Origin of the sequence: Tistrella bauzanensis (genome assembly GCF_014636235.1) — a bacterium.
Taxonomy (GTDB): domain Bacteria; phylum Pseudomonadota; class Alphaproteobacteria; order Tistrellales; family Tistrellaceae; genus Tistrella; species Tistrella bauzanensis.
Genome location: NZ_BMDZ01000020.1, coordinates 1 through 57,671, shown reverse-complemented (window position 1 = coordinate 57,671; position 57,671 = coordinate 1). Strand labels below are relative to the sequence as shown.

General features: G+C 67.6%; 47 protein-coding genes (1 of these 47 running past the window's edge). 22 read left to right on the top strand and 25 right to left on the bottom strand.

The features are described 5' to 3' along the window. Nucleotides 1–732 carry the 3' portion of a CheR family methyltransferase gene (locus tag IEW15_RS10370; protein ID WP_188577515.1) on the top strand. It extends 78 nt beyond the left edge of the window, so 732 of the gene's 810 nt are visible here — the last part of the coding sequence; its start codon lies off the left edge, out of view; it ends in the stop codon at nucleotides 730–732. Between the two features lie 153 nt (nucleotides 733–885). Here the strand turns inward: IEW15_RS10370 and ctrA are convergent, their stop codons facing one another. Beyond that, nucleotides 886–1,620 carry a response regulator transcription factor CtrA gene (gene ctrA, locus IEW15_RS10365; protein ID WP_188577513.1) on the bottom strand — a complete coding sequence of 245 codons (735 nt, stop codon included), beginning with the start codon at nucleotides 1,618–1,620 and terminating at the stop codon, nucleotides 886–888. Between the two features lie 278 nt (nucleotides 1,621–1,898). Between ctrA and fliI the strand changes: the two genes are divergently transcribed. Beyond that, nucleotides 1,899–3,230, top strand: a complete 1,332-nt coding sequence (gene fliI, locus IEW15_RS10360) for a flagellar protein export ATPase FliI (protein WP_188577511.1) — start codon at nucleotides 1,899–1,901, stop codon at nucleotides 3,228–3,230. A 19-nt stretch (nucleotides 3,231–3,249) separates the two neighbouring features. Continuing rightward, the gene (locus tag IEW15_RS10355) at nucleotides 3,250–3,696 is read left to right on the top strand and encodes a flagellar FliJ family protein (protein WP_188577509.1); all 447 of its coding nucleotides are present in this window, start codon (nucleotides 3,250–3,252) and stop codon (nucleotides 3,694–3,696) included. 2 nt (nucleotides 3,697–3,698) lie between these two features. On the opposite strand, the gene IEW15_RS10350 is transcribed toward IEW15_RS10355, so the two are convergent. The 17 genes from IEW15_RS10350 to IEW15_RS10270 all read right to left on the bottom strand — a co-directional run bounded on the left by IEW15_RS10350 (nucleotide 3,699) and on the right by IEW15_RS10270 (nucleotide 29,098). Further along, nucleotides 3,699–4,196, bottom strand: a complete 498-nt coding sequence (locus IEW15_RS10350) for a hypothetical protein (protein ID WP_188577507.1) — start codon at nucleotides 4,194–4,196, stop codon at nucleotides 3,699–3,701. Nucleotides 4,197–4,298: 102 nt separating this feature from the next. Further along, nucleotides 4,299–8,165 carry a hypothetical protein gene (locus IEW15_RS10345; protein ID WP_188577505.1) on the bottom strand — a complete coding sequence of 1,289 codons (3,867 nt, stop codon included), beginning with the start codon at nucleotides 8,163–8,165 and terminating at the stop codon, nucleotides 4,299–4,301. A 152-nt stretch (nucleotides 8,166–8,317) separates the two neighbouring features. Next, complete coding sequence (locus IEW15_RS10340) at nucleotides 8,318–9,103, bottom strand: MinD/ParA family protein (RefSeq protein WP_188577502.1); 786 nt, start codon at nucleotides 9,101–9,103, stop codon at nucleotides 8,318–8,320. Further along, a complete protein-coding gene (locus tag IEW15_RS10335; RefSeq protein WP_188577501.1) occupies nucleotides 9,100–10,446 on the bottom strand; it encodes a flagellar biosynthesis protein FlhF in 1,347 nt (448 codons plus the stop codon). Before IEW15_RS10335 ends, IEW15_RS10340 begins: the two co-directional genes overlap by 4 nt. A gap of 67 nt (nucleotides 10,447–10,513) precedes the next feature. Next, entirely contained in the window at nucleotides 10,514–12,661 is a 2,148-nt protein-coding gene (flhA, locus tag IEW15_RS10330; RefSeq protein WP_188577499.1) for a flagellar biosynthesis protein FlhA, read from the bottom strand. Nucleotides 12,662–12,724: 63 nt separating this feature from the next. Further along, nucleotides 12,725–14,329 carry a sigma-54-dependent transcriptional regulator gene (locus tag IEW15_RS10325; RefSeq protein WP_188577497.1) on the bottom strand — a complete coding sequence of 535 codons (1,605 nt, stop codon included), beginning with the start codon at nucleotides 14,327–14,329 and terminating at the stop codon, nucleotides 12,725–12,727. A 171-nt stretch (nucleotides 14,330–14,500) separates the two neighbouring features. Continuing rightward, nucleotides 14,501–15,268: a motility protein A gene (locus IEW15_RS10320; RefSeq protein WP_188577496.1), complete on the bottom strand. Its 768-nt coding sequence runs from the start codon at nucleotides 15,266–15,268 to the stop codon at nucleotides 14,501–14,503. Nucleotides 15,269–15,344: 76 nt separating this feature from the next. Continuing rightward, nucleotides 15,345–15,719 (bottom strand): flagellar motor switch protein FliN, encoded by a 375-nt coding sequence (gene fliN / locus IEW15_RS10315; protein WP_188577495.1) that lies wholly within the window; start codon nucleotides 15,717–15,719, stop codon nucleotides 15,345–15,347. Between the two features lie 96 nt (nucleotides 15,720–15,815). Further along, on the bottom strand, nucleotides 15,816–16,538 hold the full coding sequence (locus IEW15_RS10310) for a FliH/SctL family protein (protein ID WP_188577493.1): 723 nt from the start codon (nucleotides 16,536–16,538) through the stop codon (nucleotides 15,816–15,818). A gap of 26 nt (nucleotides 16,539–16,564) precedes the next feature. Then, nucleotides 16,565–17,587 carry a flagellar motor switch protein FliG gene (fliG, locus tag IEW15_RS10305; RefSeq protein WP_188577491.1) on the bottom strand — a complete coding sequence of 341 codons (1,023 nt, stop codon included), beginning with the start codon at nucleotides 17,585–17,587 and terminating at the stop codon, nucleotides 16,565–16,567. Nucleotides 17,588–17,594: 7 nt separating this feature from the next. Beyond that, complete coding sequence (gene fliF, locus IEW15_RS10300; protein ID WP_229707989.1) at nucleotides 17,595–19,280, bottom strand: flagellar basal-body MS-ring/collar protein FliF; 1,686 nt, start codon at nucleotides 19,278–19,280, stop codon at nucleotides 17,595–17,597. Between the two features lie 245 nt (nucleotides 19,281–19,525). Next, nucleotides 19,526–19,807 carry a DUF1153 domain-containing protein gene (locus IEW15_RS10295; RefSeq protein WP_229707988.1) on the bottom strand — a complete coding sequence of 94 codons (282 nt, stop codon included), beginning with the start codon at nucleotides 19,805–19,807 and terminating at the stop codon, nucleotides 19,526–19,528. A 258-nt stretch (nucleotides 19,808–20,065) separates the two neighbouring features. Next, nucleotides 20,066–22,105, bottom strand: a complete 2,040-nt coding sequence (locus IEW15_RS10290) for a flagellar hook protein FlgE (RefSeq protein ID WP_188577489.1) — start codon at nucleotides 22,103–22,105, stop codon at nucleotides 20,066–20,068. Between the two features lie 170 nt (nucleotides 22,106–22,275). Then, nucleotides 22,276–23,043 (bottom strand): flagellar hook assembly protein FlgD, encoded by a 768-nt coding sequence (locus IEW15_RS10285; RefSeq protein ID WP_188577486.1) that lies wholly within the window; start codon nucleotides 23,041–23,043, stop codon nucleotides 22,276–22,278. 21 nt (nucleotides 23,044–23,064) lie between these two features. Next, nucleotides 23,065–26,724, bottom strand: coding sequence for a flagellar hook-length control protein FliK (locus IEW15_RS10280; RefSeq protein ID WP_188577484.1), 3,660 nt, complete (start codon nucleotides 26,722–26,724; stop codon nucleotides 23,065–23,067). A 189-nt stretch (nucleotides 26,725–26,913) separates the two neighbouring features. Continuing rightward, nucleotides 26,914–28,215 carry a sensor histidine kinase gene (locus IEW15_RS10275; protein ID WP_188577482.1) on the bottom strand — a complete coding sequence of 434 codons (1,302 nt, stop codon included), beginning with the start codon at nucleotides 28,213–28,215 and terminating at the stop codon, nucleotides 26,914–26,916. A 28-nt stretch (nucleotides 28,216–28,243) separates the two neighbouring features. Continuing rightward, a complete protein-coding gene (locus tag IEW15_RS10270) occupies nucleotides 28,244–29,098 on the bottom strand; it encodes a gamma-glutamylcyclotransferase (RefSeq protein WP_188577480.1) in 855 nt (284 codons plus the stop codon). A gap of 279 nt (nucleotides 29,099–29,377) precedes the next feature. Here IEW15_RS10270 and IEW15_RS10265 point away from each other — a divergent pair, with 279 nt between their 5' ends. The 3 genes from IEW15_RS10265 to IEW15_RS10255 all read left to right on the top strand — a co-directional run bounded on the left by IEW15_RS10265 (nucleotide 29,378) and on the right by IEW15_RS10255 (nucleotide 33,568). Beyond that, the gene (locus tag IEW15_RS10265) at nucleotides 29,378–31,405 is read left to right on the top strand and encodes an acetoacetate--CoA ligase (protein ID WP_188577478.1); all 2,028 of its coding nucleotides are present in this window, start codon (nucleotides 29,378–29,380) and stop codon (nucleotides 31,403–31,405) included. An 83-nt stretch (nucleotides 31,406–31,488) separates the two neighbouring features. Then, nucleotides 31,489–32,427 carry a LysR family transcriptional regulator gene (locus IEW15_RS10260; RefSeq protein WP_229707987.1) on the top strand — a complete coding sequence of 313 codons (939 nt, stop codon included), beginning with the start codon at nucleotides 31,489–31,491 and terminating at the stop codon, nucleotides 32,425–32,427. 181 nt (nucleotides 32,428–32,608) lie between these two features. Beyond that, nucleotides 32,609–33,568, top strand: coding sequence for a GGDEF domain-containing protein (locus IEW15_RS10255; RefSeq protein WP_188577476.1), 960 nt, complete (start codon nucleotides 32,609–32,611; stop codon nucleotides 33,566–33,568). A 70-nt stretch (nucleotides 33,569–33,638) separates the two neighbouring features. On the opposite strand, the gene IEW15_RS10250 is transcribed toward IEW15_RS10255, so the two are convergent. Both IEW15_RS10250 and IEW15_RS10245 read right to left on the bottom strand, forming a co-directional pair. After that, the gene (locus tag IEW15_RS10250; RefSeq protein ID WP_188577474.1) at nucleotides 33,639–34,730 is read right to left on the bottom strand and encodes a zinc-binding metallopeptidase family protein; all 1,092 of its coding nucleotides are present in this window, start codon (nucleotides 34,728–34,730) and stop codon (nucleotides 33,639–33,641) included. Between the two features lie 76 nt (nucleotides 34,731–34,806). Further along, nucleotides 34,807–37,083: an anthranilate synthase component I gene (locus IEW15_RS10245; protein WP_188577472.1), complete on the bottom strand. Its 2,277-nt coding sequence runs from the start codon at nucleotides 37,081–37,083 to the stop codon at nucleotides 34,807–34,809. Between the two features lie 388 nt (nucleotides 37,084–37,471). Here IEW15_RS10245 and IEW15_RS10240 point away from each other — a divergent pair, with 388 nt between their 5' ends. From IEW15_RS10240 to IEW15_RS10170, 15 genes are all read left to right on the top strand, one after another. Next, nucleotides 37,472–37,762, top strand: a complete 291-nt coding sequence (locus IEW15_RS10240) for an ArsR/SmtB family transcription factor (RefSeq protein WP_229707986.1) — start codon at nucleotides 37,472–37,474, stop codon at nucleotides 37,760–37,762. A gap of 53 nt (nucleotides 37,763–37,815) precedes the next feature. Then, the gene (locus IEW15_RS10235; protein WP_188577471.1) at nucleotides 37,816–38,253 is read left to right on the top strand and encodes a YeeE/YedE family protein; all 438 of its coding nucleotides are present in this window, start codon (nucleotides 37,816–37,818) and stop codon (nucleotides 38,251–38,253) included. 75 nt (nucleotides 38,254–38,328) lie between these two features. After that, nucleotides 38,329–38,775: a DUF6691 family protein gene (locus tag IEW15_RS10230; protein ID WP_188577469.1), complete on the top strand. Its 447-nt coding sequence runs from the start codon at nucleotides 38,329–38,331 to the stop codon at nucleotides 38,773–38,775. A gap of 52 nt (nucleotides 38,776–38,827) precedes the next feature. Beyond that, entirely contained in the window at nucleotides 38,828–39,724 is an 897-nt protein-coding gene (locus tag IEW15_RS10225; RefSeq protein WP_229707985.1) for an MBL fold metallo-hydrolase, read from the top strand. An 81-nt stretch (nucleotides 39,725–39,805) separates the two neighbouring features. Continuing rightward, entirely contained in the window at nucleotides 39,806–40,006 is a 201-nt protein-coding gene (locus IEW15_RS10220; RefSeq protein ID WP_188577542.1) for a YgaP family membrane protein, read from the top strand. Nucleotides 40,007–40,103: 97 nt separating this feature from the next. Then, nucleotides 40,104–41,861 (top strand): SulP family inorganic anion transporter, encoded by a 1,758-nt coding sequence (locus IEW15_RS10215; protein WP_188577466.1) that lies wholly within the window; start codon nucleotides 40,104–40,106, stop codon nucleotides 41,859–41,861. 154 nt (nucleotides 41,862–42,015) lie between these two features. Further along, nucleotides 42,016–43,692 (top strand): glycosyl hydrolase family 28-related protein, encoded by a 1,677-nt coding sequence (locus tag IEW15_RS10210; RefSeq protein WP_188577465.1) that lies wholly within the window; start codon nucleotides 42,016–42,018, stop codon nucleotides 43,690–43,692. 248 nt (nucleotides 43,693–43,940) lie between these two features. Then, complete coding sequence (locus tag IEW15_RS10205; RefSeq protein ID WP_188577463.1) at nucleotides 43,941–44,783, top strand: putative hydro-lyase; 843 nt, start codon at nucleotides 43,941–43,943, stop codon at nucleotides 44,781–44,783. A gap of 108 nt (nucleotides 44,784–44,891) precedes the next feature. Beyond that, nucleotides 44,892–45,977 (top strand): TRAP transporter substrate-binding protein, encoded by a 1,086-nt coding sequence (locus IEW15_RS10200; protein ID WP_188577461.1) that lies wholly within the window; start codon nucleotides 44,892–44,894, stop codon nucleotides 45,975–45,977. A 100-nt stretch (nucleotides 45,978–46,077) separates the two neighbouring features. After that, entirely contained in the window at nucleotides 46,078–46,686 is a 609-nt protein-coding gene (locus tag IEW15_RS10195) for a TRAP transporter small permease subunit (RefSeq protein WP_188577459.1), read from the top strand. Between the two features lie 53 nt (nucleotides 46,687–46,739). Next, entirely contained in the window at nucleotides 46,740–48,026 is a 1,287-nt protein-coding gene (locus IEW15_RS10190; protein WP_188577457.1) for a TRAP transporter large permease, read from the top strand. Nucleotides 48,027–48,105: 79 nt separating this feature from the next. Further along, on the top strand, nucleotides 48,106–48,786 hold the full coding sequence (locus tag IEW15_RS10185; RefSeq protein WP_188577455.1) for a DUF2848 domain-containing protein: 681 nt from the start codon (nucleotides 48,106–48,108) through the stop codon (nucleotides 48,784–48,786). 74 nt (nucleotides 48,787–48,860) lie between these two features. Next, complete coding sequence (locus tag IEW15_RS10180; RefSeq protein ID WP_188577453.1) at nucleotides 48,861–50,219, top strand: amidase; 1,359 nt, start codon at nucleotides 48,861–48,863, stop codon at nucleotides 50,217–50,219. A gap of 27 nt (nucleotides 50,220–50,246) precedes the next feature. Continuing rightward, the gene (locus IEW15_RS10175; RefSeq protein ID WP_188577450.1) at nucleotides 50,247–51,062 is read left to right on the top strand and encodes a hypothetical protein; all 816 of its coding nucleotides are present in this window, start codon (nucleotides 50,247–50,249) and stop codon (nucleotides 51,060–51,062) included. Nucleotides 51,063–51,172: 110 nt separating this feature from the next. Then, nucleotides 51,173–52,303 carry an NADH:flavin oxidoreductase/NADH oxidase gene (locus IEW15_RS10170; RefSeq protein WP_188577448.1) on the top strand — a complete coding sequence of 377 codons (1,131 nt, stop codon included), beginning with the start codon at nucleotides 51,173–51,175 and terminating at the stop codon, nucleotides 52,301–52,303. A 23-nt stretch (nucleotides 52,304–52,326) separates the two neighbouring features. Here the strand turns inward: IEW15_RS10170 and IEW15_RS10165 are convergent, their stop codons facing one another. The 5 genes from IEW15_RS10165 to IEW15_RS10145 all read right to left on the bottom strand — a co-directional run bounded on the left by IEW15_RS10165 (nucleotide 52,327) and on the right by IEW15_RS10145 (nucleotide 56,684). Then, on the bottom strand, nucleotides 52,327–53,013 hold the full coding sequence (locus IEW15_RS10165) for a helix-turn-helix transcriptional regulator (protein WP_188577447.1): 687 nt from the start codon (nucleotides 53,011–53,013) through the stop codon (nucleotides 52,327–52,329). Next, nucleotides 53,013–53,315: an antibiotic biosynthesis monooxygenase family protein gene (locus IEW15_RS10160; protein WP_188577445.1), complete on the bottom strand. Its 303-nt coding sequence runs from the start codon at nucleotides 53,313–53,315 to the stop codon at nucleotides 53,013–53,015. Before IEW15_RS10160 ends, IEW15_RS10165 begins: the two co-directional genes overlap by 1 nt. A 127-nt stretch (nucleotides 53,316–53,442) precedes the next feature. Then, entirely contained in the window at nucleotides 53,443–54,246 is an 804-nt protein-coding gene (locus IEW15_RS10155) for an enoyl-CoA hydratase-related protein (protein ID WP_188577443.1), read from the bottom strand. Beyond that, nucleotides 54,243–54,695 (bottom strand): MarR family winged helix-turn-helix transcriptional regulator, encoded by a 453-nt coding sequence (locus IEW15_RS10150; protein WP_188577441.1) that lies wholly within the window; start codon nucleotides 54,693–54,695, stop codon nucleotides 54,243–54,245. Before IEW15_RS10150 ends, IEW15_RS10155 begins: the two co-directional genes overlap by 4 nt. 84 nt (nucleotides 54,696–54,779) lie before the next feature. Beyond that, nucleotides 54,780–56,684, bottom strand: coding sequence for an acyl-CoA synthetase (locus tag IEW15_RS10145; protein WP_188577540.1), 1,905 nt, complete (start codon nucleotides 56,682–56,684; stop codon nucleotides 54,780–54,782). Between the two features lie 224 nt (nucleotides 56,685–56,908). Between IEW15_RS10145 and IEW15_RS10140 the strand changes: the two genes are divergently transcribed. Further along, complete coding sequence (locus tag IEW15_RS10140; protein ID WP_188577439.1) at nucleotides 56,909–57,610, top strand: TetR family transcriptional regulator; 702 nt, start codon at nucleotides 56,909–56,911, stop codon at nucleotides 57,608–57,610. Nucleotides 57,611–57,671 lie beyond the last annotated feature (61 nt).

Below are 57,671 nucleotides of genomic sequence, written 5' to 3'. Positions count from 1 at the left end.
TACCTGCTGGAAAGTCGCCTGTCGCCATTGGCGCGACGGCGCGGCCTGCCCGGCCTGACTGAACTGATTGCCGAGATGCGCAAGCCCTCGGCGGAAGAGCTGCGTCGGGACGTCACCGATGCGATGACGACCAACGAGACGTCGTTCTTCCGCGATATCAAGCCGTTCGAGGAGATGCGCACCTTCGCGTTGCCGGATCTGCTGGCCAAGCGGGCGGATCGCCGGCAGTTGCGGATCTGGTCGGCGGCGGCGTCGACCGGCCAGGAGGCCTATACCTTGGCCATGTTGTTCAAGGAAATGGGCGTCAGGCTGGATGGCTGGCGGCTGGAGATCATCGGCACCGATCTGTCGAATGAGGTGCTGGACAAGGCGCGTGCCGCGACCTATTCGCAGTTCGAGGTGCAGCGCGGCCTGCCGATCACCCTGCTCGTCAAGTATTTCGAGCAGGATGGCGAGCATTGGCGGCTGAAGCAGCCGATCCGCTCGATGGTGAACTTCCGCCAGCACAATCTGCTGAACGGATCGTCCAGTCTAGGCACCTTTGACGTGATCTTCTGCCGCAACGTGCTGATTTATTTCGACCAGGAGACCAAGCGCAAGGTTCTTGAAGACCTGCGCAAGGTTCTGGCACCGGATGGATATCTGTTCCTCGGTGGTGCGGAAACTGTGCTTGGCATCACCGACAAGTTCAGGCCGCTGCCCGATCACCGTGGTGTTTACGCACCGGCTTGACGATCATGGGTCGGGCTGTTCAATGAAAAAGCCGCCGGCGGTTCATCCGCGGGCGGCTTTTTCAGCAGCGGGTCCGGCATCCGGCCCAAAGTTCAGAGGGCCAAAGCTCTGGGGGCCAAAGCTCTGGGGGCCGAAGGTCAGGGGGCCCCAAGGTCAGGCGGCATCCGTGCGGCGCCGGCCGGGGCGGTCGCCACCATCGCTGACGGCCGATGCCTCAGGATCTTTCAGCACATAGCCGCGGCCCCAGACGGTGTGGATATAGTTGTCACCATGGGTGGCCGTGGTCAGCTTCTTGCGCAGCTTGCACACGAAGACGTCGATAATCTTCAATTCGGGCTCGTCGATGCCGCCATAGAGATGGTTCAGAAACATCTCTTTGGTCAGTGTCGTGCCCTTGCGCAGCGACAGCAGCTCAAGGATCGCGTATTCCTTGGCGGTCAGATGAACCGGTCGGTCGTCGACCGTGACCGCCTGCTTGTCCAGATCGACTGTCAGCCGGCCGGTGCCGATCACCGATTGGGCATGGCCGCGCGACCGGCGCACCACCGCCTGGATGCGGGCGATCAGTTCGGCCATGTCGAACGGCTTGGTGACGTAGTCATCGGCACCGACGCCCAAGCCCTTGATCTTCTTGTCGGTATCCGTCAGCCCCGACAGGATCAGCACCGGTGTCTGGACCCGTGACGCCCGCAGGCGGCGCACGACCTCGTAGCCATCCATATCGGGCAGCATCAGATCCAGGATCATCAGGTCGTAATCATACAGCCGCCCGATCTCAAGCCCCTCTTCGCCGAGATCGGTGGTGTCGCAGACGAACCCCTCTTTCTTCAAAGCGAGTTCAATGGTACGCGCAGTCGATGGATCGTCTTCGACGAGCAGAATACGCATGGGCCAGCAACCTCTTTCCGATCGGTGGCGAACCCTTGGACAGCCGTCTGTGCCTTTTGGCAGTCATACGGTTTCCGGGAATGGCCATTCTTTTGTCCGCCAACGGTATCACGTCGCAGTTTCGAATAAAATCGATCAGCAACACCTGATATGCATGTTCTGGATGCGGCACCGCATCGGATTGCGGCATCCGGATCCCCATATCGACAGTTAAGCCCTGAGGCGCGGCCCCGGCCGGCTGTTCCGGCCCAGACCGCCATTACCAACCGGAGCCCACGATGCAGGATGTGATCCGCTCGCTGACCGGCAGCATTCAGGCCCTGGACGCCTATGTCGTGCGTGGCCGTGTGGTTGCCGTGCGCGGCCTGATGGCTGAAGCCAGCGGCGTGGCCGCGCGCACGGCGCTGGGCGATCATGTCCGCATCCGCCTGCGCGATGGCGCGCGCCTTGCGGCCGAAGTCGTGGGGTTCCGCGATGGCCGCGCCTTGCTGATGCCGTTCGGTCCACTCGATGGCGTTGCCCTGGGCGCCGAGGTCGAGGCGAGCGGCGGCGAGGCGACGATCCGGCCCTCCGATGGCTGGCTGGGGCGGGTGATCGACGGCTTCGGCCGGCCGATCGACGGCAAGGGACCGATCGTGCCCGGGCCGGTGGCACGGCCGATGCGCGCGCCGCCACCGCCTGCCCATGCCCGGACCCGCGTCGGTGGCAAGATCGACCTGGGCATCCGGGTGCTGAACACCTTCGTGACCTGCTGCCGCGGGCAGCGGCTTGGCATCTTCGCGGCCTCCGGGGTCGGCAAATCGGTGCTGATGGGCATGATCGCGCGCTATACCGCTGCCGATGTGTCGGTCGTGGGGTTGATCGGCGAACGCGGGCGCGAGGTTCAGGAGTTTATCGAAGGCGCCCTTGGCCCCGATGGCCTCGCCCGCAGCGTCGTGGTGGTGGCAACGTCGGACGAGCCGGCGCTGATGCGCCGACAGGCGGCCTATACCACCCTGGCTGTGGCTGAACATTTCCGCGACCGGGGCGCGGACGTCCTGTGCATGATCGACAGCATCACCCGCTTCGCCCAGGCCCAGCGCGAGATCGGGCTGGCGGCAGGGGAACCGCCGGCCAGCAAGGGGTTCACGCCCTCGGTGTTCGCCGAATTGCCGCGCCTGCTGGAGCGGGCGGGGCCGGGCACGGGCCGCGGCTCGATCACCGGTCTGTTCACCGTGCTGGTGGAGGGTGACAACCACGACGAACCGGTCGCCGATGCCACCCGTGGTATTCTGGATGGCCATATCGTGCTGGAGCGGTCGATTGGCGAGCGCGGCCGCTATCCGGCGGTGAACGTGCTGCGCAGCGTGTCGCGGACCATGCCCGACTGCAACACCCAGGCCGAGAATGTCGTGGTCGCCCGTGCCCGGCGCCTGCTCTCGACTTACGAGGACATGGCCGAGATGATCCGGCTTGGCGCCTATCGCGCCGGCGCCGATCCGGCGGTGGACGAGGCCATCCGTCATCATGCCGCTCTGGAGGCATTTCTGTCGCAGGGCAAGACCGAACGATCGACCCTGCCCGAAGGCTATGCGCAACTGGCCCAGGTGCTGGGCATGCCGCAACCCTGATCCAGGATGACATCCGCCCATGGCAGATCCTGTCAAAGCCCTCGACGGTCTGATCAAGCTGAGCCGCAATGCCATCGATTCCGCCCGCCGCAATCTGAATGCGGTCGAGGAGCAGATCACGGCGATCGAGGCCGACGATGCGCGGCTGCTGCGTGAGCTGGCGGCCGAAAAGGCCGCCGCCGGCACTGACCCCGCGATGATCGGTGGCTATGTCGGCTATGCCGGGCGGGTCGCGAAACGCCGCGCCGAGATCGGCGAGCATCTGTCGGTCCTGCACCGGGCGCGGGATCGGGCGCTGGACGATCTGGCCGAAGCATTCCGAACTGTGAAACGCTATGAACTGGCGCGCGAGGCGCGACTGGCCCGTCAGGCACATGAGGCGGCGGTGCGCGAGACCGACCAGTTGGACGAAATCGGCATGAACGGCTTCCGCCGTCGCCGGATCGAGGATGGCGAGGGCGGTTGAGGCTAAAGCAGGGCCAGCCGCGCCATCAGGGCGCCATTCGACCAGGTCGGCCGTTTCTCTTCGAAGGTGACGCGGATACCGCCGGCGCTGGCATCCAGAACCAGCACCACCTGCTGGAAGCGCGGCATCACCTCGCTGCCGATATCGGCGACGATGGCCGCTGCCACCTCTTCCGGCCCCGACCACGGGCGGGCGATCAGCCGGGCCAGATAGGCATCCAGTGCCGCACGCGGCAGGATGTGGCGGTCGGGCACATAGCGCAGACGCCAGATGACCTCGACCGGCGTGCCATCCGCTGACAGCCGGATCGCGCTGCGGCCGCTGTGTTCCACCAGATAATCATGGCCGAAGGCCGGATTCGGCGCCGGCCGCAGGTGCTCGCGCCGCTCCTCGACCGCCTGCCAGCGGCGGTCGAGCGGCCCGTGACGAGGTGTGGACGGGGCGGAACGGTCCCTTGAATCGCTGTCGGGTGAATCGCGGTCCGGGGCGTCGATCGACATCTGGTGCGGGTCGCTCATTCGGGCTGGCAGTTCAGGGCTGGTCGTTGAAGCAGGCGCGCGCGGCGGGTGCACAGGCGGTTCATCATAGACCCTGCGGGCGCCTTATGCGACCACGCCGCCGACGTCTCGCCGCGGCGCGCGGCGCTGCGGCACCGGCGCCGGCGGTTCGGTCCGCACCACCAGCCCGCCCTGAAGACCGGCCACCGCCAGCACATCGCCCATCACCCCGGCCAGCGCTTCGGCGGTGCCGGCCGGCAGCGGCCGGGCACTGCGCAGGACCATGTCGATCCGGCCGGGGGCTGCCAGACCATCGAGTTGCAGCGCGCCCAGGCGGCTCAGCCGGGTTTCGACGATGAAGCGGCAGATGTCGCCGGTGCCGCCGCCGGTGTCCTCCTCGCGGTTGCCGCCATCGCGGCTCGATTGCTGGACATGCAGATGAACCGGGATCACAGTGGCATTGGCCCAGCTTGGTACCTGAATGCTGCGCCATTCACCCGCCACCACAGGGGCGGCACCCTGTGCGGCACTGTCGAATTCCGAGACCACGCCGCGTGCCGTCTCGGCGGCGCCCAGCCGTTCCAGATTGTCGGCCAGATCGTCGACCGCATCGGGGCGTGTGCCGGACAGCACCTGCTTCATCAGCACCATCAGATGTGCTGCGAAGTCGCGGCCGGGGGTGGGCGCCACGGGCGACAGCAGGCGTTCGGCCGCCGCCGGATGCAGGGCGGCCACCAGCTGCGCCGCCTGTGCGAGCGATCGCCAGTCGGCAGGGGCGAGCGGATCGCCGGGCATTGTGACCGGTGGCGCGGCGCCGGCCGTGGCCGCGCCTGGCCGTGGGGTCTCGGGCGTCACCACCAGGCTGAGCCGCGTCCCCGGCGCCAGGGGCGGCCCTGAGACATCGACATGGTCCAGCGACAACAGCCCGATCGATGTGCTGACCATCATCCGGCCGGCAGCATCCTTGCCGACGACGATCGCCGACAGCCGTGCCGCTTCAGGGCCGTGACCGGAGGCGGCACGCGCCGGTGCGTCATCATCGCTGCCGGCGGCGACATATGTTCCCTCGGCCTCGGCCATGATCAACTGGCGAGTGCGATCGACCAGGCGGGTGGCGTCGTCCAGCGATGCCAGATCGTCGTCCGCCGATGACATGGGGCGATCGGGCGCCGATGACATGGGGCGATCGGGCGCCGATGGCATGGGGCGATCGGGCGCCATCGGCACGGCCGCGGCCTGTGGCGCGGGGATAGCGGGCAGCGGCGCGACGATTGCCGGCGCGGGCATCGCGGCGGGGGCGGCGGCCGGGGCGGAGATCGGGGCCGGCGGGATCGCATCGGCCCGCCAGAGGCTGGCGGGGCCCGCCATCCCAGCGGTTGCAGCACCCGCCGAGGGCGGGATGTACAGCCGCTGTGGCGGCACCGGTGCCGATGGCGCGTCGCCGGCAGCAAGGGCAGAGGCGGAAGCCGGCCCGGCCGAGGGCGGACGGCGGGGCATGTCGTTGTCGACCGCGCGGCCCATCTCGCGGCCATGGCTGGCGATATCCGCGGCGGGCGGACGGGTGACGGCCGGCATGTCGGCCCGCGCCGTCCAGGCCGTGCCGGATTGTGGTGCATGTGCCGGCGCCTCGGCCGGCACATGGGCGGGTGCTCGCACGGTCTGGCTGCTGTCGCGCACAATCGGCGGCCCGTCGGATGGTGTCGCGGGGGCTTCAAGGCTCCAGGCCGATCGTGCCGCCGGCGCCGGTGCCGGCGGTGACGCCGATGGCGTGACCGGTGCCGGGCCCTGCCTGCCCGCAGTCTCGCGGCCGGTGCCGTCGGGCCGATCGGACATCGCAGTGGGCGCGCGCGGGCCGGGCGCTGCCCATGTCTGCGGTCCCGACTCTGAACGGGCTGGTCGGTCGGCGGTTGGGCCGGCCGCTGCGGCCCCGGACGGCGGCGTTTCGCCAGCATGCACAGGCATCTCGGTCGCGGGCAGCGGCGACACCGGCGGTGCCGGTGTCGTGCCGGGGGCCATGGGTGTCTGCCAGGAGGCGCCCGCCGGCCACGGCGACGGGGTGAGCCAGGGTGATGGGACTGGTCCGGATGACGGGATGACGGGCGCGGCTGAAGACGGCGGCCAGGAGGGCGGGGATGTGGGTGTCGGTGCCGGCCCGGCTGAGGGCAGCGGACCGGAGGTGGCCCGGAGGTGGGTGGGAACCTGGGGCGTTGCCGGCAGCGCATTGGTCGGCGGATCGGCCTGTCCCGACCAGATGGCGCCGGCCGGGCGGCTGAAGCGGCCATCCGTCCCGTGCTCCTGGGGCATGGCAGCCGGGCCACCTGCGTTCGGGGCGGCGGCAACGCCAGGACGAGCCGGCACATGCCGGACGGGCGGCGATGTGTCGGGCGCGATCAGAACGCGATCCGGCACCTGGCCGATCGTCGGGCCATGGGCGGATGCCGCCATGCGCGGAAGCGGCGGTGGCGGGCTGGTCGCCAATGATGGGGGCGTGGGTGATGGGGTCGGCGATGAGGGGATCGTTGGCGGCGGGACCGTCGGGGGCGGGACCGTCGGCGGCGGGGCGCCCGTCTGCCAGGGTGCCGAGGCCATTGCCGGTGCGGCAGCGCCGGTTGTCTGGCGTGGCTGGATGCCGGGTGCCGGCGCCGGCGTTGGAACGCGGTCGACCGACATCACCCGCAGGGCGGTGCCGGCCGGCGCCCGGGCCGCCCATTCGATGAGCTGCGACACCGGATCGACACCAACCGGTGCCGGCCGGGCAGCCGGTCGCGGCAGGCGCGATGACGTTTCGGCGGCGGCCACCGCAGGACCGGCTGCCACGCCGCGTGGAGGTATGCCCGTCGGCATCTGACCCGCCGATGTGGGGCTGGCCGGCGTGGGGCCGGCTGTCGTAGGGCTGGCATTGGTGAGGCTGGCCGAAGCCGGGCCCGCCGGCACGGAGGCGGCCGGTGCAGGGGGGGCGAAGCGCAGGGCCAGCAGCGCCCGTGCCGGGCGTGGCGGCGCATGGTGATCAGCGGCGGCGGCACGGCGCCGGGCTTCTGTCGTCATGGCGCCCATGCCGTCGCCGCCATCCGGTTCCGCTTCGGGGGCGGGAATGCCGTGGGCCTCGACGACCAGCCGCCCGGCTTTGTCCAGCAGTGTGACCGGAACCCGGCCCAGCATATCGGGCAGCCGGCCGACGCTGGCCGATGTCACCCGCGCCAGGTCGCGGTGGTCGCCCAGCGATGTTGCCGACATTGCCGGGGCTTCGGCCGTGTCGATGGTTCCGGCAGCGGTTGCCCCGGCAGATGTCAGTGCCGGCGATGTCGGTACCGGCGATGTCGGGGCGGTCGAGGAGGCGGGCGGCGATGCTGATGCCGCTGGCGCGGCCGCTGGCAGCGGCGGGGTCGGGATCAGCGCCAGCCGCCCTATAGGCGTGCGCACCAGCGGCCGGCCGGCCTCGTCGCGGCCGCGCAGAACCACCGGCAGGGCGATCCGCCCCACGGTGCCGTCGGTCGGCAGGCGCTGGGTTTCAGCCATGCCACGCGCGATGGCGGTGCGGGTCGCCACATCCGCGGCGCCCGCCGGGTCGGAGCGGGACAACACGTCCCCGCGGATCGACCTGCCGCCTGTGGCATCCGCCTCGCCGCCACCAACCGGGGCCCGCTGGCGCGGATCGCCTTGTGCCGGATCGTCGGTCTGTTGCGTGGCAGGCTGTTGGGTGTTGATGATCTGGTCGGGGGGGCGTTGCGCCGATGCCGTGCCGCCCGGTGCGGCACCGGTTCCGCCGGCACCCGGCCCTCTGTTGCCGGCACCACCGGCGCTGGTGCCACCATCGCCACCGGTGCGCGGGCCAGACGGCTCGTGATGTTGTCCGGCATCGGAGCGGGCCTGACCATCCGGGCGCGGCCGCGCATCGCGCTGACCCGCCGTCCGCGCGTCGATCGCGGTGCGGATCAATGACCCTGCGGCAGATGGCGGTATGGCATCGACCATTGAGTGCCGGCTCCGGGGCAAGGATCAGAACCCACCCGGCAGAGTCTGCCGGGTGGTCGGCAATTTCTGCCGGGGTGCCCCCGGACGTCGCGCCCTGCCGTCAGGCGCCGTTGAACCCAGTCCGTTGAACCCGGTCCGTTGAGCCCGGTCCGTCAGAGCATCAGATGGGCGGCGATCTTGTCGACATCCATGGCGGCGGGGGCGTTGGGATGACGGACGGTCAACGGCGTCTGGCGGCGGATCGCCTCGCGCACCATCTTGTCCCGGCGGATGATGCCGGCCAGCTTCGGCTCGACGCCCAGAAAATTATGGGCGGCATTGCGCAGGGTTTCATAGGTCCGCAGGCCGCCGCTCTGGGTTTCGGCCATGTTGACCACGATCCGCTGATCGGCTTCCGGGTTGTCGCGCAGCATCGCCTTCACGAAGGCATAAGCGTCGGTGATCGAGGTGGGCTCGTCATTGGTGACCACCAGCCCGGTGCCGGCCGTGGCGGCAAGCGCCCGCACCGACTGATCAAGCCCGGCGGCCAAGTCAATCAAGACAGTATCATAGCTTCGGGCTGCCTGCACCAGGCCCAGCCTGAGCATACCCAGGCGGTCGCTCGGCAGGCGGCCGAGCGAGCCCGAGCCGGATCGGCCGGGAAGGATGTCGAAGCCGCCGGCCTGATAGCTGAAGATCGCCTCGGAAAAGCCGACGCGGCCGGTGACCACACCCGCCAGATCGGCGGCGGGTGTCAGGCCGAGCTGGACGTCGACATTGGCCAGGCCAAGATCGCCGTCGAACAGCAGCACCCGGCGGCCCCGCCGGGCGAGTGCCCCGGCAAGGGTGATCGAGAGCCAGGTCTTGCCGACCCCGCCTTTGCCGGACGCTATGGCGATGATGTTGCGCGCACGCAACTTCGCCGCGGGATGGATATGAACCGAACGGTCGACGTTCATGGGCGGATCTCGGCGTCTCGGTCGAGTTTTGCGGGGCGAAGGTTGAGCGGATCTCTAAGCAAGAGTTGCGCCAACCCCGCAGCACTCAACGGGTTCAGTCCTTCGGAGACATGGGCGGTGACGCTCGCTTCGGACAGGCGGACATGGGCGGCGGCGGCGGCGGCGATGACAGCCCCCAGCCGGCGCGCGCCGTCGAGCCGCGTGCAGATCGCCCGTCGCGGGTGCAGGGATGCGAAGGCGGCTCCCTGATCGGCCGCCTCGAATGGATCGAGGCCGGCCGGCAGCACCAGTATCGGTTCAAGTTCGGCGGCATCGATCAATGCCGCCAGTTCCTCGGTCTCTTCCGCGAAAAAAGGGTTCACCCCGGCGGTGTCGACCAGAAGGGTCATCGGTTCGCCCGCTGCATCCGACCGCGCCCGTGCCGCCACCCGCGCCAGTTCACGCGAACTTCCGGCGACCAGCAGGTCGATGCCGAGCATGCCGGTATAGGCGGCAAGCTGTTCGATACCGCCGGCGCGGATGGTGTCGGCGGTCACCACGGTCAGCCGCCGGCCCTGAGTGATGGCACGGGCGGCAAGCTTGGCCACGGTCACGGTCTTACCGGCGCCGGTGGGGCCGACCAGGGCGAAGGCCTGGGGCCGGTGGCCGCCACGGCCCAGCGGGTCGAAACCCACCACCCGGTCCAGTGCCTGGGCCAGGGCACGTTCCGGCGGCTCCTGGCAGCGCAGGCGGTCACGGGCGGCGACCAGCAGGCGCCGGCCGGTCTGGCCGGCGATGCCGTGAAAGGCCAGGGCGCGTTCCACCAGCGCCAGATCCGGCGACAGCCTGGGCCGGTCCTCAGCCTCGCCGTCCTCGCGATTGCCGCGCGCCGCCTGACGGGCGGCACTCGATGCGGCAGCCGGTGCCAGTGCTGCGGCTTCTTCCTGTTCGAACTCCAGTTCGATCTCGTCGTCATCGGCGGGGCTGCGTAGCAGGGGCATACGGGCTGCGCGTTCGGCGACAGCCGGCGGCACCGTGCCCGCCGTCGCGCCGGCCGGACGGGCGCCACCACTGCGGCGATGAAGGGCAGCGCGCTCTTCCAGCACGGTCTGGGCACTGGCGGCGACCGAGCCGCCGCGGGGGGCGGGCCGCCGACGCGGATCATCGGTATTCTCCGAAGCACGACCACCGGCCGCTGCGGCCGGCTGCGGTCGCGGCGGACCATCGATCGCGGCTGTCACCACGACACCACGTCCGCTTTCCGCAGGCACGGTCGACACGATGATCGCGTCATCGCCCAGAACCCTGCGGACCTCGGCCAGTGCCTGCGCCATGTCCGCCGCCTGAAAGGTTTTCAGCCGCATGCCGCTGCCCTCGTGAGACGCGGGACAGACCTGCGGGTGATGGCGGGAAAACGGTCAAATAAGGTCATCAGATCTGGGCCACCGTTCTGATGCGTGCGCGGCTGTCGATTTCGTTCTGCGACATGACCACCGTCATCGGCCGGAACCGTTCGATGATCGATCGCACATAAGGCCGGATCACCGGGCTGGTCAACAGCACCGGGGTCTCGCCCAGCATGGCCTGGCGTTCGAAGGCCTGGCGAACCCTGGAAATGAACTCCTGAAGCCGGGTCGGCGCCATGGCCAACTGCTTTTCCTCCCCCGGGCCGACCAGCGCTTCGGCGAAAGCCTGTTCCCAATCCGGCGACAGGGTGATGATCGGCACATAGCCCTGATCGGAGGTGACCGAGGCGCAGATCTGCCGCGCCAGCCGCGCCCGGACATGCTCGGTGATCAGCATCGCCGACTGGGTATAGCCGCAGGCTTCCGAAACCCCTTCCAGAATCGTCGGCAGGTCGCGGACGGAAATCCGCTCGCGCAGCAGGTTCTGCAGCACCCGTTGCAGTCCGCCGACCGTGATCTGGCTGGGGATCATCTCGGCCACGGTCTTCTGGTGGTCGGGGCCCAGATCGTCGAGCAGCTTCTGGGTCTCGATCCGCGACAGCAGCTCGGGCATGTATTCCTTGACCATCTCGGTCAGATGGGTGGTCAGCACGGTGGCCGGATCGACCACGGTCAGGCCGCGGAAATGCGCCTCCTCGCGCCGGCTCTCCTCAACCCATTTGGCCGGCAGGCCGAAGGTGGGCTCGGTGGTCTCCTCGCCCGGCAGGCTGATCGTCTCGCCGCGCGGATCCATCACCAGTAGCATGGCCGGGCGCAGCTCGCCGCGGCCGGCCTCGATTTCCTTGACCCGCAGCACATAGGTGTTGGCCGGCAGTTGCATATTGTCCTGGATGCGCACCGCCGGCATCACGAAGCCCAGATCGCCGGCGATCTGGCGACGCAGTGCCTTGATCTGCTCGGTCAGCCGATGGCCGCGTTCTTCCGAGATCAACGGCAGCAGACCGTAACCCAGTTCGATACGCAGCAGATCGATATGCAGCGCCGACGAGATCGGCTCGTCCATCGGCACGGCCGGCGGTTCCACCGCGGCCGCGACCGCTTCCGCTTCCGCGCGCCTGGATGCGCGGGTCAGCCGCCAGGTCATGAAGCCCAGAACGGAGGCGAAGCCCCAGAAGGGCAAGGTCGGGATGCCGGGCAGCATTCCCATGAAGACCAGCATGGCGGCGGTGATGCCGACTGCCTTGGGATGCTTGCGCAACTGGCCGATGATCGCCTGATCGGCGGTGCCGATGACGCCGGATTTGGTGACCAGGAGGCCGGCACCGGTGGAGATCAGCAGCGCCGGGATCTGCGACACCAGGCCGTCGCCGACCGTCAGCAGGGTATAGCTGCGCAGCGCCTCGTTGAAGCTGATGCCCTGCTGCACCGTGCCGATGATGATGCCGCCGACGACGTTGATCACAGTGATCAGCAGCCCGGCGATGGCATCGCCGCGCACGAACTTCGCGGCGCCGTCCATGGCGCCGAAGAAGGTGCTTTCGTCTTCCAGATCCTTGCGTCGCCGGCGGGCGGTGGTCTCGTCGATCAGCCCGGCCGACAGATCGGCGTCGATCGCCATCTGCTTGCCGGGCATCGCATCCAGGCTGAACCGGGCGGAGACCTCGGCAATACGGCCGGAACCCTTGGTGATGACGATGAAATTGATCAGCACCAGGATGATGAAGACGATCACCCCGATCATGAAATTGCCGCCCATCACGAACTGGCCGAAGGCCTCGATCACCTGGCCCGCGGCGGATGTGCCCTCGTGGCCATGGCTGAGGATCAGCCGGGTCGAGGCGATGTTCAGCGCTAGCCGGAACATCGTCGACACCAGCAGGATGGTCGGAAACGAGCTGAAATCCAGCGGGCGCTGGATGAACAGGGTGATCAGCAGGATGACCAGCGACAGGCTGATCGACATCGACAGAAGCAGGTCGAGCGTCCAGGTCGGGATCGGGAAGATCATCACGACCAGGATGAACAGCATCCCGAAAGCGACGACCAGATCGGCGCTGCCCAGCATGGTGCCGAACCGGCCGATCACGCCGCCATCGCCACGCGGCGCGCCGGGTCCGCCGCCCTTGCCCTGCGGGTTGCTGATCGGTGTTGGCAGGCCGCCGCGTTCAGCCATCAAGCATCATCCCGGTCTGGACCGCGGCCCGGTCTGAACCGCGGGCTGCGGTCAGGCACCGCATCACCGGTCGCCAAAGGCGCCGGAGCGTTCGACATCGCCACCGGCAGGCGGCGGTACCGCCACCCCTTCCTCGGCATACAGTTTCAGCTTGTTGCGCAGGGTGCGGATCGATATTCCCAGGATGTTGGCCGCATGGGTGCGGTTGCCAAGGCAATGTTGGATGGTGTTGATGATCAGGTCGCGTTCCACATCGGCCACCGTGCGGCCGACCAGGGCGCGGGTGGCGCCGTCATCGTCGCTGCCAGGTGTCACCGCATACCCGCTGCCATGGCCGAAGGACTGGGGCGGCACCGGTGCCGGCGCCGGCGCCGTGGGGGGCTGCGACGACAGGCCATAACCGCCGCCGCTGTTGCCATAGCTGCCATAGCCGCCGCCATAGGGGCCGGTGCTGGCATAACCGTTGCCATAGGCGTTCTGCATCGGGGCATGCGGCTGGTGCTGGCTGGCCGGCGCCATGCGGGCCGCCGCCTCGGACCGCCTGCCGGCGGCGGCCACGGCCAGACTGGACCCGTCGGCCAGCATCACCGCATCGACGCCGATCTCCGGCCCCCGGGCCAGAAGCACCGCACGATGCATGGTGTTTTCAAGCTCGCGGACATTGCCGGGCCAGTCATAGGCCAGCAGCAATCCCCGCGCGTCGGGCGACAGCGGCCGGTCGGGCAGGGCATTGGCGGCGGCATAACGCTGCACGAAATGATCGGCGAGGGCGGCGATATCGCCCGGCCGTTCACGCAGCGCCGGCAGCCGCAGGTTCACCACGTTCAGCCGGAAATACAGGTCCTCGCGGAACCCGCCGCGGCGGACCTCGTCTTCAAGATTGCGGTTCGACGTGGCGATCAGGCGGATATCGACCTTCACCGGCCGGGTGCCGCCGACGCGGTCGACCTCGCGCTCCTGGATCACGCGCAGCAGCTTGGCCTGCAGGCGCGGGTCCATCTCGCTGATCTCATCCAGCAGCAGCGTGCCGCCATCGGCTTCCTCGAACTTGCCGACGCGGCGGGCCACGGCACCGGTGAAGGCGCCCTTTTCATGACCGAACAATTCGCTTTCGAGCAGGTTCTCAGGAATGGCCGCGCAGTTGACCGACACGAAGCGCTGATCGGCCCGGCGGCTCTTGCGGTGCAGGAACCGCGCCATGACCTCCTTGCCGGTGCCGCTTTCGCCGGTGATCAGCACGGTCGCGTCGGCAGGCGCGATCTGCTCGGCCAGCGCCACCACTCGTTCCATGGCGGTGTCGCGCACGATCAATGCATGATCTTCGGCGGCAACCGCCTCCAGCACCGCCGCGATCAGTTCTGGATCGGGCGGCAGGGGGATGTATTCCTTGGCGCCCGCCTTGATGGCGCGCACCGCGGCCTGGGCGTCGGCGCCCACGCCACAGGCAACGACCGACACGTGGATGCGCTCCTGTTCCAGGTTGCGGACCAATCGGCCGATATCCAGGCCGACATCCACCATCACCAGTTCCGCCCCGTGACCGGCGCGCAGATGGTCCATTGCCGCGTCCACATCCGGAACCTGCGACACCTTGGCGCCACGCGACACCGCGATCCGCGTCGCCGCGCCGATCTGGCCTCCCAGGGAACCGATGATCAGAAGTCGCATTGTCTGGTCACTCCTGCGCCGGGCGCCGCCCGCGCCGTCGATCGTCTGAAAAGCTCGGAAAACCACCTGCCGGGCGCTTGGCGGCCCTTGACCGGCGGTTGGACGTCTTGGTCTGGCAGGTGAGGGTCACCCGCCCCGGGCCGGCTGTGAACCGAACCCGTCGTCGCTGCCTCAGTCGTAGAACTGGATGCGCTTGTTCGGTGGCAGCATGGCGTTCAATGTCAGTTCCAGCCTGCGGGGGTTCTCCTGGCGGCCGATCGACGTGGCGCCGGCCAGATAGATCTGCTTGAACATCTGCTCCTCCATCGAGTTGCGCTCCAGTTTCCCGGCCAGCGGGTTGAAGACCATATTTGCCAGAACCGCGCCATAGAAAGTGGTCAGCAGCGCCACCGCCATCGCCGGCCCGATCGTGCTCGGATCCTCCAGATTGCCCAGCATCTGGACCAGACCCACCAGGGTGCCGATCAGTCCCATGGCCGGCGCCACTTCGGCCGACTTCTTCAGGATCTGGCTCGACTGCATGTGCCGTTGCGCCATCTGCGAGATGTCGCGCTTCAAGATCCGCTCCACATCCTCGACCGGGATGCCGTCGACCACCATGCCCAGCGCCCGGAACAGGAACGGGTTGTCCTGAAGCCGGTTCAGGCTCTCCTGCAGCCCCAGAACCCCCTTGCGCCGGGCCTGATCGGCCAGTTCCAGCACCTGCAGGGCGGCCCGGGCCGGATCGGCCGGCCGCGAGATCATGGTCTTCATCATCACCGCCTGTGCCCGGATCACCTCGGTGAGTGAAAAGTTCACCATAGTGATGAAGAAGGTGCCGCAAACGACGATCAGGATAGACGGAATGTCGATGAAGGCACCGACCGAGCCGCCCAGGATGATGGCCACCACGATCAGCACGAAGCCGACGATCAGGCCGAGGATGGTTGCAAGATCCATGTGGTCCTTGGGGCTCAGGTCTGGGCGCGGAGGGCGGATAGGGCCGTGTGCGGGCAGGCCGGCTGATCAGGCAGGCTCAGCCGCGGTCGGTTTTGATGATCTCGGTCATGGTGACCCCAAGGCGGTCTTCCACCACAACCACCTCGCCGCGGGCGACAAGACGATCGTTCACATAGATATCGACGGCTTCACCGACCTTGCGGTCCAGTTCCACCACCGCGCCGCGGCCCAGCTTCAGCAACTGGTTGACTTGCATGGTCGCCTTGCCCAGCACGGCCGATACCTGAACCGGCACCTGATACACGGCCTCCAGATCGGCGGCGCTGCGCGGCACATCGGGCACCTGCTGGTCGGGTTCTTCGCGCTCACGCTCGCGGTCGCGGATCTGGTCGCGCCGGCGATCGCTGCCCTCGAACTCCTCCAGGCTCAGATTGTCCTTGTCATCGGCCATCTCTGGTCTCCGCAGGCGCCGGCCGTGAAACGGCCTGCGCGGTGATGTCAGGGCGGGTGGCGGCGGCTGCCGTCATCCGGTGGTACCGTCATCCGATCATTCGGCCGGGTGATGGCCCGGCGTCAAGTCCTGTGTGCCGAAGCCCGTACCGGCGGTCGGCGTCGCAGTCTGTTCGGCGATGGCCTCGTCGATCCGCCCCACGATCTCGTCGCGTGACAACATCGCCATCCCGCCCGGCCAGATCAGCCGCGCATCGCCTGAGGCCAGCCCGGCATCTGCGACCACCCGGCATTGGCCCAGCACGCCTTCGGCGGCCAGAATCGGCGCCACACGTTCAGCCATCGGTGCTTCCATCGATGGATGCACCTGCAACACCGCGTCGCCGGTTTCGGCGATGCCGGCGATGCAGTCGCGCAGCATGGTCTCGATCCGGTCCAGCCGCACCTCGTCGGTGCAGCCGATCTTGACCGCGATCGCCCGCGCCAGCATCACCAGATCGCCGGTGTGGCTGTCGAGAGCGGTGTGCCATCCGGCGATCGCCTCCGCCGTCTGGCGTTCCAGTCGCTGGACCGCCTGCAGGGTCTGCTGTTCGATCGCGGCCAGCGCCTGGGCCACCCCGGCGCGCCGGCCTTCGTCGAAAGCGGCATTGCGTGCCGCTGCCAACTCCGCTTCCGAAAAGCTCGGCGGCGGCGGGGGCGGCGGCGGTTCGGGTGCTGTCGGCGTGGCATGCGGCTCGGTCGCCTTCGCGCGCTTCGGCCGATCGATGTCGATGTCGTCGTCGAAGCTGACGTCAAAGGTGAATTTCTTGTAGCCGGCCATGCCTGTCGTCCCCGCGTTGCGTGGCGTCAATAGACCAGAACGTCGTCGCCCTTACCGTCGGCAATGACGATTTCGCCCTTGTCGGCCAGATCCTTGGCGGCCAGCACCATATAGGCCTGGGCTTCGTCGACGTCGCGCAGCCGCACCGGCCCCATCGCCGCCATGTCCTCGCGCAGCATCTTGGCCGCACGTTCCGACATGTTGGACAGGAACAGCTCGCGGATCTTTTCCGACGACCCCTTCAGTGCCAGAGCCAGCTTGTCCTTGTCGACCACCCGCAGCACGGTCTGTACACCGGTCGGCGCCAGATTGCCGAGATCTTCAAAGGTAAACATCAGCGAGCGGATCTTCTCGGCCGAGTCCTTGTTGCGGCCTTCCAGCGCGTCCAGGAAGCGGGCTTCGGCCTGGCGATCGAGGTTGTTGAAGATCTCGGCCATCATCTCGTGGGCGTCGCGACGGCTGGTGCGGGCGAGGTTGCTCATGAACTCGGCCCTGAGCGTGCGCTCCACACCGTCGAGCACCTCTTTCTGCACCGGCTCCATGCGCAGCATGCGCATCACAACTTCCATCGCGAAATCATCGGGCAGGGCCGCCAGAATCCGGGCGCTGTGTTCGGGCCGGACCTTCGACAGCACCACCGCCACGGTCTGCGGATATTCGTTCTTCAGATAGTTGGCCAGGATCTGCTCGTTCACATTGCCGAGCTTGTCCCACATGGTGCGGCCCGCGGGGCCGCGGATCTCCTCCATGATCGACTCGATCCGCTCACGCTCAAGCCCCGAGGCCAGCAGCAGGCGTTCGGTGGTCTCGAAAGTGCCGACCAGGGTGGATGTCGACGAGATCTGCTCGGCGAAATCGACCAGCAGCCCCTCGACCATGTCCGACGAGACCTTGCCGAGCGAGGCCATGACCTGCGAAATCTCGCGGATCTCATCGTCTTCCATCATCCGGAACAGCTTGGCGGCGTATTCATCACCCAGCGCCAGAAGCAGGATCGCGGCCTTGACCGGTCCGCCCATTCCACGCAGTTCGCTCTTGCCACGCGCCATCGTCTGCTCAGTCCTCTTCCCGGATCCACGAGCGGATCACGGCCAATGCTTCTTCCGGGTGCCGATCGACGATCTCGGCGATCTTGCGGACCGAGGACTGGCGAACCCGTCCCTCGACCTGGCTGATATCGATCATGGCATCACTGCTTTCCATCGCCGCTGCCAGCGCACGTTCGGCGGTCGGCCCCGGCAGAGCCGGGGTCATGCCGTCCGGCCCGGACAGTGCCGCCATCGGCATGCCGTCGGGGCCGGTGACCATGGCGACCCCGCCCATGCCGCCGGCGGCACCCGCGGCCTGCGGCCCCAGCCGGCCGACCAGTGGCCGCAGCACCAGCAGAATGACCAGCAGGGCGACAATCGCCAGCACGACCATTTCGGCAATGCGCATGTATTCGCTGGCACCCAGCCCCAGCAGGCCCTCGTCGGGAAGGATTTCCTGATTGCGGGCGAAGGGCAGATTGACGACCTCGATGCTGTCTCCGCGCTCGTCATTGGCGCCGACGGCGCTGCGCACCAGCTGGGTCAGCCGTTCCAGTTCCTCGGCACTGCGCGGCTGATAGGTCTGGGCGCCGTCGGCATCGGTGACATAGCTGCCGTCGACCAGGACCGCGACCGACAGGCGGCGGACGGCGCCGGCTTCGCGGACCTCGTTGCGTACCGTGCGCGAGATTTCGTAATTGACCGTCTGACCGTCGCGTGACGACTGGCTGCGATTGCCGGATTGTCCCTGGGCCTGCGAGGCATCGGGAATGTTGTTTGCGGCTGTGACCGCGTCGGGATCGCCGTCGACCGCGCTCTCATTCTCGCGGTTCACCTGCCGCGAGCGGATCACCTGACCATCGGGATCATAGGTCTCCTGCGAAATCGTGACGCGGTCGCGGTCGATCTCGGCATTCACCTCGACCTGCACCCGGCCGGGGCCGACCGACTCCTCGATCAGCCGCGTCACCTGGGTGCGCAACCGCGCCTCAATGCCCTGGCGCATTTCGTCGGCGGCGCTCAACGCGGCGCCGACACCGCCATCGGCGCCACCGTCGCCGCGGGCCAGCAGGGTGCCGCGATCATCGGCGATCGCCACCCGTTCCGGCCGCAGACCTGGTACGGCGGCGGCGATCAGCTGCTGGATCGCACGCACCTGACCCTGTGTCAGGCTGCGGCCGCCACGCGGGCTGACCACGATCGATGCGGTGGGTTCAGCCTGACTGCGTGAAAACAGTTCGCGGCGCGGCAGCACGATGTGCACCCGCGCATTGGCCACGGCATCCAGCGCCATGATCGTGCGCTGAAGCTCGCCTTCCAGGGCCCGCACCAGATTGACGTTCTGGGCGAAATCGGTGGTGCCCAGCCCTTCGGAGCGGTCGAAGATCTCATAGCCGACCGAGCCGCCCTTGGGCACGCCGCTTTCGGCCAGGGTCAGCCGCAGACGTGGGATCTGGTCCTGCGGAACCATGACCCGGCGACCATCGGGGCTGAGGGTATAGGGAACGCCCGCCTGTTCCAGCTCTGCCACCACACTGGCGGCATCGGCCGTGTCCAGATCGCCGTACAGCAGGCCCATCGCCGGGGCGCCGACCCGTGAGATCAGAAACACGCCAAAGATCAGCAGACCGCCGGCGACAGCGCCGATCGCCGCCAGCCTGGCCGGTCCCAATCCCTTCAGTGCCTGCATCCAGGCCTTCAGCGTATCCGCCATGCGACCCGTCCCGCTCCGTCTGTCGTGGGCCGAACCAAGGAGTGGCGCCCTTGCGGGACGCGCACCATCGACTGCGGGCACCGTTCGGTGCCTCACCCGGTTGTTCTACGGTAGTTTAGGTGAAGAGATGGTTAATGCCCGGCAAAAACTGCCGGGCAGGCGGCAAAAAATGCCGCCCATGTGGCACCGGCCATCGATCGGGCCGGTCGGCGGGTGGCAGACCGCCGCCGCATGGCCGCGTCGGGTCAGATCCGACGGCCGCGCTTCATGCGCCGGCTGACCAGCTGGTTGGCGTCGGCGCCATGAATCTGGCGCCAGCTTTCAAATTCTTCCAGCGACAGGGCATAACGCTGGCACACGTCTTCAAGCGTGATCGCCCCGGCCATCACCGCCGCCACAACCTCGATCTTGCGGCGCGCGACCCAGCGCACGCCGTTGCCCGGCGGCAGATCGAATGCCAGCATGGTGCGCCGCGACCGCGCCGTGCTGTCCACCCGGATGCCGCCGTCGCGGGGCGCGTCGGGCATCACGGGCGCTGTTGCGCCGACTAGTCTGAGTTTTGGGGTGGTCATCGGAACCGGTAACTCGCGGTGGGTGGGACAGAAACGATGCCTGTCCTCGCGCTTCAGCTACATCCGATGCTATCCGCAGGTGCTTAACAAAAGCTGAAAACGACGAAACGCCACGCAAAACGCCGGTTGAGCGTCTGCGTGGCGGTCGGTTGTCGATGATCGTGGTCGATGGCGGGGCGGGCGGGGAGGGCGAACCCTCCGCCACCCGGGCGGTCAGCGCTTCGAGCTGAGCAGTTCCTGGAGCATCTCGTCCACGGTCGTGATGATCTTCGAGCTGGCCGAATAGGCGCGCTGGGTGATGATCATGTCGGTGAACTCGCTCGCCAGATCGACGTTCGAGGCCTCCAGCGAGCTGGGAGCGATCAGACCGGCGCCGCTGCTGCCCGATTCGCGCAGGTTGAAGTCGCCCGACTTGTCGGTCTTGGCAAAGACGTTGCCGTTCTTCTCTTCCAGGTTCTGAGGGCTGGTGAACGTCGCCACCGGCACTTTGTAGAGCTGCTTCTGCTGGCCGTTGCTGAACGAGGCGATGACGAAGCCGTCCTCGTCGATGGTGATGCCCGACAGTTCACCCGACGACGCGCCGTTCTGTGTCAGGGAGCGCACCTCGAAATCGCCGGCGTATGACCGCAGGCCATCGGCCAGGCCGACGCCGGTCGGGCCGGCGGTGCCCCAGTTCACCGAGACTTCCGATGAACCGGCGCCATTGGCCCACTGAATCTCCAGTGGATCGCTGAGTGAGGTTGAGATGGTGTTCAGCGTGCCATCGGCGTTGAAGGTCACAACGCCGGCGGCGATCTGGCCGGCCGGTGTCGGCGCTGTGGTCACCACATCATTCTGGTCGATCGCATTGATCTCGACCGCCCACTCATTGTTGCCGGCCTTCAGGAAGTTGACCATAACGTCATGGCCGCGGCCCTGGGCGTCGTAGACCCGCACCGAGCGGCTGAAATCGGCAGCGACGGCACCCGACGACATGTTCTGCGTGGCGTTGGACGCGTCATAGGTGCTGGTGACGGTGGTGCTGGCGACGGTGCGGTTCAGCGCCAGGTCCGTTGTGCCGTCGCCGGCGGTGCCGGTCACGGTCAGGCTGCGGCGCGGATCGTAGGCGGCAATCGAGATCGTGGCGGAGCTTGCGGTGCCGCCGACGGTGGCCGTGAAATTGCTGCTGGCATTCACCAGGTCGGCGAGCTGGTCGAGGGTCGAGAACTCGCCCGCACCTGTGCCGGCGGTGAAGGTCACGGTGTTGACACCATCGGACAGCGTGACCGTTTCGCCTGCGGCGATCACGCCACCGGCAATCAGGTCGCTGGAAGAGGCAATGCCAGTGGTTGCCGTGCTGGTGGAAGTGGCGACGGTGCGGTTCAGCGCCAGGTCCGTTGTGCCGTCGCCGGCGGTGCCGGTCACGGTCAGGCTGCGGCGCGGATCGTAGGCGGCAATCGAGATCGTGGCGGAGCTTGCGGTGCCGCCGACGGTGGCCGTGAAATTGCCGCTGGCGTTCACCAGATCGGCGAGTTGGTCGAGGGTCGAGAACTCGCCCGCACCTGTGCCGGCGCTGAAGGTCACGGTGTTGATACCATCGGACAGCGTGACCGTTTCGCCTGCGGCGATCACGCCACCGGCAATCAGGTCGCTGGAAGAGGCGATGCCGGTGGTTGCCGTGCTGGTGGAGGTGGCACCGGCATAGACCAGCTCATTGGCATCCAGGTTGACCGCGACGTTCATCTCGGTGGTCGCTGCGGCGGTGCCGCTGATCTGCGACACGTTCACCGTCTCGAGGCTGGAGATATCCGCCGAAGAGGTGGTGTTGATCACGTTGCCGGGTTCACCGGGCAGCCGGCCCGCGGGATCGAGCCGCCAGCCCTGCAGATAGAAGCCGGCCGCGTTGCGCAGATTGCCCTGGTCATCCGGCACGAACGAGCCGGCGCGGGTATACAGCACCTCGTCGCTGCCTGCGACCTTGGGCTGGACCACGAAGAAGCCGTTGCCCGACACGGCGATGTCGAGCGGCGACGCCGTGGCCTGCACCAGACCCTGACGATCGATCAGCTGCTGCACGCTGGCGCGCACACCGCCCGGCGCATAGACCGAGGTCGAGCCGCTATCGGTGACCATCGACAGAAAATTGGTGTTCTTGGCCTTGTAGCCCACCGTGTTGACGTTGGCGATATTGTCCGAGATGACGCCCATCGCGGTGCTCTGGGCGCCAAGGCCCGAAACGCCGGAATAGAGCGAGCCGTAAAGACCGAAGCTCATCTGGATCACTCCTCTCACGCGCGGGCGTCACGGGCCCGCTGTCATGTCCTGAAGCCGTCGAGGCTGCATGCCGCCGGCTGGTTGCTGCTGCGCCCGGCATCGCCGCCGGCCCGCAAAACCCGGTGAGGAACCGGCGCCATCCTGGCGCCCCCTCCCGAACTCGAAATCTGTTATGCCGCGGCTTCCTGAGCGGCGAGCAGGGTGGCCTGATCGATCAGCCCCGAGCTGTAGAGCTGCTGCAAGACCTGCTCCGTGGTGGTCGACGCCCCGCCGCCTTCGCGGATGCCGGTCACCTGTTCGATGGGGATCTCGACGCCGTTGACCGACAGCACGATCTTGCCGCTGTTGACGCTGACACCATCCACCGTACCGGTGACCGATGTCGTGACCCCCATGGACTTGCCGGCGCTGTCGAGCGCTGTGACGCTCATCTTGTAGGGGCCGTCGGCCATCAGGTTGCCGTCGGTGTCCTTGCCGTCCCAGACAAAGGTGTGGACGCCGGCATCGACTTCGCCGGTCTCGGTGCGAACCACCTTGCCGCTTTCGTCGATGATGTTGATGGTCACCTTGTCGGCGGTCTGCGGCAGACGGTAGTTGTAGATCGACTCGCCGTCCTTGAGCTGGATGGTGTCGCCCTGGGCGTCGACGACCTTGCCGATATACGAGGCGGCATTGGCCATCTGAGCGCCTTCGGACAGCGTGATCAGATCTTCAAGGTTGCTGTTCGACTGCACCAGCTGCTCGGTCTGCGTGAACAGCACCAGCTGATTGGTGAATTCATTCGTATCCAGCGGATTGGTCGGATCCTGGTTCTTCAGCTGCGTGGTCAGCAGCGTCAGGAACTGATCGAAATCATCCGCCAGCTTGTTGCCCGACAGGCTCGCTTTCGACGTGGTCGGAAGCGAGGTGGTGTTTCCGGAGATTGCGTCGGTGGCCATGTCCCTCGAACTCCCTGAGCCTCAGATCCGCATGTCGACGCGCCGGCTGTCGCCAGGACGCTGATCTGCGGCCGCACTGTCGATGCGGGCGTCGATCTGACCCGTCAGGTCACGATCGTTGGTCATGTCGCGGCCGCGCCGGGCTTGGCCGTTGTCGTTGCCGCGGCGGTTGCCGTCACCGGCCAGGCCCGCGAAAGCCTGTTGCTGCTGGTTCTGTCCGGTGTCCTGGCCGAAGCCGGGCTGGCCACCGGCGATCTGTGCCGACGACCCCTGACTGGTGCCCTGAGCCTGGTTGAAGCCCTGGGCGAGCGAGCGGTCGACGTCATAGCGCAGTGCTCCGGTCTCGATCTTGAACCCCGCCTTCGACAGGCTGCGCTCCAATTCTGCCCGGTCGGCAGTAAGTGCCTCTATCGCCCCGGCATTTTCTGCCGAGAACCGGGCATTCAGCCGGCCCTGCGCGTCGATTGTCATCTCCACCCGGACACGGCCCAGTTCAGCCGGCATCAGGGTCATCACGAAATGCGTTTCACCGCCGGCCGAGGCCATCCGGGTCCGTGCCGCATCCATATGGGCGGTGACCTGGGCGGCAGGCCGGGGCTGGCCGGACAGGGACTGCTGAAGGATGGCGGCCGTTCCAGCCGGCTGGCTCGCGGTCTGCGGCAGGCCGGCTGCGGGGTTGGAGGTGGTGGCGTTGATGGCGGGTGCCGATGGCATCGACGATGAGGTCGACGCAAATGGCGATGCAAATGCCGTGCCGGTTCCATCGTTCGCGGACCCGGCAGATACGGTGCCGTCGGTTGCCGGCATCGTCGCGGTGGTGCCCGCCCGGTCGCCACGATGACCCGGCCGCGCGTCACCGGCGGCGGTGTCGACTCGACCACGATTGCCGGCGGCGGCATCGCCATCGGCAATGACGCCATCGTCCACGGCCGACCCGGCATTGCCGGACAAGGCCGCGGTGTCAGCCGCCATGCTGGCGTCGAAGCCGGTCATGGCCGACAGGGCGGCGAGGCCCGCCGACATCGGTCGCACGGTTTCGGCCGAGCCATTGATCCTGCCGGTGGTCTCCATCCGGTCGCCATTGTCGGTCGAGGCAGGATTTTCGACCGCGCCTGCCGGGTCGGCCGGGCTGGCGATGTCGAAGTGGCCAGTCGTCTGGAACCGGCCGCCAAGGTCCACCGGGCCGTCAGCCGTCATCGGGCTTGTGTTGATGCCTGGGCCTGCGTTGGCGGTCGGGCCGGTGTTGAGGGTCGGGCCAGTGTTGAGGGTCGGTGCGGCATTGCCGGTCGGGCGGGTGCCATCGGCCGGAGCAGGCCGGCTGGCGGACGCCGTGATATCGGCGTTGGCTGCCATGCCTGTGGCCGCCATCGTCACGCTGGTCGGTGCCTGTGCGGGGGCCGCTGACGGCGCCCCGTTCGGACCCTGCGACCGCGCATGCACATTCTGCCTGGGCACGCCATCCTTCCCGAGCACAGGGGCTGTCGCCGCCGCTGCGCCACCCGCCATCAGGCTGGCGCCACGATCGGCGGCCGGGGCGACGGTTGGAATGCCACCTGCCGCGGGGATGGCCGCGTCGACGCCCGGTGCGGCGCGGCCGGCCGGCCCGGCAGGGGATGACACCGTCGGCCGGTCCGTCGGCGCCCCGCCGGGAGCCAGGCTGTCGGCGCCCCGACCGTCGGCGCCTGCGCGCGCGGGTGCCGGTCCGGCATGTGCGGCGCCCTGCCGCTGGTCGTCGGTTGGCCGGGGTTCGGTGCTGCCGCCGTCGGCAGATGATGCGCCGGCTGTCGGGCGGGTGCTGTCGGGTGTCATGCCATCGCCCGCAATCGAGGCGGGGTCCACGCCGGCACGGCGACCGGCGGGGACCGTGATCGCAGCGGCGGCCTGCGGGCGCGGGGCCAGCAGTGAAGCGGCAATCTGCATGTCTGGCGTCGTGACCGGCATGGCGGTTTCGGTCGCCGTCTCTGGCTGTGCGCCGGCGCGCGTCTCCCGGCTGGCCACGCTGCCGGACAAGGCCCCGATGTCGGAGCCCGGGCCGGTTGTCGGCGCCGCGACCGTCTCGGATGTCGCGGACCTTTCCGGCATCACGACCCTTTCGGGCACCAATGGGCTTTCGGGCATCGATGCGCTGTCCGGCGCCATGCCCTTGTCCGTGCCCATGGGCGACGGAGCCCGATTGGCAGCGGAAGCGGCTGTCCTGAATGCGTCTGTGCCGGTTGCGATCATGGCGGCGTCGATATCGGGCGCAAAGGCCACGTCGCCGTCGGACAGCATGGTCGTGGTTTCGAAGGCAGGCGTGCCGCCGGCGACCAGACGCCCGACCATGCGGCCGGTCCGGTCACCCAGGTCCTGTACCGTGCGGGCGGCGGTATCCACGCTGCGCGCGATACCCGTCCAGGCGATGTTGGTCCAGGCGATGGCGGTTTCGGCCAGGCCAGCCATCGCCGGCGGCACCACGGGTGCGGCTGCGGCCGTATTGGCCATCGGGTCTTCAGCCGGTTGGCGGGCTTCCGGCAGGCTGCTGTCGATGGCGGTCTTGGCGGTGTCGATCACCACCGAGGCCCCGGCGGCCGCGTGGGTAGCCATATCGGCATCCAGGCCCGGTATCGGTGCATCGTCGACCCCATCCGCGCGCCCATCCTCGGGGCGTGCGGTGGCCTCTGGCGCCGTGGCCGGTCGATCCGCCGTGGCGTCTGCGGACGTGGTGAACCAGACCGGTTCTGCATGCACCGTATCGGCCTGGGCCGCTTCCGGCTGTTCCGTGCCAGCCTGTTCTGTGCCAGCCTGGGCCGCGACACCGTCTGCCCTGCGTGGCGCTGCCGGCGCGATGTCATGACGTTCCGTCAGCCGGTCGTTGGAGCGGCCTGCGGTTGCATCGGTCATCGGCCCGTTCGTGGCACCGGCCTGCGGCCGGAGCACCGATGGCCGTGTGCCATCATCCCCGGAGAGCAATGCCGTTCCGGTGCCGGGCTTTGCATCATGGACAATGCTGGCGTCGACGACCGAGGTGTCGACAGCAGCAAGCTCGGGCTGCGCCGTGCGAGCTGTGGCCATGGCGACGGGGGCGGCAATGGCGGGTGCCGTGATGATGGGGGCGGCAATCCCAGACGTGACGGAGAAAGGGCCGACAGACAGGGGAACGACAGACAGGGGGGAAACATCGATCGGCGCGGCGGTCACCGGGGTTGCAACCGCAGTCGCGGCCACAGCGGGTGTAATGTCGGCGCCATCGACCGGCGTCGTCGCAGTTGCGACAGCCGACCACGATGTTGCCTGAGATGCGGCCTGCATGATCTGTGGGGCCGGCATGGCGGGTGCATCGGAAGACCGGTCGCCCTTGGCCGGCGTCGACATGGCCATGACCACCGGCTTGTCGACCGGCGCCCCGGTGGCGTTCATGTCGGCGGGCCGGCCGGGCATTTCTGCGGCGGCGCCGGACGAGTCCATGGGCAGATCGGGCATCTCGACAGGCTGGCCGGGGGGCACCACCTGCAGGGCTGGCCCGCTGTCGGTCGTCGGGGCCGACAGTTTGTGGCGTCCGGCCATCAGGGGCGCCACGCTCGCCATATCGACGCTCGATGCCAACAGAGCCGCGAATCCACCCGCGAGGTCGGACGGGGCACCCGCGCGGGGTGTCTGCCCGGGCAGGCGTTCGGTCATCAGGGCAGGCGCGACAGCGGACATGAAGGCAGCTTTCGACCGGGGGGCGACGCCTTCAGGTCAGCAAGTCCCATGCCAATGATATGGAACGTGTCAGGCTACTGATTTAAGAAGAGAAAAGACTGATGCTTGGGCCTTGGCGCCAGCGGATGGAAGACCTGGCACCCGGCAGGATCTGCCAGCCCGGCAAATCGTGCCGGGTGATCGGGATGCTCAACTGCCGGCCAGGGGCAGGTCGAAGCGGGCAGTGGTTCCCTGGCCGGGCTGGCTGTCCAGCGACAGGCTGCCGCCCTGCAATTCGACCAGCAGCCGGCTGATGGTCAGGCCCAACCCGGTGCCCCGCGGCGCGGTGTCGGTCCTGGCCTGGCTGTGGGCCTGCTCATAGGGGCGCATCAGCCGGCGCAGATCTTCGGGTGAAATCCCGGGCCCATCATCGCGTATGGCAACCACGAACCGGCCACTCGCCACATGATTGCTCACCTGAACCGTGCCACCTGCCGTCGCATATTTGATGGCGTTCGACAGCAGGTTCAGCATGACCTGTTTCAGGGCGCGATCATCGGCGATCACCTGCGGCGAGGGCCGCACCGGTTCCCATATCACCCGCACCTGCTTTTCGATCGCGAGGCCGCCCACCACGCGGATGGTCTGTGACAGCACCGGGTTCGCGTCCATCGCCTCTGGTGCCACATCGTATTTGCCGGCCTCGATCTTCGCCATGTCGAGGAGATCGTTGATGATCGACAACAGGTGGCGGCCGCTGCCGTGGATCGCGTTGAGGTAGCCTAGATAGGTATCGTTCCCGACCGGTCCCAGCATCTGCTGCTCCATGACCTCGGCAAAGCCGATGATGGCGGTCAGCGGCGTGCGCAACTCGTGGGTCATCGTCGCCAGGAACAGCGATTTCTGTTGGAACGCGCCTTCGGCCGACAGGCACTGGACGTAATTGTCTTCGGCCAGTCGCACCAGTTCTTCGGCCTGGTGTTCCAGAATACTGCTCTGGTGGGTCAGTTCGGCGTCGTGGGCCGCCAGCTGGTCCACGGCTTCAAGCGCATTGGCGGCCGTGCGACCAAGATCGATCACGGTCCGTGCCGCCGTGGCCGAGGTGGCGATCCGGCGCCGGTCGCGGGCGCTCCAGCGCCGGTGGCCCCGGACCAGCAGGACGCCGATGGTGATGCCGTCTTCCGTCAGCAGAGGTGCTGCCAGAACCGGCGTGTGTGCAGCCTCGTCGCTGGATGCGGGCGGCAGATCGAGCTGTATGCATCCGCCGTCGGCCACCGGTGGCAGCGCTGCCGCAAGCGCCTCCAGGCGGCCCGTCACTACCGTGTCCATCGTTGTCAATGCTAGCGGCCGTGGTCCCCGGTCGTCGGACAGGACCAGCAGGCAGTCCGCCCCGTCCAGCGTTTCAGCCGTGGCCCCGAGCAGGCCGTCAAGCGCCGGTCCGGTTTCCGATCCGACGACCCTGTACTGCCTGAGTGCGTCGCGTTTGCGGCGGTCGGACGGTAGATCGGGCATCATGTTTTCCTGTGACACGATGTATCCGTCAGCCGGTGGGTGGCTCCGGCAGCGAGGCCGCCAGTGCCACGGTCGACGGTGTCGCGATACCGGTCTCAGGTACAGCGGGCTCACGTATAGCCGGCGGCGGCGACCCTGCCAGTGAATTCACCGTCAGAAGCAGGCGTGTCATGCGCTGATCTCTGATCCCGGCGTCGTTCAGTGCTGCGACACATGACCGCAGATAATCGGCCGACGACCCCAGCTCGCCATGCGCCCGGGCGATGATCCGGGCGGTTTCGATGTTTGGAAGCCGGCCTGCATACCGTTCATGAGCCGGGTTGATGACGAAGGCCAGGGCCGGTGTCGTTCCGTCTGCGGTGCGGGTCTGCACCCAGCGCGGCACATAGGATGCCGTCAGCATTTCCCGCCGCCAGATCAGCGCCAGCTCGGCCTGCCAATCGGCCGGATCCAGCTGCATCGTCATGGCATTGCACGATCCGCCGCGATCCAGCGCCAGCATCAGACCCGGATCTTCGGGGGTGCCGCGGCCGAAGGGCATCCACAGGCAGAACCGGCGATGATAGCCCACGAGCCGTGCCGGTCGCCGGGCGGCAATGGCGACGCAGGGGTTCCACATCAGCGAGCCATAGCCGAACAACCAGGGCGCGCCGCCCTGGAAGGCGCCGCCCGGCGCCATCGACAAAGTCTCCTCAAGCGAGGCGGCGAGTGCCGCATCGTCGAGCACCCGGACATGCGGATAGAGCGTCGCGAACCGGCGGCGGATGGTATCCGCCTCAAGCATCTCGCGGGTCACGCCGTGCGGGCCTGGGCGGGCCAGATGCTCCACGGCCCCGGCCACGGCCGCATCGTCGAGCACGGTGCCGTCATCTGGTGGCGTCATCCGGATCTTCATCGGTCATGGGCCGCGGCGCCGCGCTGCAGCCGGGATGATCACGCAGCCAACAAGCTCTTGGGGGGCGCCGGCCGCACCATTACAGTATAGCGTCTGCGGGGGCGGGTGTCTCGCGTCGGAACCCGATCATCGGATTGATCGCAACCGGAAACGAATAGTACAACAACCTTGCGTCATCGTGCCGCTAACGCTAACAGTTGATCATGACAAGGCCGCTGCGGAGCAGGGGGACGCGTGTCCCGACAGACGGCCACCCAGGAGGAACACATGCCCATGCGTATCGAAGAGGGGGCCGAACTCTGGCGTCCTTCGGCCGAGGATATCGAGGCCGCGCGCATCACCGATTTCATGCGCTGGCTGGGGCGCGAGCGCGGCGTCGAGGTTTCGGATTACGAAAGCCTCCGCCGCTGGTCGGTCGATGCCGTCGGGACATTCTGGCAGGCATTGGCCGATTATTTCGGCATCCGGTTTTCAAGCCCCGCCGAAACGCCGCTGGTCAGCGAGGAGATGCCGGGTGCCCGCTGGTTTCCCGGCGCGCGGATCAATTATGCCCGCGTCGCCTTCGATCAGGCACGGCCGGGCGAGGTGGCGATCTTCCATCAGTCCGAGATCCGGCCGCTGTCGGCGCTGACCTGGGATGAATTTGAGGTCAAGGTCCGGGCGCTGATGGGCCATCTGCGCGCCATGGGCGTGAAGCCGGGCGACCGGGTCGCCGCCTATCTGCCCAACACGCCGGAAGCCGCGATCGCCTGCCTTGCCGCCACCGGTGTCGGTGCGATCTGGTCGAGCTGCTCGCCTGATTTCGGCACCCGGTCGGTGCTCGATCGCTTCGGGCAGATCCAGCCGAAGGTGGTGTTCGCGGTCGATGGCTATGCCTATGGCGGCAAGCGCTTCGACCGCCGCGCGGTGGTGAAGCAGATCTTCGACGACCTGCCCGATGCCGAGCATCTGGTCTTCCTGCCCTATCTGAACCCGCAGGATCACAGCCTGCCGGTGGAGGGCGCGCATCTCTGGTCGGATCTGGTCGAAGGCCCCGATGCGATGGCGCTGGCCGCGGCCCAGGACTTCGAGGAGGTGCCGTTCGAGCATCCGTTGTGGATCCAGTATTCCAGTGGCACCACAGGTCTGCCCAAGGGCATCGTCCACAGCCATGGCGGCATCGTGCTGGAGCATGTGAAGAGCCATGGTCTCGCGGCCGATATCAAGCCCGGCACCCGCTTCATGTGGTTCACCACCACCGGCTGGACCATGTGGAACAGCCAGCTTTCCGGTTTGCTGGTCGGGGCGACGCTGGTGGTTTACGACGGCAACCCGCTCTGGCCCGATCCGAATCCGCTGTGGCGGCTGGCCGAGAAGACGAAGCTTCAGGTGTTCGGCACCTCGGCCGCATGGCTGACCGCCCAGGCGGCATCCGGCTCGGAGCCGGGACGGATGTTCGATCTGAGTGCACTGCGCTCGATCGGCTCCACCGGCTCTCCCCTGCCGCCGGAAGGCTATGCCTTCGTCTATGACAAGGTGAAGCGCGACCTGTGGCTGAACGCGATCAGCGGCGGCACCGATACCTGTGCCGCCTTTGTCGGCGGCGCGCCGATCCTGCCGGTGAATGCCGGCGAGATGCAGGCCCGCTGCCTGGCCTGCGATGTCGGCGCGCTGGACGATGAGGGCCGCGAGATGATCGACGCGGTCGGCGAATTGGTGATCCGCAAGCCGATGCCGTCGATGCCGATCATGTTCTGGAACGATCCCGAGGGCACCCGCTATCGCGAGAGCTATTTCGAGATGTATCCCGGCTGGTGGCGCCATGGCGACTTCCTGAAGATCACGCCGCGCGGCACGGCGGTGATCTATGGCCGGTCTGACAGCACGCTGAACCGCCACGGCATCCGCATCGGCACGGCCGAGGTCTATCGGGTGGTCGATACCCTGCCGGGGGTGCGGGACAGCCTGATCATCAATCTGGATCTGCCCCATGGCCGGTTCTTCATGCCGCTGTTCGTGGCGCTGAAGGATGGCGCGGTTCTGGACGATGCCCTGCGCGACCGCATCCGCCGCGAGATCCGCGAGGCCTGCTCGCCGCGCCATGTGCCGGACGTGATCGTGGCGGTTCCCGAAGTACCCTACACCCTGACCGGCAAGAAGATCGAGGTGCCGGTCAGGCGTATCCTGATGGGCATGGCGATCGAGAAGGCCGCCAATCCGGGCGCGATGCGCAACCCGCACAGCCTCGACTTCTTCGTCGACTATGCCGAAGAGGTCCGCCGCCGCATCCGCGAGGCGGACGAGGCCGCCGCCTGAGGCGGCGCCCATCGGTGTCATGGCTGGTCGGATCGCCGCATGATGCGGCGCCGGCCGGCCGTGACGCACGGCCATGATGTCGCTTGCGCCGTGGCGCCGGCACCCTACACTCGGCGGTCATGGTCGATTTCCGCAGCCTTGAGAGCTTTGTCTGGATCGCCCGCCTCGGCAGTTTCCGTGCCGCGGCGGACAAGCTGAATGCCGCCCAGCCCTCGATCTCGGCGCGCATCGCCAAGCTTGAGCTGGAATTGGGCGTGCAGCTGTTCGATCGCAGCGCCCGCAATGTCGCTCTGACTCCCAAGGGGCGGGTGCTGCTGGATTATGCCGAGCGGCTGCTGGGCCTCAGGGCATCGATGCTGTCGGCGGTGGCCGATATCTCGGTGCTGGGGGGCACCGTGCGGATGGGAGCGGCCGAGACCATCGTTCATACCTGGCTGCCGAAGCTGATCGAGCGGATCCACAAGCGGTTTCCGGGGGTGACCCTGGAGCTTGAGGTCGATACCTCGCTGAACCTGCGTGACGGGCTGGTCAATCGCGGCCTGGACATCGCCTTCCTGCTGGGGCCGGTCAGCCAGCCGACGATCCAGAACCGGCCGCTGTGTTCCTATCCGCTGGCCTGGGTGACCAGCCCCCGGCTGGGTCTGCCGCAGAGTGCCGCGGTGTCGATCGAGACCCTGTCGACCTGGCCGATCATCACCTATCCGCGGCTCAGCCGGCCCTATATCGCGATCCAGGAGCTGATGAACGGTCTGCCGGGTCGGCGGCCACGGATCTATGGCTCCAGCTCGCTTGCAACCATCGTGCGGATGACCCTGGACGGCATCGGGATCAGCGCCATTCCGCCGCGCATCGTGCGCGATGAACTGGCCTCCGGCGCGCTGCATGTGGTGAAGACCGATGCGGTGGCGATGCTGCCGGGCATGGACTTCACCGTGTCTTATCAGGCCCAGGCCGACACGCCCCTGGCCCGTGCCATCGCCGAGGCCGCGATCGAGATTGCGGCCGGGGATGCCGATCGCTGATCGGCGTGTCAGCCACAGGTTCAGCCACAGGGCGGCGCTGCCGGCAGGCCGCCTGTCCTTGATGGATGCGATCGCTTCAGCTTTCGTCAATCTATTCAAGACAGAATGAAACATCGTCAATGGCGGGCATGGTCATGCCGCGGCCATATGGACCCGCACAATGTTGCCGAGGGCCCTGATCATGAACAGCCCCTATATCGCGTGGCGCCGCACGCATTTTTCACTGGCGGCGCTGTTCGAAGCACTGCCCGTGGCGGCGGTGTTCGTCGATCCCGAAGGGCGCATCGCCGCGGCCAACCAGGCGGCGGCAGACATTGAGGGCAAGTCGATCGACGACGTGCTCGGCCAACGGATCAGTGACATTCATGCCGAGGCCGGTCGTCATGTGTTGCGCAATCTGTGGCTGACCGATGCCGGCCTGCCGGTTCCCGACCATGAACTCGTGATACACGATGTCACCTATCAGGTCTCGGTCCGGGCCGTGCGCGACGAAGCGGGGGGGCTTATCGGGCTGCTGGCGACGCTGACCGACATCACCTTGCAGAAACGGACCGAGCGCCGGCTGTCGGAGGCCAACCGCCGGCTGAAGGCCTATGCCTGGGAAGATCACCTGACCGGTGTGCCGAGCCGGCGTTATCTCGATGCGGCACTGACCCGCGAGGTGCGGCGCAGCGTCCGCGACGGCCGGCCGCTGGCGGTGGCGATGCTCGACATCGACCACTTCAAGTCGTTCAACGATCTGTATGGTCATCCGGCCGGCGATGTGTGCCTGAGGCAGGTGGCCCAGGCCGCGGCCGCGGCCATCAGGCGGGGGGCGGACGAGGTGTGCCGCTATGGCGGCGAGGAGTTCCTGGCCATCCTGCCCGATACGGCCGGGGCCGCGGCGGCACATGTCGCCGAAATGATCCGGGCCGCGGTCGAGGCGCTGGCCATCCCCCATCAAGGTGAACCGTCCGGTCATCTGACCGTCAGCCTGGGCGTGGCCAGCCTGTTGCCCACCGGCCACGGATCGCGCCGCGACCGCGACAGTCTGATCGCGCAGGCCGACGAGGCGCTGTATGCCGCCAAGTCCGCGGGCCGCAACCGGGTGGCGGTGTATCAGCCGTCGACCAGCGCGGCCGGTGCTGCGCGGCCGCAATGAACCGGAATGCATCATGGTGTCGACGGCCGGGTGCCCCTCATCCAGATGACCCGGCAGGCCGCCTGCCGGATCAGGCCGCCTGCCGGATCAGGTCGTGGACGAAGCGCAGCTTGTCGATCACCCGCGGTGCCAGAACGAAGGGATACAGGTCGGGCTGGCCCATGCTTCGGTTCAGGCTGTTGACCGCATAGGTCAACGGCAGCCAGGCGTCGATCAGGCTGTCGAAATCGCGCTGGCGATAGGCGTCGAAATCGATGGCCACATCGGCCGGGGCGGTCGGGTCCAGAATGTTGCGCGGCTTCAGATGCAGGCCATGGACATGCGCGGTTTCCAGCGTGTCGACGATGTGCAGGTAATGCGCCCAGGTTTCGGCGAAATCCTCCCAGGGGTGAGAGGCGGCATAGGTGCTGACAAAGGTCGTCTGCCAATCGGTCGGCGGGCCTTCATTGTAGTTGCGGGCGAGTGCCTCGCCATAATCCTCGCGTTCGTCGCCGAACATCTCGCGGAAGGTGCCGAGCCGGTCGCCGCCGTCGCTGTCCGTTCCGTCCCGCACCAGCCGATCCCAATAGAAATGGCCGATCTCGTGCCGGAAATGGCCGAGAAGGGTGCGATAGGGCTCGCCCATCGTCCGCCTGACCTTTTCGCGCTGGGCATCGTCGGCCTCGGCGACGTTGATGGTGATCAGGCCATCGGCATGACCGGTCATCACCTTTGGCGCCTCGGGGCCGTGATGTGGGGCATCGGCCAGGAAATCGAAGGCGAGGCCGATGCCGGCATCTTCCCACTTCGCCGCGACCGGCAGCCCCAGCCGCAGCAGCCCGTAAACCAGCCGGTGTTTTGCCGCTTCAAGCTTCCGCCACGCCTCGACATTTGCCGGAACGGACAGATCGGGCACGGTGCGGTTCAGCCGGCAGGCCTTGCAATAGGGATGCGGGCTGCTGAGCGGCACCATCCAGTTGCAGGCATCATGGGCGGCATTGGCGCAGAAGCGGAACATCTGGTCGGGGGCGGCCAGCGGACGCCACCGCCCGTCGCCCTCGTCTTCAAGGGAAGTCATGGTGGTGCTGTCCGGCAGGTAGCCCAGCCAATGACCGCAGCGCACGCAGGTGATGTTTTCGAAGAACAGCGTCTGGCTGCAGTTCTGGCAGGCGAAGAGTTTCATTCGGGAGCCGATCGGAGCGGGGGACATCCAGACCATCTTGGAAGCCCCCCATCAGAGCGGGTGCAACAGCCCGTCGTCAAGCGATCCGGTGCGGCACATGCATGTTCAGTGCCGACCCGGTCATCATGGCGGCGCCGGGGCCCGCGCCTGGGTTGTGCGGATGCCCGGCCGTGCCGCCTGTCCAGCCCGACAGGCGGCACAGATTGGCAATCATCGCGGGCCCCGCGCCGTCATGCAGGCTGAGCAGGCTTTCAGGGTGGAACTGCACCGCGCGGATCGGCAGGGTCCGGTGGCGCAGGGCCATCACGATGCCGGTATCGTCCACGGCCGTCGCTTCCAGGCAGGCGGGCAGGCGGGCCGCATAGAGCGAATGATACCGGCCGACGGTGATGTCGTCGGGCAGGCCATCAAACAGCAGGTCGGGCATCAGTCGTCGGATCCGGGAGGGCTTGCCATGCATCGGCACCGCCAGCCGGCCCAGTTCGCCGCCGAAATACTCCACGATCCCCTGCAGGCCCAGGCAGACGCCGAACACCGGAATGCCTGCCTGAAGCAGCAGCTCCAGTGTCCGGCTCATCGCGAAATCGGCCGGCCGGCGCGGCCCCGGCGACAGCACCGCCAGATCGGGCTTCATCCGTCGGGGCAGATCGGTATCGACCGGGCTGCGATAGGTGACGGTGTCGGCGCCGGTGCTGCGCAGATAGCCCGACAGGGTATGCACGAAGCTGTCTTCGTGGTCGATCAGCAGGATCTTCAGGCCGCGCCCGGGATAGGCCGGCACCACCGGCCGATGATCCTGGTCGGGCCGTTCCAGCACATCGACCATCGCCGATGCCTTCAGCACCGTTTCGGCCTCTTCGGCTGCGGGCTCGCTGTCGAACAGCAAGGTGGCGCCGGCACGAACCTCGGCGACACCGCCCCTGATGCGGATCGTGCGCAGGGTCAGGCCGGTGTTCATGTCGCCGTTGAAGCCGATCCGGCCCACGGCGCCGCCATACCAGGCGCGCGGGCTGTGCTCATGCGCCTCGATCCAGCTCATCGCCGCACGCTTGGGCGCGCCGGTCACGGTGACCGCCCAGCAATGGCTGAGAAAAGCGTCGATGGCGTCATAGCCCTCGGCAAGCATGCCCTCGACATGGTCGACCGTATGGATCAGGCGTGAATACATCTCGATCTGGCGGCGGCCGACGATCCGCACGCTGCCGGGCACCGAGACCCGCGACTTGTCGTTGCGGTCGACATCGGTGCACATGGTCAGCTCGGCCTCTTCCTTGGCCGAGGCGAGCAGGGTGCGGATGCGTTCGGCATCTTCCATGGCATCACGGCCGCGGGCGATGGTGCCGGAAATCGGACAGGTCTCGATCCGTCGGCCGGTGACCCGGACATACATTTCCGGGCTGGCACCGACCAGATGCTCCGACCGGCCCAGATTGATCAGAAAACCATAGGGTGCCGGGTTGCGGCGGCGCAGCCGGCGGAACAGTTCCGATGGCGCGGTGGCCGCCGGCCGTCGGAACACCCGCCCCGGCACCACCTCGAACAGATTGCCGGCGGCGAATTCCGGCAGCGCCTGTTCGACCAGTGCCGCATAGGCGCCCGGTGCCATGTCGTCGGCGGCGGCATTGGCCGGGGGTGGGGCGGGGGCATCCTCGGGCACCGTGCGGGGCAGGCCGTCGGTCATCACGCCGTCGACGGTGAACTCATAGCTGATCAGCGATGCCCGGCGGGCGGCGTGATCGACCGAGATCAGCCGGTCGGGCAGATAGAGCACGATGTCGCGATGATCCGACATCCGCTTCTGGTGCAGCGGGATCCGCTCGAATGCCAAGGCGATGTCATAGCCGAAGGCGCCATACAGTCCCAGATGGCCATCCTCGCGGCTGTCGAACAGGGCGGTGATCGCCCGGATCGCCGAGAACGCCGAAGGCTGGCGGCTGCGGGCCTCTTCCGGAAAATCGGCCGGGCTGTCCATGATCCGCGCGGTCACCTGGATGTCGTCGACCACAATGCCGGTGACGTCCGGATGGTCGGCAAGGGCCCGGGTGATCGCCGGCAGCAGCACCTGTCCGCGCGCGTTCAGCGCCCGCATGTCCACCTCGGCGCCACTCAGGCCGCTCATGCGGGCGGTGAACACCAGCGGCGGATCGGTGAAGCCGATGTCATAGCGGACATAGCGGCCAGGATAATCATAGGACGATGCCAGCAGCACGCCGGGCCGGGTGTCCAGCGCGTCGATCAGGGGCTCGGTCGCGGTTTCATGCGGCAGCGGTTCGATATGGCGGCGGATGGTGATGCCGCCGGCCGTGCGCCAGCTGTGCAGATCCGGGGTGGTGGTCGGGATGGTCGCGGGCATGGTCTGGCGTCTCTCCTCAAGGGTCCGGATCGGCGATGGCTGACGGCGACGGCGGGCGGAGAGAGGCGGGCGGACCGGCCGATCCGGTCCAGACGGCAGAACGGCCGCGCCCGTATCTCTCCGGGGCGGCCGCGCGATCGGTTCGGATGATCACGTGTGTGCTGGGCGGCCCCGGTCAGACGGGGCGCCACCAATGACGGCTGAAGCTGGCGGGCCGCAGGGCTGCGGCAGGCGTTACCATGATCATGGCATCAGCATTGCGCGCCGCGATCTGCCCGTCAAGCCCCGTACCGACGGCGGCAACAGGCGCATGCGACAGCCCTGCGACATCGCCGGGCTTGCACTTTCTTCATATCTTCATATATTCGAAGGTATGAAGATAGAAGCGATGACAGAGACCGCCGAGCGGGTCGCCCTGCTGATGAAGACGCTGTCGCATCCGAAGCGTCTGCTGATCCTGTGCAATCTGGTTGAAGGCGAACGATCGGTCGGCGACCTCGCCCGGCTGACGGCGATGCGTGAAACCGCGGTGTCGCAGCAACTGGCCCTGCTCCGCCGGGAGGGGCTGGTCGCCACACGGCGCGAGGCGCAGAGCATCCTGTATCGCCTCGACCGGCCGGATGTGGCGTCGCTGCTGGGGTTCCTGTACGCGACCTATTGCGCGGACCCGCCTGCGTGATCGTCGAACACTGCCGTTGAACAATTGAGGCTGTCCACCAAGGAGCCGCGCCGATGACACCCGACATGATCCAGATCTGGCTGATCGCGCTGGCCGGCGGCGCGCTGATCGGTCTGGCCGCCGTGTGGCTGATGCTGTTTCAGGGCCGGATCATGGGCATCAGCGGCATCCTGGCGGCGCTGTTGCCGCCGGCACCGGCCGGGGCGGGCGATCGCGGCTGGCGCGTGGCCTTCCTGGTCGGGCTGGTGCTGGGGCCGGTTGTGGTTGCGGCCGTTACCGGCGGCAATCCGGTGGGGGCACCGGTGGTGTCGCCTCCGATGCTGATTCTGGCCGGGCTGCTGGTTGGCATGGGCACGGTGTTGGGATCGGGCTGCACCAGCGGCCATGGTGTCTGCGGCCTGTCGCGGCTGTCGCTGCGCTCTCTGGCGGCCACGCTCACCTTCATGGCGACCGGTGCCGCAACGGTTTTCGTCGTCCGGCATCTGATCTGAACTCCGGCATCTGATCTGAACCGATGCCCAACCTGATCCATCGGCTGGCCCGCGCGGCGATAGCAGGAGACTGATATGCGCTCTCTCATCTCCGGGTTGATATCCGGCCTGATCTTCGGTGCCGGCCTCGCTCTGGCGGGCATGACCGATCCGGCGGTGGTTCTGGGTTTCCTGGATGTCGCCGGCGCCTGGAACCCGGCTCTGGCCTTCGTCATGGGCGGGGCGGTGATCGTGACCTTCTCGGGCTATCGGCTGGTGCGCCGCCGCGGCCGGCCGGTCCTTGCCGCCAGTTTCTCGTGGCCCACGGCCACGCAGATCGACCGTCGCCTGATCGGCGGTGCCGCCCTGTTCGGCATCGGCTGGGGGCTGGCCGGCTATTGTCCGGGCCCGGCCGTCGCCTCGTTGGGGTCGGGCGCGCCGGGGGTGGTGGCCTTCGTGGTGGCGATGCTGTTCGGCATGGTGCTGATGCGGATGATCGCCCGTGGCCGCCAGCTCGGCGCCCGCATCGCCCGCAGCGGCTGATTGCCGCTCCCGCCACGCGGTCCGGCCCGTCTTTTCCCGAATTTTCAAGGTGATGTCGATGATTCCCGCCTCGACCGGAACGAGCCTGCAACCCCAGGTCGACAGCCTGTTCGACCCCGTCACCAACACCGTGTCGCATATCGTGATCGATCCGGCGTCGGGTCATGCCGCCGTGGTCGATCCGGTTCTGGACTACGACCCGGCCGCGGGCCGGACGGCGACCACCTCGGCGGATGCGCTGATCGGGCGGGTCCGGGATCGGGGGCTGACGGTCGACTGGATTCTGGAGACACATGTTCATGCCGATCATCTGTCGGCCGCACCCTATGTGCGGGCGGCGCTGGGCGGGCGGATCGGCATCGGGGATGGCATCCGCACGGTTCAGACCGAGTTCGGCAAGGCGTTCAATGCCGGCTCCGATTTCGCCCGCGATGGCAGCCAGTTCGACCATCTGTTCACCGATGGCGAGGCGTTTGCGGTGGGGGGCATCCAGGCGCGGGCGATCCACACCCCCGGCCATACCCCGGCCTGCATGACCTATCTGATCGGCGATGCCGGCTTCGTCGGCGACACGCTGTTCATGCCCGATTACGGCACCGCGCGCTGCGACTTCCCCGGGGGTGATGCCCGGCAGCTCTATCGCTCGATCCGCCGGCTGTTCGATCTGCCCGACGCGACCCGGTTGTTCATGTGCCACGACTATCTGCCCGAGGGGCGCAGCGATTATGTCTGGCAGACCACGGTCGGGGCCGAGCGGGCGGGCAACATCCATGTCCGTGACGGCATCAGCGAGGATGACTTCGTGGCGATGCGTCAGGCACGCGATGCGACGCTGGGCATGCCGCGGCTGATCCTGCCCTCGGTGCAGGTGAACATGCGCGCCGGCCGGATGCCGGAGCCGGAAGATAACGGGATCTCCTATCTCAAGATCCCGGTCAATCTGTTCTGACCGTCAACGCATGGTCCACTGACAAGAACTCTTCGGTCCGGTCTCTCAACGCAGATCTTCAGTCGTAGAAAGATGAACGAGATGATGGCGAATGTCGGCGGTCTCGACCGCGTGTTGCGCATTGTGGCCGGGCTCGCCCTGCTCTCCGTGGTCGTCTGGGGTGACCCGTCCTGGCGCTGGTATGGCCTGATCGGGATCGTGCCGCTGGCGACCGGCCTGCTGCGCTGGTGCCCGGCTTACACGCTGCTCGGCGTCCGCACTTGTCCGATGCGGCAACGCTGACCGGTCTTCCGGGCAGGCCGCGTCGCAGCCTGCCCGGCACCATTCCGGATGTGCGGTTTCGACCTGCCGGCTTCCGTCCCCGAGGATCTGCCATCTCATGGCCATGTTCCGTCCGGCCGCGATCGACTGGTTGCGGCGCTATGATGGCCAGACGGCCGGCGCCGACGGCCTTGCGGCGATCATCGTCACCATCATGCTGGTTCCGCAGAGCCTGGCCTATGCCATGCTGGCGGGGCTGCCGCCGGCGGCGGGGCTCTATGCCTCGATCCTGCCGCTGATCGCCTATGCGGCGTTCGGCAGCAGCCGGACCCTGGCGGTCGGGCCGGTGGCGGTGGTGTCGCTGATGACCGCCGCCGCGACCGCTGAAGCCGCGGTCCGCACCGGGATCGATCCGGCGGCGGCGGCGCTGCTTCTGGCCGGGCTGTCGGGTGTCATGCTGCTGGCGATGGCGGCGCTCCGGCTGGGTTTCGTCGCCAATTTTCTCAGCCATCCGGTCATCGGCGGCTTCATCACGGCATCCGGATTGCTGATCGCGGCCGGGCAGGCCGGGCATCTTCTGGGTGTTTCGGCGCGTGGCGACACCCTGCCGGCAATTCTGACATCCCTTTATGACGGGCTGGTCACCCGAGGTGTCAACTGGCCGACCCTGGCGGTTGGCGGCGCGGCTCTGGCCTTTCTGGGCTGGGGCCGCAAAGGACTGAAGCCGCTGTTCCGGCGCGCCGGCCTGGGGCCGCGCACAGCGGAGGCCGCCGCCAAGGCGGCGCCGGCGGTCGCTGTCCTGGCGTCGATTGTGGTCGTCAACCGGCTGGATCTCGCGGCGATGGGGGTCCGGGTGGTGGGGGTGCTGCCGGCCGGTCTGCCGCCGCTGACCCTGCCGCCACTCGGCCTGGATGCGGTGATGGCGCTGGCCGGGCCGGCGGCGCTGATCTCGCTGATCGGCTTCGTCGAAAGCGTGTCGGTCGCCCAGACCCTTGCCGCGAAACGCCGGCAACGGATCTCGGCCGACGCCGAGCTGGTCGGTCTGGGTGCGGCCAACATTGCCGCCGCCGTTTCGGGCGGTTATCCGGTCACCGGCGGCTTCGCGCGGTCGGTGGTCAATTTCGACGCCGGCGCCCAAACCCCGATGGCGGGGGTGTTCACGGCCGCCGGCATTGCCGCGGCCGCCCTGTTCCTGACACCCTTGTTCCGCGATCTGCCGCAAGCGGTTCTGGCGGCGACCATCATCGTGGCGGTGCTGTCGCTGGTCGATCTGAAGGCACCGCTGCGCGCCTGGGCCTATGCGCGCGCCGATGGTCTGGCGATGGTGGCGACCATTCTGGGGGTGCTGCTGGCAGGTGTTGAGGTCGGCATTCTGACCGGCGTGGCGCTGTCGCTGGCGCTGTTCCTGCGCCACAGCGCCCGGCCGCATATGGCCGTGGTCGGCCAGGTGCCCGGCAGCCAGCATTTCCGCAATGTCGACCGGCACGCGGTCGCGACCTCGCCGCATGTGCTGTCGGTGCGGATCGATGAGAGCCTCTATTTCGCCAATGCCCGGGCGTTCGAAGACCGGATCGCGTCTCTGGTCGCCTGCCGTCCGGCGCTCCGCCATGTCGTGCTGATGTGCCCGGCGGTCAATCTGATCGACCTGTCGGCGCTGGAGAGCCTGGAGGCGATCAACCGCCGCCTCGCCGAAGCCGGCATTGATTTCCATCTGTCGGAAGTGAAGGGCCCGGTCATGGACCGCCTCGGCCACAGCCATTTCCTCGACATGCTGACCGGCCGCATCTTCCTCAGCCAGCACGCGGCGATGCAGGCCCTGGATCCGGTGGTGACGGCGGGGGCGGATGATCTGACGATGCGGTTGCCTGCTTCCTGATGTGCCGCTAGTTGCAGCATGCCCGCAATTGAGAAAGTATTTGGAGAGCCATAGCTTCGTCTGTGTGGTTTTGAATGTGAAGCCACGAGATGTCAGATCTGGTTAATGAAATGGATCTGAGGTCGCAATGACAGACGAATAAGGAGCTCTGCAAGTGACGGGTACTATTCTTGAACTCAAGACCCTGGCGGTGACCACGCCCGATATGGTGGCCGATGTTCTGGGATATCACGAGGTTGGTGATGGCGGTGGCGGGCTGTTTGTCTGGCGAGCCGGGGCCACCGCCGCCGAGGATGGTGGTCTGTGGATCGCAAGCACGGTGGCGACTGGCGGTGTCTGGCAGCGGATTGTCGATAGCGCCGGGCCCGTCAGTGTGCGCTGGTGGGGCGCCGCCGGCGATGGCGTCACCGATGACACCGCGGCGATTCAGGCTGCTCTGGATGCCGGATTTGCCATGGTCCACCTTCCCGCGTGCAATTATGCGGTGAGCGCAACGCTGATCGTGCCGGCATCCACGACCCTGACCGGCGAAGGGTCGGGAGGCTTCGAGCATGCGAATGCCAGGACGATCATCGTCAAGACCAATGGTGATACCAACGGCGATGCGGTTCTTGAGACCGGCCTGTCCTGCTCGATCTCCGACCTGAAGATCCAGCCGCACAATCTGGCCGCCGTCAGCTATGAACGGGCGACTTATCCGAGCGGCACGGGCAATACCGCGATCGGCCTGCGCAGCGGCGGCGCCAACACGATCACGGACGTGGTGGCGATGGGCTTCGCTGATGCGGCCCTGCATCTGGGCAACACCAACAAGCTGATGCGCTGTCACGTCTTCCGCTCGCGCCGGGGCATCACCACCGCCGGCTTCGATGGCATGATCACCAACAGTGGTGCGATGTTCTGCCACGAGGCAGGCATATTGCTGACCACCAATTACTGGATGATCACCGGCTGTCGCATCGAGTGGAATGCGACATACGGTATTCAGGCCAATGGCGGCGAGTACACCGTCACCGCCAACCTGTTCGACCGGAATGGCTGGGCCGGCCTCTATCTGAACGGGGCCTGGGGCCATGTCGTGAGTGGCAACTACTTCTCGCGCAACGGTGCGGGCGGTGACGGAACCATGGGGCGGTGGTCGTGGTCGGTGCCCGGTCATACGTCCTATCTGGCGCCGCCGACCGTTGCCGACAGCTGCCACATCAAGATCCGCTATCAGCGGGACTGTGCGATCACCGGCAACCGCTATCGCGCCGGTCGCGACGACGGCAACCCGCCAAGCGGTGCGCTGTCGCCTGCCTATATCTACAACATGGACGGCACGCCGGGCGTCACGTCGAACATTACCATCTTCGCCAATGCGGGCGAGGCCGGCTCGGGCGGCGGCTTCGGCGGCTTTGCCACCGATTACCCCGGCGGATCGGGCGTGTTCGGCGGCACCGATACCTTGGCACATGCCCTGGTATATGGGCGCCCGGTTCGTCTGGGGACCGTCGCGACTCCCGGCATTTCCACGCCGCGTGTGCCGACAGGGCTGCCGCAGGCGACCTCGGTCGATGTGCCGATCGGTACCGCGATCGGCGGCCGGATCAAGGTCTGGACCAACTCCTGGAACAGCACGCCATCCTATGCGGAGGTCACCTTCGCCCGGTCGTCGGGCACCGCCACGACGCTCACCGCCGTGATCGACAATGTCATCGGCGACAACGTCACCGCGGCAGCGCTCACCGTCGTCGATCCCGTCGAAATGACCGTGGAACCAGCCATGATGACCATCACATTTCCGGGCACCCGCTTCTACAACGTCGCATTCGACCTTCATACGCAGTGACCCGACCTGCACGATGAACCCAACCTCGGACGCCCTGCCATGTGTGGCAGTGCGTCCGAACCGAGTCTTGTCACTGCCCGAATACCAGGCAGCCTCCGCCGACTGATCAGCTTTTTCGATCAATGGCCATCCAAACGAATCATTGGACCCGCTCAGTCATACGGGCGTAGCCTTGTTGTCACAGAGGTGCCGCGGGAAGGTGGCTCTGCCCTTCGGGGATGTTTTCAGTTTCAGGAACGGGATGCGGGATGGCGGCGGGCGTGGCGCATGCGGCGGCAGGAGAGGTGCGCGTGGATGGCCGGGCGGCGGGTGTGGAGGTGCCGCACGGGTGCCGGGTGCAGATCCGGGCCGGCACCTTTACCGGCCAGACCGCGGGGCTGGCGCCCGGCTTCGTGCAGGGCAATGTCATCATCCTGCCCGACAGCCATGCCGGCGACTTTCTGCGTTTCGCCCAGGCCAATCCCAAGCCCTGCCCATTGCTGGCGGTGGGGGAGCCGGGCAATCCGCATCTGCCGTCGCTGGGCGCCGATATCGACATCCGCACCGATCTGCCGCGCTATCGCGTGTTTCGCGACGGCGTTGCCGACGCCGATGATCCGCTGGAAATCGGCGACATCTGGCGGGATGATCTGGTGACCTTCGTCATCGGGTGCTCGTTTTCCTTCGAAGAGGCCCTGATCCAGGACGGGCTGGATGTCCGCCATGTCAGCCTGGGCCGCAATGTACCGATGTATCGCAGCACCATTCCCCTGGTGCCGGCCGGCCGGTTCGGTGGTGGCATGGTGGTGTCGATGCGCCCGTTCAAGCCGGCCGATGCCATCCGCGCCGTTCAGGTCACCAGCCGGTTTCCGGCGGTTCATGGCGCGCCGGTGCATCTGACCGATCCGGCGGCGATCGGCATCAACGATCTGATGCGGGCGGATTTCGGCGATGATCCGGTGATCGATCCGGGTGAAATTCCGGTGTTCTGGGCCTGCGGCGTGACCCCGCAGGTGGCGGTGGAGGCGGCGAAGCCGCCGATCGCGATCGCCCATGTCCCCGGCCATATGCTGATCACCGACCTGCGCAATGCGCGCCTGGCGGTGATCTGACGATGTCGCATCGGCCACCGCCGGTGCCGTGACAGCTTGACCCATAAGATGCAGATCGCCCGGCCGTGCATCGGGCGGCGACCCCACCGACACGGAGTTCAGGATCAGATGACCAGCACCATCAAGCCTGCCAGCTTGCGCCGTCTCGCCCTTGCCGGCGTTGCCACTGCCGCCCTTGCCCTGCCGGCCACGGCCGGTGCCGCCGATGTGCCGGCCACACAGCTCAGCTTCGTCGGCAGTTGGAGCGGCCTCAGCCTGCACAAGAATTTCGAGAAGCCGTTCTGGGGCGAGACGCTGACCAAAGACAGCAATGGCGCGGTCGAGACCCAGGTCACGACCTTCGATCAGATGGGCCTGGCGGGGGCGGAGGTCTATCGCCTGCTGTCGCGCGGCGTGTTCACCATCGGTGCCACGGTTGCCGATTACTCGATCGAGGATGCGCCCGAGATCGAGGGCCTGGACATGCCGATGATCGCGCCGGGCGTGCCCGATGCGAAGAAGCTGGTCGAGGCCTATCGGCCGGTGCTGAACGAGGCCTTCGGCAAGCGCTTCAACGCCGAGATCCTGGCGATCGTGCCCTATCCCAGCCAGATCGTGTTCTGCAACGCGCCGATTTCCGGCCTGTCGGATCTGAAGGGCAAGAAAGTTCGTGCCAGTGGGCGGACCACCGCCGAATTCCTGAACGCGCTGGGCGCCGAGGGCATCACGCTCGCCTTCTCGGAAGTGCCGGCCGCCCTTCAGCGCAAGGTTGTCGATTGTGCGGTCACCGGCTCGCTGTCGGGCTACAGCTCGGGCTGGCACGAGGTCTCGACCCATCTGCTGCCGATGCCGCTGGGCGGCTGGGATTATGTCGTGACCGCCGCCAACAAGGACAAATGGGCCGAGATCGATCCGCTGGCCCAGGCATTCGTGACGCGGGAACTGGCGACCAAGTTCGAGGCGCCGGTCTGGGATGCCGCCATGGGCGAGACGGTCGAGGGCATCGCCTGCCTGACCGGCAAGGGCAATTGCGGCCGTGGTACGGCCGGCAAGATGACCCTGGTCGCGGTGACCGATGCCGACCGCGCGCTGGCGCGGGGCATTCTGACCGACATCATCCTGCCGGGCTGGGCCGCCCGGGTCGACCCGGCCGTGGTCACAGCCTGGAACGAGACCGCAGGTGCGGCATCGGGCCTGACCGCCGTCGCCAAGTAAGCCCGGCTGCGTGACACCATTGCCCGTCCGGCGGATCATGATCGCCGGACGGGTCATCGACACGGATCTTCAGAATTCTGGCCGCAGGAGCACCCACGCCATGACCTTGCCGGTTTCCGGAACGGCCGCCGGCCGGTTCCTCGACCGCGTGCTCGACATTGCGGCCACGATCAGCCGGGCAGGGGTCTGGGCCTGCGGCGTGCTGCTGTTCGCGGCGGTCGCGATGATCGTGGCCGAAATCGTGCTGCGACTGTTCGGATCCTCGCTGCACGGCGCACATGAACTGTCGGGTTACGTGCTGGCGATCGTCACCAGTTGGGGCCTTGCCTATGCGCTGATCGAAAAGGCGCATATCCGGATCGATGTCATTTACATGCGCCTGTCGCCGCGGTTGCGGGTGGTGCTGGATGTCGTCTCGATCCTGATGATGGCGCTGTTCGTGATTGTGCTGCTGTCGCAGGTGCAGGAATTGCTGGCAGGTACGCTGCGCCGCGGATCCACCGCCAACACGCCGCTTCAGACGCCCTTGTGGATTCCGCAGATGCTGTGGATGGCGGGGCTGGTGTGGTTCGCCTTCACCGTCTTCGTCATCGCGGCGCGGACCGTGCTTGGTGCGGTGACCGGCGAGCGTGATGCCGTGGCGCGGGTCTGGGGCAATCGCAGCCTGGAAGACGAGATTGCCGAGAACGATCATTCCCGGCCGCGCTGAGCCGCGATCCACCCCAGTCTCATTCCATTTCACGCTTGTCGGGAGCGCCGCCCGTGCTCGGAGCCGCCCTTGTCGTTCTGCTGGTCCTGCTGCTGTTGAGCGTGCCGATCGCGGCGACCCTGGTCGCACTCGGCCTGTTCATCGACCAGAGCTTCTCGTTCTTTCCGCTCTACAAGGCGATGGGCGAGGTGTTCTGGAGCACCAGCAACAGCTTTCTGCTGATCGCGGTGCCGCTGTTCGTGCTGCTGGGGGAAATCCTGGTCCGCGCCGGCATCGCCGGACGCACCTATGCCGCCCTCGACAAATGGCTGTCCTGGATGCCGGGCGGCCTGCTTCATGCCAATATCGGCACCGCGACCCTGTTTTCCGCCACCTCGGGCTCGTCGGTCGCGACCGCGGCGACGGTGGGCGCGGTCGCCATGCCGCAGGCCAAGGCGCTCGGCTATGACAATCGGCTGTTCGCGGGGGCGATCGCGGCCGGCGGCACGCTCGGCATCATGATCCCGCCCTCGATCAACCTGATCGTCTATGGCTTCCTGACCGAAACCTCGATCCCGCGCCTGTTCCTGGCCGGCTTGATCCCTGGTTTGCTGCTGGCGGCCCTGTTCATGGCCACCGCCGCCGGCGCCTGCATGTGGAAGCCATCGCTGGGTGGGCCGCGCCGCCCTGCCGGCTGGGGCGATCGGTTGCGGGTGCTGCCCGATCTGCTGCCGGTGCTGGGGCTGTTCGCGGTGATCGTGGGCTCGATCTATGCCGGCTGGGCGACGCCGACCGAGGCGGCGGCGTTGGGGGTGGTCGCGGCTCTGGGGCTCTCCATCGCCAACCGGAGCTTCAACCTGCGCATGCTGAAGGCCGCGGTCGAGGCCTCGATCAAGACCACGGCGATGATCATGCTGATCATCATCTCGGCCTACTTCCTGAACTTCGTTCTCGCCGGCGCCGGCGTCACCCGCAATCTGCAGGCGCTGATCGACGGGCTGGGCTTCGGCCCCTATGGCATGCTCGCCTGCATCGTTCTGATGTATGTGATCCTGGGCTTCTTCATCGAAACCCTGTCGCTGATGGTGATCACTATCCCGATCGTGGCACCGGTGATCACGGCGCTGGGCTTCGATCCGATCTGGTTCGGCGTGCTGCTGATCCTGATGGTCGAAATGGCGCTGATCACGCCGCCGGTCGGGCTCAACCTTTATGTCGTGCAGGGGGTCGGCGGCGGCGTGTCGTTGAACCAGGTGATGGTCGGTGCCTTGCCCTTTGTCGGCGCCATGCTGGTGATGGCGCTGCTGCTGGTGCTGTTTCCGGGCATCGCGCTGTTTCTGCCGACCGCCATGGCCGGCTGACCACGCGCCGTCGAGCAATTTCGCCGCTTCTGCAACCGCCCTCCGGGCCTGCCGCCCGTATCGAGGAGATGCCACTCTCATGTCTACGCTCATCCTGAAGACCCCTGAGAACCACCAGCTCCAGGTCACGGTCACCAGCCTGATCATTGCCGGCTGGGCCGGCCGTGACCGCCATCATGTCGAGGAGCATATCCGCGAGTTGGAGGCGATCGGCGTGCCCCGGCCGTCGAGCGTGCCGCTGTTCTACCGCCTGTCGGCACAGATGCTGACCCAGGCCGACGAGATCGAAGTGCTGGGCCCCGACAGTTCGGGCGAGGCGGAGGTCGTGTTGATCGGCACCGATGACGGCATGTGGGTCACCGTCGGGTCCGACCATACCGACCGGCGGGTCGAGGCCTATTCGGTGGCGGTGTCGAAGCAGATGGCGCCGAAGCCGGTGGCGCGCGAGGCCTGGCGGTTCGACGAGGTCGTGGGCCATTGGGACCGTCTGACCTTGCAGTCCTTTGCCATCATCGGGGGTGAGGCGGTGCCCTATCAGGCGGGTACGGTGGCCGGATTGCTCGACCCGCGGACGCTGATCGCCGATTACACCGGCGGCGACAGCCGGCTGGCGACGGGGCAGGCGATGCTGTGCGGCACGCTCGCGGTGATCGGCGGCATCCGGCCGGCCGAGGCTTTCGAGGTCCATTTGGACGACCCGGTGCTTGGCCGCCGGATCGTTCACCGCTATACCACGAAGGTACTGCCTGTCATCGCGTGACGATCAGGGGCGCTGCCACGCTTCGCCTTCATAACCCCACCATGCCCTCCCTCATGACGAAGGACGCGCCGGAGATGACCTACCCGACCCCTCTCGCCGATGTCGCAGCCGGTTTTCACGACGGTACGGTGTCGGCCCGCAAGCTCGCCGAGGCGGCGCTTGCCCGCATCCATGACGAGGGGTTCACGCCGGGGGCGCAGATCTTCACCCGGGTCTATGATGCCGGCGCGCGTGCCGCGGCGCTGGCTGCCGATCACCTGCGCGCGGCCGGGGTCGCGCAGGGGCCGCTTGCCGGCATGCCGATCTCGATCAAGGATCTGTTCGATGTCGCCGGCGAGACCACCACGGCCGGGTCGGTGGTGCTGAAGGACGCGGCCCCCGCATCCGGCGACGCGGTGATCGTGGCGCGGTTGCGCGCGGCCGGGGCGGTGATCACCGGCAAGACCAACATGACCGAGTTTGCGTTCTCGGGCGTGGGGCTGAACCCGCATTACGGCACGCCCGGCAATGCCATCGATGCCAGCCGGATTCCGGGCGGATCGTCGGCCGGGGCCGGTATTTCGGTGGTCAAGGGCATGGCCGTGGCCGCCATCGGCACCGATACCGGCGGCTCGGTCCGGATTCCGGCCTGCTTCGCCGGTATCGTCGGCTTCAAGCCGTCGCAGGCGCGGGTGCCGCTGGACGGGGCGCTGCCGCTGTCACCGGCGCTGGATTCGATCGGTCCGCTGGCGCCCACGGTCGCCTGCTGCGCCACGGTCGATGCCGTGCTGGCGGGCGAGGTGCCGCGAGTTCTGGTGCCGCGCGACCCGTCGCACATGACCTTCGCGGTTGCCCGCGGCCTGCCGATGGACGGTGTCGACGATCATGTCGCCGCCGCCTATGACGCGGCCCTGAAGCGGCTGCGCGATGCCGGCGCCCGACTGATCGAGCTGGAGCTGCCGGAAATCGCCGAGGTGCCGCAGTTGAATGCCGCCGGCGGCTTCACCGCCGCCGAAAGCTGGGCCTGGCACCGGGCGCTGATCGAGCGGTCCGGCGCCGGCTATGACCAGCGGGTGATGACCCGCATCCGGCGCGGCGCCGAGATGTCGGCGGCCGACTACATCGATCTGCTGACCCGCCGCCGGCGGATGATCGCCGCGGCCGACCGGGCGCTCCGCCCCTTCGACGCGCTGCTGATGCCGACCATTCCGATCGTGCCGCCGAAGATCGCGGATCTGGCCGCCGATGCCGATTACACCCGCCTGAACCTGATGGTGCTGCGCAACCCCACTTTCGGCAATGTCCTCGATTTCTGCGGCGTCACCCTGCCGATCGCCGAGCCGGGCACGCTGCCAGCCGGTCTGATGGTTCTGGGGCGCAACGGTACCGATCATGCGCTGTTGAATGCCGCGGCCGGCATCGAGGCGCTGGTCGTGCGCCGCCACGGCGCCTGAGCGGATATCCAGAGGGGCCCCCGACCCATGGATATGCTGCTTGCAGATATCACCGCCCAGTTGCTGCCGGTCATGGCGCGCGTCATCGCGACCGCCATCGTGGTGATGGGCGTCTCGCTGCTGGTCCAGCATGCCGGGCCGGCGCTGGGCGGCATTGCCGCCGGCCTGCCGATCGTGATGGGACCGGGCTTCTTCTTCCTGCTGGACCAGCACCCGCCGGGCTTTCTGCATGATGCGGCGGTGGCGACGCTGATGGCGCTGACGGCCACCCTGATCTTCGTCGCCACCTTCATTCTGGTCGCCAACCGCATGGGCGCTTTTGCGGCCGTCGGCTGTTCGATCCTGGTCTGGGTGGTGGTCGCGGCCGCGACAGCGGCGCTGCCGCTGGATCTGGTGGTGGCGTTGCCGGTCTATGTGGCGGCGGCGATCGTGGCCCTGCGGTTCTGCCGCCATGCCGCCGGCGATGGTCCGGCACCGCGCGGCGCCCGCCGGCTGCTGGATCTGGCGATCCGGGGCTGTCTGGCGGGGGTGCTGGTCGCCAGCGTCACGATCGTGGCAGCACTTGCCGGGCCGATCTGGGCCGGGCTGCTGATGGGCTTCCCGATCGGCATGATCGCGATCTCGCTGACCGTCCACCAGCGCTATGGCCCCGAAACCGCCCGCCAGACCATGCTGGCGGCGATGGGCGGCATGAGCAGTCTGGCGGTGTTCACAACGGTGATGGCCCTGGCGGTGACGACGATGTCGCCGTTCCAGGCCTGGATGCTGTCGCTGGCGGCATCGCTGCTGCCGCCGTCGGGGCTGGCGGTCCGCCATCTGCGGCGCGGGCGGACAACGGGCTGATCGTCCGGCCGGCGGTACAGGCGGGGTGTGGGCTTGGCAAGGGCCGCCGGCCGGGTCATCCTGCCACACCGAAGCCTATTGCATGTCGTTCTGCTGAAAGAGACCGCCCGATGGCCGATGCCGCCAAGCCCGCAGCCGTTCCCAGCGCCATTCCGGCCCCGGGTCGCGACCCGATGCTGTTCCACCCGGTCAGCTTCCGGTCGGTGACCGCCCGCAACCGGATCATGATCGCGCCGATGTGCCAGTACAGTGCCCGGGACGGCATTGCCGGCGACTGGCATCTGGCGCATCTGGGCGGCTTCGCCAAGGGCGGTGCCGGGATCGTGTTCGCCGAGGCGACCGCCGTGGTCCCCGAAGGCCGCATCACCCCCTGGTGCCCCGGCCTGTGGACCGATGGTCAGGAAGCGGCCTTCGCGCGCATCACCGGCTTCATCGAGGCGCAGGGTGCGGTGCCGGCCATCCAGCTCGCCCATGCCGGACGCAAGGCGTCGACCGATGCGCCCTGGCGTGGCGGCACGCTGCTCAGGCCGGATCAGGGTGGCTGGCAGCCGGTGGGGCCCACGGATGCGGCGTTCTCGCCCGCCCATGCGGTGCCGCGGGCGCTGGACGAAGACGGCATCCGTCGTGTTGCCGATGCCTTCGCGGCCTCGGCTGCCCGTGCCCGCCGCGCCGGCTTCCGGATCGTCGAGGTGCATGGCGCCCATGGTTATCTGCTGCATTCCTTCCTCAGCCCGTTGTCGAACACCCGTGACGATGCCTTTGGCGGCGATGCCGAGCGGCGCATGGCGGCGCTGATGCTGGTGCTGGATGCCGTGCGGTCGGAATGGCCGGCGGATCTGCCGCTGTTCGTGCGGCTGTCGTGCAGCGATTGGGTCGAGGGTGGCCTTGATATTGCCGACAGCGTTGCGATTGCCGCGAGACTGAAGGCGCGGGGCGATGTCGACCTGATCGACTGCTCGTCGGGCGGCGGCGATCCGCGCCAGAAGTTGAAGGCCTATGCCGGCTATCAGGTGCCGTTCGCCGAGGCGATCCGCCGGGCGGCCGGCATCCCCACCGCCGCCGTCGGCCTGATCACCCAACCGGAACATGCCGAAGAGATCATCGCCAATGGCCGCGCCGATCTGGTGGCACTGGCGCGGGTGATGCTGGGCGATCCGCATTGGCCGCTGCGCGCCGCCAAGGCGCTGGGCGCCGATCTGCCCTGGCCGGACCAGTACGCGCGCGGCATCGTGCAGCTCTGACCGGGCGCCGCCGGCCGTATACCTCAACACCCTCCGGGTGGCGGCTTCAGGCGGCTCAGATAGTCGGCCAGCCGCTTGCCCGGCTCGTCGCGGAAGCGGGTGCCGGTGTCGGTCATCGTCCGGATACGATCGATGCGGAACACGCGGAAATCCCCGCGGAGTTCGCACCAGCCGGTCAGGGTCCAGACCGCGCCCCAATGCTGCAATTCCAGGGGCCGGATCTGGCGTCCCGACGGTCGGTCGGCCGCGTCGGCATAGGTCAGCGCCAGAACCCGGCGGCCGGCGATGGCCTCGCGCGCCACGCGCAGGCGGTCGCGATCGGCGGCCGAGACCCTGAATCCATAGGCGGCGACAGTGGCGGGCGGCAGTGACCCCGCGGTGCTGACGGCAGCCTTCAGCTTCACCTCCAACTCGCGTGCCGCCGCCGCAAGGCTTTCATCGGCATGGGCGCGGACCAGGGCGACGCCCCAGGTCAGTGCTTCAAGTTCCAGGGCCGACAGGGCCAGCGGCGGCAGAAAGAAGCCGTCGCGGAGCAGATAGCCGACCCCGCGTTCGCCATCGATCGGCACGCCCTGGCCCTGAAGATCGGCCAGATCGCGATAGATGGTGCGGGTCGAGACTTCCAGCATCTGGGCCAGTTGGTCGGCGGTGCGCAGCCGACCGCCCCTCAAGGCCTGAAGAATGGCGAAGAGGCGGTCGGCGCGGCGCATCAGGCGGCGTGGCGGATGTCGAGATGGGTCATGACCACGCTGCCGCCGTCGATCGCCGACAGGAACGGCTTGGCGCTGGGCTCTGCCATCAGCCCTTCGGCGGCGGCGTGGGCCTCGGACATGCTCCGCCATTCGATGCAGTCGATCCAGATGCCGGTATCGGCCTGACCGAGACGCCGGCGGATGAAGCCGGGCTGGCCTTCAAGCCAGCCATCCATGCGTGCCGCATCGGCCAGGAAGCCCGCCACATCAATGCCGGGGCGGGTGGTGAAGCGGACGATTTCGAGAACCGGATGGTCCATGATGCGTGTGCCTCGTTCTGGCGTTGTCGATGGCCCATGAATAGCCCATGCCTCCTGACAGCATTCTGTCAGGAGGCATGGGCCGCGTCCCGGTTGTTTCGTGCTGGCGCTTCGCGCTGGTCCGCTGTTATCCCAGCCGCGTGAAATCCGGCGCGCGGCGCTGGGCGAAGGCGGTGAAGGCCTCGGCCGCTTCGGGGGAGCGCAGACGCTCGGCGAAGACCCGGCTTTCGCTGTCCATCACCGCGCCGATCAGGGCTGCATTGCGCATCAGCGCCTTGGTCGCCTTCAGTGCGCCGATCGGCTGGCGGATGATGCGGGCGGCGGCGGCGCGGGCGGCGGGCAGCACCTCGGCGGCCGGCAGGGCCTTGTTGACCAGGTGGATCGATGCGGCATCCGTGCCGCTCAACACCTCGCCCAGCGCGAACATCTCATAGGCGCGGCGATGGCCGATCGCCAGCGGCAGCAGCAGGCTGGACGCGGCTTCCGGCACCAGCGCCAGGCTCACGAAGGGCACCGACAATCGGGCGTCATCGGCCACATAGACCAGATCGCAATGCAGCAGCATGGTGGTGCCGATGCCGACCGCGGCACCTTCGACCGCCGCGATCACCGGCTTCTGGAAACGGGCCAGAGCCTTCAACACCCGCACCACATGGCGCTCGGCGGGCACGTCGCCGCGCGCGACCTGCGCGAAGTCGCCCAGATCATTGCCGGCGGTGAAATCGCCGCCCTCGCCATGGATCAGCACGGCACGGATGCTGTCATCGGCTTCCGCTGCCTCCAGCGCGTCGGCGATGGCGCCGTACATGTCGTTGGTGATGGCGTTCTTCTTGGCCGGACGGGCGAAGATGATTTCGGTGATCCCGCCATCGGTCACCACCCGGACATCATCGGTGACGGTTCTGGTGGGGGCTGCTGCTGTGCCGGTCATGGGCGTGTGGTCTCCTGCTCTGGGTCCACGGGATCGGTTGCCACCGTGGCCAGCCATTGCGCGATCACCGCCAGTGCCTCGGCGGACAGCCCGGCAGCCATGCGGCGGTTGAGGTCGTTGGCGCGCCGGGCCGTGACGCGCCGCATCTCGTCGCCCTCGAAGGTCAGCATCAGGGTCACGGCGCGCCGGTCGGCCGGATCGGCCGACCGCGAGACCAGCCCCGCGGCTTCCAGCTTCTGAACCAGGGTCGAGGCCGAGGACTGGCTGAGATCCAGCACCTGGCCAAGCTCGGTCACCGATATCCGTCCGCGCTCCCCCAGCACGAACAGCGCCGCCGATTGCGATGGCGTCAATGACAGATCGGCCAGCCCGGCTTCGGCGATGGCCATCACCCGCCGGTTGGCGGCGGCGAGCAGATGGATCAGCCGTGGCGGCTTTGATGCGGGCATGGGCACTCCGGCGCTATACATCGACGTCGAAGTATATACATCGATGATGATGCATATCAAGCGTCATTCTGCAGATGGGGCCGATCAGCCGAAGGCGACCCGGTGGGACACGGGGAACCGGCCCAGAACATGGCCGACCGCTTCGGTCAGTGCCGGCCGCTGGACGTCTGGTACCGCGCTGCCATCGGCCCGGCGCAAGGTGACGACGGCGGCGGTGCCATGGCTGCCGTCCTGGCCGGTGACGACCGTCGCGGTCAGCCCGTGTTCATGCGCAAGGGTAGCCAGTTCCCCTGCATAGACCCGATCCGTGGCCATATAGCGCAGGGTCGGCTTGAAGATCTTGCCGATGGCGGTCACCGGCATCTCGTTCAGGATGATCACCTCGGCCGGCGCGGCCGGGCGCTCCGACACGCGCTCGCGTGCCCAGTCCTTCAGCGCGTCTGCGGTTACCGTGGCGCCGGGCTTCAGGGTCACATAGGCAATGGGGATTTCGCCCGCATAGGCGTCGGGGCGGCCGACCGCGCCGGCCAGCGCCACGGCGGGATGGGCATGCAGCACGTCTTCGATCGATTGCGGGTCGATGTTGTGGCCGCCGCGGATGATCAGATCCTTGGCGCGCCCGGCCAGGAAGATCCGGCCCTGGGCATCGATCCGCGCCAGATCACCGGTGGACACCCAGCCATCCGCCACGAACAGGCCCTTGTTGAACCGCTCCTGCTTATAGCCGCCGATCGCGTTCGGCCCCTTCAGGCACAGCACGCCGATTTCATCGACCGCCGCATCGCGAAGATAAGCGCCATCGCCATCGACGATCACCGCCTTCATGTCCTGATAGGGGAAGCGGATGCCGACCGACCCGGCAACGGGCTGGCCGAAGGCGGGGTTCACCGCCGAGGCGCAGGTGCCTTCGGTCAGGCCATAGCCTTCCAGGATGCGGATGCCGGTCAGCGCCTCGAAATTGCGGATCACCTCGACCGGCAGGGGGGCGGCGCCGACCACGGCGAAGCGCAGGCTCGACAGATCGGCGCCCGCCACCGGCACCTGCATCAGCGCCGTGCATACCGTCGGCACGGTCGAGAACATGGTCACCCGGAAGCGTTCCACCAACCGCCAGAAATTCTGGATCACCGCCGGATTGCGATAGCCGGCGGGGGAGGCCAGCACCACATGCGCGCCAGCCATGAACGGCGCCAGCCCGCTGACATGCACCGCGTTGACATGGAACAGCGGCAGCCCCGACAGCGTGCAATCGGCCGGCGACATGTCGACGAAGCGCGCCAGAACCCAGCCCATATAGACCTGATTGCGGTGCAGATGCCGGGCAAGCTTGGGCGTGCCGGTGGTGCCGCCGGTGTGAAAATAGGCGCAGACATCATCGGGCTGCGGCTCTGTCCACCCGACCGGCGCGTCATCGGGGCTGGATGCCAGCACCTCGGCGAAATCACGCACCTTGGGGTGGCGGGCCATGTCGACCGGCCCGCCGCCCACTTTCAGCACGGTCGTGATCGCGGGCAGCCGTTCCGCCGTCGCCAGCGCCTTTTCCCACAGATCGCTGCCGGCCATCGGCCCCGGGGCCACGATCAGCCGCGCATCGGCCGCCTCCGCGATCTCGGCGATCTGGTCGATGCCGAGCAGGGGGTTGATCGGGGCGGCGATGCCGACTGCTTCGGCGCCCCAGATCGCCAGATGGGTCTCAGGCAGATTGGGCATCAGCAGCGCCACACCGTCGCGGCGGCCCAGGCCCAGCGATGCAAGGCCGTTGGCGGTGCGGGTCACGGCCTTGAAGAACGCCTGATAGCCCAGGGTGCGGGGGAACTCGTCCGCGGTTCCGCCTGCGATCAGCGACAGGGCCGGCGCATCGCCATAGGCATCCGCCGCCCAGCGCAGGACGTCATAGGTGCTGGTGAAGGCGATGCGCTCCGACAACGGCATTTCGCGCTCGATCCGCTCGACATCGCCGATGCCGGTGATGTGGAAGCGGGGGCCCATCGGATGGCGGGTGCGCATGGACATGGCGGCTGTTTCCTCACAAGCAGGCTTGATTGTGCAGCGGATGATGCCTCTCCGGGCCGGGTGGGTCGAGACAAACAGTGCGGCATGTATCGATCCGTCGCGCTTGCCCCGCCGCGACTTCGCGGCCATCCTGCGCCAGAGGGGACAGGTGGGACGATGCGCCGGATCTGTCTCATGATGCAGGACGAAGGATGCCGCGATTGACCGCCAGCACCAGCGCGACCGGGCAGGGCAGCCGGCGCGCCCGCAGCACCGAGGCCAAGGCCGCGCGGTTCGAGAGCATTCTCGATGCCGCCTGTGCCTTATATGAAACGGCACCGACCGTCGAGGCGGTCGGTATCGAGGACGTGGCCCGCGCGGCGGGCGTCGCCAAGGGCACGGTCTATCTGTATGCGCCGTCCAAGGAAGCCCTGTTCCTGGCGCTGTATGATCGCACCAATCGTCGCTGGTTCGATCGCATCGACGCACGGTTCGCAGCCAAGCCCGCGGCCGATCCGGCGGTGGCGGGCTATCAGGCCGATGCCGCGCGGGCGGCCTCAGCGGCCATTGTCGGGGCGTGTATGGATGTGCCGCTGATGGCCCGGCTGAACGCGGCGCTGCACGGGTCGCTCGAACCCAGGCTCGACCCTGAGGCGCTCTATGCCAGCAAACGCGGCATGCTCGACCGGCTCGACAGCTTCACCCGCGCGCTGGCACGGGTGCTTGGGGTGTCGGCCCGGGATGCGGGGTCTGTGATGCCCGGTATCTTCGCCTGCCTGATCGGCTGCCACCATCTGGCAAGCCCGCCGCCGCATCTGGCGGCGCTGTATGACCGCGACGACATGGCGCCATTCCGGTTCGATTTCGCGCGCCTGCTGGGCACCAGCCTGCGCGACCTGTTTCTAGCAGCCTGTCGGAGTTGACCCCAAGGGTCTGGTTCGATCCGGTTTAGGGGCGTGCGGTGCTTTGATTGTGCGGTGATTT

Bases quoted from the DNA above. Each gene is read 5' to 3' on its own strand.
- ctrA (WP_188577513.1), bottom strand. From the start codon at position 1,620: ATGCGTATTCTGCTCGTCGAAGACGATCCATCGACTGCGCGTACCATT.
- fliI (WP_188577511.1), top strand. From the start codon at position 1,899: ATGCAGGATGTGATCCGCTCGCTGACCGGCAGCATTCAGGCCCTGGAC.
- IEW15_RS10355 (WP_188577509.1), top strand. From the start codon at position 3,250: ATGGCAGATCCTGTCAAAGCCCTCGACGGTCTGATCAAGCTGAGCCGC.
- IEW15_RS10350 (WP_188577507.1), bottom strand. From the start codon at position 4,196: ATGTCGATCGACGCCCCGGACCGCGATTCACCCGACAGCGATTCAAGG.
- IEW15_RS10345 (WP_188577505.1), bottom strand. From the start codon at position 8,165: ATGGTCGATGCCATACCGCCATCTGCCGCAGGGTCATTGATCCGCACC.
- IEW15_RS10340 (WP_188577502.1), bottom strand. From the start codon at position 9,103: ATGAACGTCGACCGTTCGGTTCATATCCATCCCGCGGCGAAGTTGCGT.
- IEW15_RS10335 (WP_188577501.1), bottom strand. From the start codon at position 10,446: ATGCGGCTGAAAACCTTTCAGGCGGCGGACATGGCGCAGGCACTGGCC.
- flhA (WP_188577499.1), bottom strand. From the start codon at position 12,661: ATGGCTGAACGCGGCGGCCTGCCAACACCGATCAGCAACCCGCAGGGC.
- IEW15_RS10325 (WP_188577497.1), bottom strand. From the start codon at position 14,329: ATGCGACTTCTGATCATCGGTTCCCTGGGAGGCCAGATCGGCGCGGCG.
- IEW15_RS10320 (WP_188577496.1), bottom strand. From the start codon at position 15,268: ATGGATCTTGCAACCATCCTCGGCCTGATCGTCGGCTTCGTGCTGATC.
- fliN (WP_188577495.1), bottom strand. From the start codon at position 15,719: ATGGCCGATGACAAGGACAATCTGAGCCTGGAGGAGTTCGAGGGCAGC.
- IEW15_RS10310 (WP_188577493.1), bottom strand. From the start codon at position 16,538: ATGGCCGGCTACAAGAAATTCACCTTTGACGTCAGCTTCGACGACGAC.
- fliG (WP_188577491.1), bottom strand. From the start codon at position 17,587: ATGGCGCGTGGCAAGAGCGAACTGCGTGGAATGGGCGGACCGGTCAAG.
- fliF (WP_229707989.1), bottom strand. From the start codon at position 19,280: ATGGCGGATACGCTGAAGGCCTGGATGCAGGCACTGAAGGGATTGGGA.
- IEW15_RS10295 (WP_229707988.1), bottom strand. From the start codon at position 19,807: ATGCCCGACGCGCCCCGCGACGGCGGCATCCGGGTGGACAGCACGGCG.
- IEW15_RS10290 (WP_188577489.1), bottom strand. From the start codon at position 22,105: ATGAGCTTCGGTCTTTACGGCTCGCTCTATTCCGGCGTTTCGGGCCTT.
- IEW15_RS10285 (WP_188577486.1), bottom strand. From the start codon at position 23,043: ATGGCCACCGACGCAATCTCCGGAAACACCACCTCGCTTCCGACCACG.
- IEW15_RS10280 (WP_188577484.1), bottom strand. From the start codon at position 26,724: ATGTCCGCTGTCGCGCCTGCCCTGATGACCGAACGCCTGCCCGGGCAG.
- IEW15_RS10275 (WP_188577482.1), bottom strand. From the start codon at position 28,215: ATGCCCGATCTACCGTCCGACCGCCGCAAACGCGACGCACTCAGGCAG.
- IEW15_RS10270 (WP_188577480.1), bottom strand. From the start codon at position 29,098: ATGACGCCACCAGATGACGGCACCGTGCTCGACGATGCGGCCGTGGCC.
- IEW15_RS10265 (WP_188577478.1), top strand. From the start codon at position 29,378: ATGCCCATGCGTATCGAAGAGGGGGCCGAACTCTGGCGTCCTTCGGCC.
- IEW15_RS10255 (WP_188577476.1), top strand. From the start codon at position 32,609: ATGAACAGCCCCTATATCGCGTGGCGCCGCACGCATTTTTCACTGGCG.
- IEW15_RS10250 (WP_188577474.1), bottom strand. From the start codon at position 34,730: ATGAAACTCTTCGCCTGCCAGAACTGCAGCCAGACGCTGTTCTTCGAA.
- IEW15_RS10245 (WP_188577472.1), bottom strand. From the start codon at position 37,083: ATGCCCGCGACCATCCCGACCACCACCCCGGATCTGCACAGCTGGCGC.
- IEW15_RS10240 (WP_229707986.1), top strand. From the start codon at position 37,472: ATGACAGAGACCGCCGAGCGGGTCGCCCTGCTGATGAAGACGCTGTCG.
- IEW15_RS10235 (WP_188577471.1), top strand. From the start codon at position 37,816: ATGACACCCGACATGATCCAGATCTGGCTGATCGCGCTGGCCGGCGGC.
- IEW15_RS10230 (WP_188577469.1), top strand. From the start codon at position 38,329: ATGCGCTCTCTCATCTCCGGGTTGATATCCGGCCTGATCTTCGGTGCC.
- IEW15_RS10225 (WP_229707985.1), top strand. From the start codon at position 38,828: ATGTCGATGATTCCCGCCTCGACCGGAACGAGCCTGCAACCCCAGGTC.
- IEW15_RS10220 (WP_188577542.1), top strand. From the start codon at position 39,806: ATGATGGCGAATGTCGGCGGTCTCGACCGCGTGTTGCGCATTGTGGCC.
- IEW15_RS10215 (WP_188577466.1), top strand. From the start codon at position 40,104: ATGGCCATGTTCCGTCCGGCCGCGATCGACTGGTTGCGGCGCTATGAT.
- IEW15_RS10205 (WP_188577463.1), top strand. From the start codon at position 43,941: ATGGCGGCGGGCGTGGCGCATGCGGCGGCAGGAGAGGTGCGCGTGGAT.
- IEW15_RS10200 (WP_188577461.1), top strand. From the start codon at position 44,892: ATGACCAGCACCATCAAGCCTGCCAGCTTGCGCCGTCTCGCCCTTGCC.
- IEW15_RS10195 (WP_188577459.1), top strand. From the start codon at position 46,078: ATGACCTTGCCGGTTTCCGGAACGGCCGCCGGCCGGTTCCTCGACCGC.
- IEW15_RS10185 (WP_188577455.1), top strand. From the start codon at position 48,106: ATGTCTACGCTCATCCTGAAGACCCCTGAGAACCACCAGCTCCAGGTC.
- IEW15_RS10180 (WP_188577453.1), top strand. From the start codon at position 48,861: ATGACCTACCCGACCCCTCTCGCCGATGTCGCAGCCGGTTTTCACGAC.
- IEW15_RS10175 (WP_188577450.1), top strand. From the start codon at position 50,247: ATGGATATGCTGCTTGCAGATATCACCGCCCAGTTGCTGCCGGTCATG.
- IEW15_RS10170 (WP_188577448.1), top strand. From the start codon at position 51,173: ATGGCCGATGCCGCCAAGCCCGCAGCCGTTCCCAGCGCCATTCCGGCC.
- IEW15_RS10165 (WP_188577447.1), bottom strand. From the start codon at position 53,013: ATGCGCCGCGCCGACCGCCTCTTCGCCATTCTTCAGGCCTTGAGGGGC.
- IEW15_RS10160 (WP_188577445.1), bottom strand. From the start codon at position 53,315: ATGGACCATCCGGTTCTCGAAATCGTCCGCTTCACCACCCGCCCCGGC.
- IEW15_RS10155 (WP_188577443.1), bottom strand. From the start codon at position 54,246: ATGACCGGCACAGCAGCAGCCCCCACCAGAACCGTCACCGATGATGTC.
- IEW15_RS10150 (WP_188577441.1), bottom strand. From the start codon at position 54,695: ATGCCCGCATCAAAGCCGCCACGGCTGATCCATCTGCTCGCCGCCGCC.
- IEW15_RS10145 (WP_188577540.1), bottom strand. From the start codon at position 56,684: ATGGGCCCCCGCTTCCACATCACCGGCATCGGCGATGTCGAGCGGATC.